Annotated in this window: 43 protein-coding genes (1 of these 43 running past the window's edge); 23 read left to right on the top strand and 20 right to left on the bottom strand. The window is 62.4% G+C overall.

Annotated elements, in window-relative coordinates; genetic code table 11:
* Nucleotides 1-185 precede the first annotated feature (185 nt).
* From hisS to hisG, 3 genes are all read left to right on the top strand, one after another.
* Complete coding sequence (gene hisS, locus V8P77_RS25300; RefSeq protein ID WP_335914700.1) at nucleotides 186-1,709, top strand: histidine--tRNA ligase; 1,524 nt, start codon at nucleotides 186-188, stop codon at nucleotides 1,707-1,709.
* A 174-nt stretch (nucleotides 1,710-1,883) separates the two neighbouring features.
* Nucleotides 1,884-3,005, top strand: coding sequence for an ATP phosphoribosyltransferase regulatory subunit (locus tag V8P77_RS25295; protein ID WP_335914699.1), 1,122 nt, complete (start codon nucleotides 1,884-1,886; stop codon nucleotides 3,003-3,005).
* Nucleotides 3,002-3,697 carry an ATP phosphoribosyltransferase gene (gene hisG, locus V8P77_RS25290; protein ID WP_072639538.1) on the top strand — a complete coding sequence of 232 codons (696 nt, stop codon included), beginning with the start codon at nucleotides 3,002-3,004 and terminating at the stop codon, nucleotides 3,695-3,697. Before V8P77_RS25295 ends, hisG begins: the two co-directional genes overlap by 4 nt.
* A 78-nt stretch (nucleotides 3,698-3,775) precedes the next feature.
* Here the strand turns inward: hisG and V8P77_RS25285 are convergent, their stop codons facing one another.
* Nucleotides 3,776-4,213 (bottom strand): DoxX family protein, encoded by a 438-nt coding sequence (locus V8P77_RS25285; protein ID WP_335914698.1) that lies wholly within the window; start codon nucleotides 4,211-4,213, stop codon nucleotides 3,776-3,778.
* Between the two features lie 214 nt (nucleotides 4,214-4,427).
* Here V8P77_RS25285 and V8P77_RS25280 point away from each other — a divergent pair, with 214 nt between their 5' ends.
* A complete protein-coding gene (locus tag V8P77_RS25280; protein ID WP_335914697.1) occupies nucleotides 4,428-5,138 on the top strand; it encodes a glutathione binding-like protein in 711 nt (236 codons plus the stop codon).
* 213 nt (nucleotides 5,139-5,351) lie between these two features.
* Here V8P77_RS25280 and V8P77_RS25275 read toward each other — a convergent pair whose 3' ends face one another.
* The 3 genes from V8P77_RS25275 to groES all read right to left on the bottom strand — a co-directional run bounded on the left by V8P77_RS25275 (nucleotide 5,352) and on the right by groES (nucleotide 8,442).
* Entirely contained in the window at nucleotides 5,352-5,798 is a 447-nt protein-coding gene (locus tag V8P77_RS25275) for a hypothetical protein (RefSeq protein WP_335914696.1), read from the bottom strand.
* Nucleotides 5,799-6,429: 631 nt separating this feature from the next.
* Nucleotides 6,430-8,073, bottom strand: coding sequence for a chaperonin GroEL (gene groL, locus V8P77_RS25270; protein ID WP_003545786.1), 1,644 nt, complete (start codon nucleotides 8,071-8,073; stop codon nucleotides 6,430-6,432).
* Between the two features lie 72 nt (nucleotides 8,074-8,145).
* Complete coding sequence (gene groES, locus V8P77_RS25265; protein WP_003545797.1) at nucleotides 8,146-8,442, bottom strand: co-chaperone GroES; 297 nt, start codon at nucleotides 8,440-8,442, stop codon at nucleotides 8,146-8,148.
* A gap of 394 nt (nucleotides 8,443-8,836) precedes the next feature.
* Between groES and V8P77_RS25260 the strand changes: the two genes are divergently transcribed.
* Both V8P77_RS25260 and V8P77_RS25255 read left to right on the top strand, forming a co-directional pair.
* On the top strand, nucleotides 8,837-9,685 hold the full coding sequence (locus V8P77_RS25260; protein WP_335914695.1) for a TIGR01459 family HAD-type hydrolase: 849 nt from the start codon (nucleotides 8,837-8,839) through the stop codon (nucleotides 9,683-9,685).
* A 14-nt stretch (nucleotides 9,686-9,699) separates the two neighbouring features.
* Nucleotides 9,700-10,692: a bifunctional riboflavin kinase/FAD synthetase gene (locus tag V8P77_RS25255; RefSeq protein WP_335914706.1), complete on the top strand. Its 993-nt coding sequence runs from the start codon at nucleotides 9,700-9,702 to the stop codon at nucleotides 10,690-10,692.
* On the opposite strand, the gene V8P77_RS25250 is transcribed toward V8P77_RS25255, so the two are convergent.
* The 4 genes from V8P77_RS25250 to V8P77_RS25235 form a co-directional block, all read right to left on the bottom strand.
* Nucleotides 10,681-11,115, bottom strand: a complete 435-nt coding sequence (locus V8P77_RS25250; protein WP_335914694.1) for an RES family NAD+ phosphorylase — start codon at nucleotides 11,113-11,115, stop codon at nucleotides 10,681-10,683. The two genes, V8P77_RS25255 and V8P77_RS25250, sit on opposite strands and share 12 nt — an antisense overlap.
* A gap of 105 nt (nucleotides 11,116-11,220) precedes the next feature.
* Entirely contained in the window at nucleotides 11,221-11,526 is a 306-nt protein-coding gene (locus V8P77_RS25245; protein ID WP_335914693.1) for an Xre family toxin-antitoxin system antitoxin, read from the bottom strand.
* Nucleotides 11,527-11,838: 312 nt separating this feature from the next.
* Nucleotides 11,839-12,297 carry a type II toxin-antitoxin system VapC family toxin gene (locus V8P77_RS25240; RefSeq protein ID WP_335914692.1) on the bottom strand — a complete coding sequence of 153 codons (459 nt, stop codon included), beginning with the start codon at nucleotides 12,295-12,297 and terminating at the stop codon, nucleotides 11,839-11,841.
* A complete protein-coding gene (locus tag V8P77_RS25235) occupies nucleotides 12,294-12,557 on the bottom strand; it encodes a type II toxin-antitoxin system Phd/YefM family antitoxin (protein ID WP_168280218.1) in 264 nt (87 codons plus the stop codon). Before V8P77_RS25235 ends, V8P77_RS25240 begins: the two co-directional genes overlap by 4 nt.
* 351 nt (nucleotides 12,558-12,908) lie before the next feature.
* On the opposite strand from V8P77_RS25235, the gene ileS reads away from it, so the two are divergent.
* Entirely contained in the window at nucleotides 12,909-15,800 is a 2,892-nt protein-coding gene (gene ileS, locus V8P77_RS25230) for an isoleucine--tRNA ligase (protein ID WP_335914691.1), read from the top strand.
* 131 nt (nucleotides 15,801-15,931) lie between these two features.
* Entirely contained in the window at nucleotides 15,932-16,561 is a 630-nt protein-coding gene (locus tag V8P77_RS25225) for a hypothetical protein (RefSeq protein WP_335914690.1), read from the top strand.
* 52 nt (nucleotides 16,562-16,613) lie between these two features.
* Here V8P77_RS25225 and V8P77_RS25220 read toward each other — a convergent pair whose 3' ends face one another.
* On the bottom strand, nucleotides 16,614-17,051 hold the full coding sequence (locus V8P77_RS25220) for a nucleoside deaminase (protein ID WP_335914705.1): 438 nt from the start codon (nucleotides 17,049-17,051) through the stop codon (nucleotides 16,614-16,616).
* A 90-nt stretch (nucleotides 17,052-17,141) separates the two neighbouring features.
* Here V8P77_RS25220 and V8P77_RS25215 point away from each other — a divergent pair, with 90 nt between their 5' ends.
* Genes V8P77_RS25215 through V8P77_RS25205 form a run of 3 tightly spaced genes read left to right on the top strand, consistent with a single transcriptional unit; the run spans nucleotide 17,142 to nucleotide 20,674 of the window.
* Nucleotides 17,142-19,238: a pseudouridine synthase gene (locus V8P77_RS25215; RefSeq protein ID WP_335914689.1), complete on the top strand. Its 2,097-nt coding sequence runs from the start codon at nucleotides 17,142-17,144 to the stop codon at nucleotides 19,236-19,238.
* Nucleotides 19,219-19,779 (top strand): 16S rRNA (guanine(966)-N(2))-methyltransferase RsmD, encoded by a 561-nt coding sequence (gene rsmD, locus V8P77_RS25210; RefSeq protein WP_335914688.1) that lies wholly within the window; start codon nucleotides 19,219-19,221, stop codon nucleotides 19,777-19,779. Before V8P77_RS25215 ends, rsmD begins: the two co-directional genes overlap by 20 nt.
* A 13-nt stretch (nucleotides 19,780-19,792) precedes the next feature.
* On the top strand, nucleotides 19,793-20,674 hold the full coding sequence (locus V8P77_RS25205; RefSeq protein WP_094086644.1) for a patatin-like phospholipase family protein: 882 nt from the start codon (nucleotides 19,793-19,795) through the stop codon (nucleotides 20,672-20,674).
* A 5-nt stretch (nucleotides 20,675-20,679) separates the two neighbouring features.
* On the opposite strand, the gene V8P77_RS25200 is transcribed toward V8P77_RS25205, so the two are convergent.
* The 4 genes from V8P77_RS25200 to V8P77_RS25185 all read right to left on the bottom strand — a co-directional run bounded on the left by V8P77_RS25200 (nucleotide 20,680) and on the right by V8P77_RS25185 (nucleotide 24,922).
* Nucleotides 20,680-21,132, bottom strand: coding sequence for a copper uptake system-associated protein (locus V8P77_RS25200; protein ID WP_335914687.1), 453 nt, complete (start codon nucleotides 21,130-21,132; stop codon nucleotides 20,680-20,682).
* A 13-nt stretch (nucleotides 21,133-21,145) separates the two neighbouring features.
* Nucleotides 21,146-22,519 (bottom strand): PepSY-associated TM helix domain-containing protein, encoded by a 1,374-nt coding sequence (locus V8P77_RS25195; protein ID WP_335914686.1) that lies wholly within the window; start codon nucleotides 22,517-22,519, stop codon nucleotides 21,146-21,148.
* Nucleotides 22,520-22,608: 89 nt separating this feature from the next.
* Nucleotides 22,609-23,016, bottom strand: a complete 408-nt coding sequence (locus V8P77_RS25190; protein WP_335914685.1) for a DUF2946 family protein — start codon at nucleotides 23,014-23,016, stop codon at nucleotides 22,609-22,611.
* Nucleotides 23,017-23,107: 91 nt separating this feature from the next.
* The gene (locus tag V8P77_RS25185) at nucleotides 23,108-24,922 is read right to left on the bottom strand and encodes a monovalent cation:proton antiporter-2 (CPA2) family protein (protein WP_335914684.1); all 1,815 of its coding nucleotides are present in this window, start codon (nucleotides 24,920-24,922) and stop codon (nucleotides 23,108-23,110) included.
* Between the two features lie 119 nt (nucleotides 24,923-25,041).
* On the opposite strand from V8P77_RS25185, the gene V8P77_RS25180 reads away from it, so the two are divergent.
* The 6 genes from V8P77_RS25180 to lpxK all read left to right on the top strand — a co-directional run bounded on the left by V8P77_RS25180 (nucleotide 25,042) and on the right by lpxK (nucleotide 30,882).
* The gene (locus V8P77_RS25180) at nucleotides 25,042-26,388 is read left to right on the top strand and encodes a TldD/PmbA family protein (RefSeq protein ID WP_335914683.1); all 1,347 of its coding nucleotides are present in this window, start codon (nucleotides 25,042-25,044) and stop codon (nucleotides 26,386-26,388) included.
* A 16-nt stretch (nucleotides 26,389-26,404) separates the two neighbouring features.
* Nucleotides 26,405-27,214: a 3'(2'),5'-bisphosphate nucleotidase CysQ gene (locus V8P77_RS25175; protein ID WP_335914682.1), complete on the top strand. Its 810-nt coding sequence runs from the start codon at nucleotides 26,405-26,407 to the stop codon at nucleotides 27,212-27,214.
* A 61-nt stretch (nucleotides 27,215-27,275) separates the two neighbouring features.
* A complete protein-coding gene (locus V8P77_RS25170; protein WP_003545820.1) occupies nucleotides 27,276-27,521 on the top strand; it encodes a DUF4170 domain-containing protein in 246 nt (81 codons plus the stop codon).
* 172 nt (nucleotides 27,522-27,693) lie between these two features.
* On the top strand, nucleotides 27,694-29,013 hold the full coding sequence (waaA, locus tag V8P77_RS25165; RefSeq protein ID WP_335914681.1) for a lipid IV(A) 3-deoxy-D-manno-octulosonic acid transferase: 1,320 nt from the start codon (nucleotides 27,694-27,696) through the stop codon (nucleotides 29,011-29,013).
* 9 nt (nucleotides 29,014-29,022) lie between these two features.
* Nucleotides 29,023-29,745 (top strand): HAD family hydrolase, encoded by a 723-nt coding sequence (locus tag V8P77_RS25160; RefSeq protein ID WP_335914680.1) that lies wholly within the window; start codon nucleotides 29,023-29,025, stop codon nucleotides 29,743-29,745.
* 93 nt (nucleotides 29,746-29,838) lie between these two features.
* The gene (gene lpxK / locus V8P77_RS25155; RefSeq protein WP_335914679.1) at nucleotides 29,839-30,882 is read left to right on the top strand and encodes a tetraacyldisaccharide 4'-kinase; all 1,044 of its coding nucleotides are present in this window, start codon (nucleotides 29,839-29,841) and stop codon (nucleotides 30,880-30,882) included.
* Here lpxK and V8P77_RS25150 read toward each other — a convergent pair.
* Nucleotides 30,879-31,109: a DUF2093 domain-containing protein gene (locus V8P77_RS25150; RefSeq protein WP_003545832.1), complete on the bottom strand. Its 231-nt coding sequence runs from the start codon at nucleotides 31,107-31,109 to the stop codon at nucleotides 30,879-30,881. The genes lpxK and V8P77_RS25150 overlap by 4 nt on opposite strands.
* A 173-nt stretch (nucleotides 31,110-31,282) precedes the next feature.
* On the bottom strand, nucleotides 31,283-33,085 hold the full coding sequence (mutL, locus tag V8P77_RS25145; protein WP_335914678.1) for a DNA mismatch repair endonuclease MutL: 1,803 nt from the start codon (nucleotides 33,083-33,085) through the stop codon (nucleotides 31,283-31,285).
* A 183-nt stretch (nucleotides 33,086-33,268) separates the two neighbouring features.
* Between mutL and V8P77_RS25140 the strand changes: the two genes are divergently transcribed.
* Together V8P77_RS25140 and V8P77_RS25135 are read left to right on the top strand one after the other, a co-directional pair.
* Nucleotides 33,269-34,990, top strand: coding sequence for a response regulator (locus V8P77_RS25140; protein WP_335914677.1), 1,722 nt, complete (start codon nucleotides 33,269-33,271; stop codon nucleotides 34,988-34,990).
* Nucleotides 34,991-35,143: 153 nt separating this feature from the next.
* Nucleotides 35,144-36,508 (top strand): putative bifunctional diguanylate cyclase/phosphodiesterase, encoded by a 1,365-nt coding sequence (locus tag V8P77_RS25135; RefSeq protein WP_072639516.1) that lies wholly within the window; start codon nucleotides 35,144-35,146, stop codon nucleotides 36,506-36,508.
* 53 nt (nucleotides 36,509-36,561) lie between these two features.
* Here V8P77_RS25135 and V8P77_RS25130 read toward each other — a convergent pair whose 3' ends face one another.
* From V8P77_RS25130 to V8P77_RS25110, 5 genes are all read right to left on the bottom strand, one after another.
* Complete coding sequence (locus V8P77_RS25130; RefSeq protein WP_335914676.1) at nucleotides 36,562-37,167, bottom strand: PRC-barrel domain-containing protein; 606 nt, start codon at nucleotides 37,165-37,167, stop codon at nucleotides 36,562-36,564.
* 222 nt (nucleotides 37,168-37,389) lie between these two features.
* Nucleotides 37,390-38,277 (bottom strand): SMP-30/gluconolactonase/LRE family protein, encoded by an 888-nt coding sequence (locus tag V8P77_RS25125; protein WP_335914675.1) that lies wholly within the window; start codon nucleotides 38,275-38,277, stop codon nucleotides 37,390-37,392.
* A complete protein-coding gene (locus V8P77_RS25120; RefSeq protein ID WP_335914674.1) occupies nucleotides 38,274-38,915 on the bottom strand; it encodes a 2-dehydro-3-deoxy-6-phosphogalactonate aldolase in 642 nt (213 codons plus the stop codon). The genes V8P77_RS25125 and V8P77_RS25120 overlap by 4 nt, the downstream gene beginning before the upstream one ends.
* Nucleotides 38,916-38,928: 13 nt before the next feature.
* The gene (locus tag V8P77_RS25115; protein ID WP_335914673.1) at nucleotides 38,929-39,846 is read right to left on the bottom strand and encodes a 2-dehydro-3-deoxygalactonokinase; all 918 of its coding nucleotides are present in this window, start codon (nucleotides 39,844-39,846) and stop codon (nucleotides 38,929-38,931) included.
* A complete protein-coding gene (locus tag V8P77_RS25110; protein WP_373694609.1) occupies nucleotides 39,846-40,610 on the bottom strand; it encodes an SDR family NAD(P)-dependent oxidoreductase in 765 nt (254 codons plus the stop codon). The genes V8P77_RS25115 and V8P77_RS25110 overlap by 1 nt, the downstream gene beginning before the upstream one ends.
* Nucleotides 40,611-40,716: 106 nt before the next feature.
* Here V8P77_RS25110 and V8P77_RS25105 point away from each other — a divergent pair, with 106 nt between their 5' ends.
* From V8P77_RS25105 to V8P77_RS25090, 4 genes are all read left to right on the top strand, one after another.
* Nucleotides 40,717-41,514 (top strand): IclR family transcriptional regulator, encoded by a 798-nt coding sequence (locus V8P77_RS25105; RefSeq protein WP_335914672.1) that lies wholly within the window; start codon nucleotides 40,717-40,719, stop codon nucleotides 41,512-41,514.
* 252 nt (nucleotides 41,515-41,766) lie between these two features.
* Nucleotides 41,767-42,501 carry a LuxR family transcriptional regulator gene (locus V8P77_RS25100; protein ID WP_335914671.1) on the top strand — a complete coding sequence of 245 codons (735 nt, stop codon included), beginning with the start codon at nucleotides 41,767-41,769 and terminating at the stop codon, nucleotides 42,499-42,501.
* Between the two features lie 638 nt (nucleotides 42,502-43,139).
* Nucleotides 43,140-44,309 carry an Mrp/NBP35 family ATP-binding protein gene (locus V8P77_RS25095; protein WP_335914670.1) on the top strand — a complete coding sequence of 390 codons (1,170 nt, stop codon included), beginning with the start codon at nucleotides 43,140-43,142 and terminating at the stop codon, nucleotides 44,307-44,309.
* A gap of 449 nt (nucleotides 44,310-44,758) precedes the next feature.
* Nucleotides 44,759-45,108 carry the start of a magnesium transporter CorA family protein gene (locus tag V8P77_RS25090; protein ID WP_335914669.1) on the top strand. Its footprint extends 628 nt past the window's final position, so the window shows 350 of its 978 coding nt (coding positions 1-350); it begins with the start codon at nucleotides 44,759-44,761; its stop codon lies off the right edge, out of view.

Here is a 45,108-nt window from a genome sequence, read left to right as displayed (position 1 = left end):
GAGCAATTCCAGCAAAAGTGTGCAGCGGTTTTGCGATCGGAATTGCGTGAAAACAGAGAGATAGAGCATTTCCGTGACTCGGAGAAAAACGGAAATGCTCTTGACATCAAGTCCCTTCGCCCTTGCCGCTCCCCGCCCAATCCGCTAGGAAACCGCCACTGTCACAGTCAGTGGAATCCCCGGAAATGAACGACAAGCAGAAGAAACCGCAAAAGCTCAAGGCCCGCCTGCCGCGCGGCTTCGTCGACCGGACGGCCGGCGATATCCGCGCCGTCAACGAGATGACGGCAAAGATCCGGGAAGTCTATGAGCATTATGGTTTCGATCCGCTCGAAACGCCGCTGTTCGAATACACCGATGCGCTTGGCAAGTTTCTGCCCGATAGCGACCGGCCGAACGAGGGCGTGTTCTCGCTGCAGGACGATGACGAGCAATGGATGTCGCTGCGCTACGACCTGACGGCGCCGCTCGCCCGTCATGTCGCCGAGAATTTCAACGAGATCCAGCTGCCCTATCGCACCTATCGCGCCGGCTATGTCTTCCGCAACGAGAAGCCGGGCCCCGGCCGCTTCCGCCAGTTCATGCAGTTCGATGCCGATACCGTCGGCGCGCCTGGTGTTCAGGCCGATGCCGAAATGTGCATGATGATGGCCGATACGCTGGAAGCGCTCGGCATCAAGCGCGGCGACTATGTCATCCGCGTCAATAACCGCAAGGTTCTGGATGGCGTGCTCGAGGCGATCGGTCTCGGCGGCGACGACAAGGCCGGCCAGCGGCTCAACGTGCTACGCGCCATCGACAAGCTCGACAAGTTTGGCCCGGAGGGCGTGGCCTTGCTGCTCGGGCCGGGCCGCAAGGATGAGTCCGGCGACTTCACCAAGGGCGCCGGTCTCGACAAGGAGCAGATCGACAAGGTGCTGTTCTTCGTCGGCATCAAGGACTATGCCGAAAGCGCTGCGCGCCTCGCCGAGCTGGTTGCGGGAACCTCCAAAGGTGGCGAAGGCGTCGACGAGCTGAATTTCATCGGTGCACTCGTCACCAGCGCCGGCTATGGCCCTGACCGCATCAAAATCGACCCCTCTGTCGTGCGCGGCCTCGAATATTATACAGGCCCGGTCTATGAGGCAGAGCTCACCTTCGACGTCACCAATGAAAAGGGCGAAAAAGTCGTCTTCGGTGCGGTCGGCGGCGGCGGCCGTTATGATGGCCTCGTCTCCCGCTTCATGGGCCAGCCGGTTCCGGCGACCGGCTTTTCGATCGGCGTCTCCCGGCTGATGACGGCGCTGAAAAACCTCGGCAAGCTCGGCGCCAGCGAGATCATCGAGCCGGTGCTGGTGACCGTTATGGACGGCGATGTCGCGGCGATGGGCCGCTATCAGAGGATGACGCAGGAACTGCGCGCCGCTGGCATCCGCGCCGAGATGTTCCAGGGCAACTGGAAGAAGTTCGGCAACCAGTTGAAATATGCCGATCGCCGCGGCTGCCCCGTTGCCATCATCCAGGGCGGCGACGAGCGCGCGACAAGCGTCGTGCAGATCAAGGATCTGATCGAAGGCAAGCGGCTCTCCGGCGAGATCGAGGACAATGCCAGCTGGCGCGAAGCGCGCGTAGCGCAGGAGACGGCGCCGGAAGCCGACCTCGTGGCCAAGGTGAAGGAAATCCTTGCTGCGCAGGCCGAGGATCGGAAAAGGGCTGCTGATGCGCAGTAAACCCCTCCCCAACCCCTCCCCACAAGGGGGAGGGGCTTTAAGTCGCAACGCTGTGCCCAACTCGGCGGTTGCTTCATCGAGAGCGCTCTCAATTTATTTCGGCGATCGCCGCGGGTTAGTCCCTCCCCCTTGTGGGGAGGGGTTGGGGAGGGGACTTTCCCCAGGAGCGACACCATGCCCCTAATCAACCTCCCGGACTTCGCCAACGACCTCATCGCCGAATTCGTCGAACGCAATGCCGAGCGCATCGACACGCCTGTCATTCAGCCGGCCGAACCTTTCCTTGATATCGCGGGTGAGGATCTGCGCCGCCGCATCTTCATGACGGAGAGCGAAACCGGCGCCAGCCTTTGCCTGCGTCCCGAATTCACCATTCCCGTCTGTCTGCGCCACATCGAAACGGCGACCGGCACGCCGAAGCGTTACGCCTATCTCGGCGAGGTTTTCCGCCAGCGCCGCGACGGCGCCAACGAATTCTATCAGGCCGGCATCGAGGATCTGGGCGACATCAACCTGTCAAGCGCCGACGCCCGCGCCATCGGCGACGCCACCGGCATTCTTGCCCGCCTGCTGCCAGGCCGGCGCTTAGCCGTGACATTAGGCGACCAGGCGGTATTCGAGGCGGTCGTCCAGGCGCTCGGCCTGCCGCTTGGCTGGCAGAAGCGTCTGATCCACGCCTTCGGCAATATGACGCAGCTGGAGGCGCTGCTTGCCAGTCTCGTCAGCCCGCAATTCGTCACCGGGCTGGACGACGATATCGCCAGGCTGGTCGCATCGGGCGACGAGCAGGCGCTGGTCGCCCATCTCGAGCGCGAGATGCAGAAGACCGGCTATTCGACGAATGCCGGCCGCTCGCCTCTCGAGATCGCCCGACGGCTCAAGGAAAAGCTCATCCTGTCCGAAACGCGCCTCGACGATGCCGCCTTCCATGTGCTGGAAGAGTTCCTGTCGCTCGACGTGCCGCTCGTCAATGCGTCCGCGGCCCTTTCCGGTTTCGCTGATGCTGCCGGCCTGAAACTCGGCAACGCGCTCTCGCGCTTCAACGGCCGCGTCGCAGCACTTTCCAATGCCGGCGTTGATCTTTCCTGCCTCGACTACCGCGCCGCCTTCGGACGGCCGCTCGACTATTACACCGGCCTCGTCTTCGAGGTGACGGTCGAAGGTTCGACCGCGGTTCTGGCCGGCGGCGGCCGCTTCGACCGGCTCCTGACCTTCCTCGGTGCGACGGACCGCATCCCGGCCGTAGGCTTCTCTTTCTGGCTCGACCGCATCGAAACCGAAAGGGCAGCCGCATGACCATCACCATCGCGCTTCCCTCCAAGGGCCGGATGAAGGAAGACGCTTCGGCGATCTTCGAACGTGCCGGTATGACGATTTCTGCGGTCGGCAACGATCGCTCCTATCGCGGCCGCGTCGAAGGCTGGGACGATGTGGAAATCGCCTTCCTCTCGGCCTCCGAAATCTCCCGCGAAATCGGCAACGGCACCGTCGATTTCGGCGTCACAGGCGAGGATCTGATGCGGGAGGGTTTTGCCGAGGTCGACAAGCGCGTCGAATTCTGCGCCCGCCTCGGCTTCGGCCACGCCGATGTCGTCGTTGCCGTGCCGGAGATCTGGCTCGATGTCGACACCATGGCTGATCTCGTCGATGTCGCCGCCGATTTCCGCGCCCGCCACTCCAGGCGCCTTGCCATCGCCACCAAATACTGGCGGCTGACCCAGCAGTTCTTTTCGAGCCAGCACGGCATCCAGCTTTATCGCATCGTCGAAAGCCTGGGCGCCACCGAAGGCGCTCCCGCCTCCGGCTCGGCCGATATCATCGTCGATATCACCTCCACCGGCTCGACGCTGCGCGCCAACCACCTGAAGGTGCTCCAGGACGGCGTCATCCTGCATTCGCAGGCCTGCCTCGTGCGCGCCCGCAAGGAAAGCCACGCCGGCGAGCCCGTCGTGCAGGCGATCATCGAGGCAGTGCGCGCCGCCCTCTGATCTCAGTCATAAAGGCAAAAGAAAACCCGCCGTCGGATGACGGCGGGTTCTTTATGTCTGGGAGGATGTCTGCTGGTGTCAGGCAGCTGCGTAAGCGCCGCGGCGGGCGTCGAGCGAGTAGGCGCCTGCGCCATTGGTGGCGAGCATGATATAGGCGCCGGCGAGCGTGATGTTCTTCATGAGGTTGACGAAGTTCAGGCTGTTGATCCAGCCGTTGGCGGCAGCCGGGAAATCCGGAACATTGACCGGCGCAAGATGGAAGACGAGGCCGGTGAAAACACAGAAGACGGCAAGCAGCCAGCCGACGATGCGGACCTGGAAGCCGACGAGCACGGCAATGCCGGTTGCGAGTTCGAAGAGGCCGGCGAGATAGGCGAGCGCGGTGGAGGCCGGAAGACCGGCACCGGCGATCATGCCTGCGGTCGAGGCCGGATCGGTCACCTTGCCGAAGCCGGCAAAGATGAACATGAAGGAAAGCAGGATACGGGCAATCAGGATGATGACGTTGTTCGACATGGACGTTGTCTCCGTTTCAAGGGCTCTGGAGATCTTGGTGCCCCGGCACCGGTTCGACCTCGGATGCCTCTATGTCGCTCTTTTCTCTTGTTGTGGAAAGGTAAACGGAAGCGGACACTTCGTTCACTAATATCGAACGATGCCTTTGCCTCCGCCGCCGCTTGCCTTTGCCGAGCCCGGTCTTTTATGGTCGGCGCCCAACATGGAGATTCCGATGGCAGATCTTTCCGCATTTCCGATCACGACGCGCTGGCCGGCGAAAAACCCCGACATCATCCAGCTCTATTCCCTGCAGACGCCGAATGGGGTGAAGGTCTCAGTCGCCCTCGAGGAGCTCGGCCTTGCCTACGAGCCGCATTATATTTCCTTCGCCGCCAACGAGCAGAAGTCGCCGGAATTCGAATCTCTCAACCCGAACGGCCGCATTCCGGCGATCATCGATCCGAACGGGCCGGATGGGAAGCCGATCGGCCTTTTCGAATCCGGCGCCATTCTGCTTTATCTCGCGGAAAAAACCGGCAAGCTCATCCCTGCCGATGCCGCCGGTCGCTATGAAGCCATCCAATGGGTGTTTTTCCAGATGGCGGGCATCGGCCCGATGTTCGGCCAGTTCGGCCATTTCTACAAGTTTGCCGCCGACAAGGTCGCCAACAATTCCTATCCGGTCGAGCGCTATCGCGACGAATCCAAGCGCCTGCTCGGCGTGCTCGATGACCGGCTGAACGGTCGTGAGTGGATCATGGGCGATCAGTACACGATCGCCGACATCACCACCTTCACCTGGGTTCGCGGTGCCGATATCTTCTATGGCGGCCGCGAGGTTCTCGAATACGCGAAATTCCCCGCCGTCTCTAATTGGCTGGAGCGCTGCATCGCTCGTCCGGCAAGTGCCAGAGGCCTCAACATTCCGGTCAAGCCGGAGTAACGAACGACCCAAGAGATCGCCGATCCCGCCCCTCATCCGGCTGCCGCCACCTTCTCCCCGTAAACGGGGCGAAGGGACAAGCCGCGACCTTTCCGTTCCCCGCCTACCTACCGCAGGGCACGTCCCCTCGCCCCGCGAGCGGGGGTCCGAAGGACGGGTCGAGACGAGTGGCTCGACCCTGGTAAGGTTAGGGTGAGGGGCAGCCATTCCGGCCTATCGTCGGCTTGTGATCTGCTTTGCGCCTTCCAGCTTGAAGCGCGGAAAGACGAAAACGCCGGCCATGCTGCCGCTGTATTTCTGCTCGAGATCATTGGACTCGCCCATGCAGAAGAGCGGCTGGCGAAAGCCGTTCGGCATGATGATCGTCGTCGAAAAACAGAAGGAGGAGCAGAGCGTCGCCGCCTGCTCGAACAGCTCCAATATGTGGCTGCGGTCCTTGGCATCATAGCAGCGGATCAAGCTTAAAAGTCCGCATTCCCGTGCGGCGAGGCCGTGCAGCATCGCGCTCCACTCGCCGAGACGGAGCATGCCGCTCGAAAAATCTCCAGTCCAGGCTTCGGAAACGGAAAACTGCGCCAACATCTTATGATTTTGATTGGCGTCATCAAGCGAGCCGGGCGTCAAAGGTACGGCTGCATTGGCTCTGGCGATCTTAAACAAGGCGTTCTCCCGTTCGGATGCGGCTCCCGCCGCACGCTCGGCAAACACAAAGAAACAGGATCACGCAGCAGCGGGCATGATGCCCGCGCTTCATCCGGCGATATTGCCACGGCCATCTGGCCTCCGTAACCGGAGCCCCTCGAACCGGACGTTCATGCATCGCCTTCCGCGCTCCGGCCTCGGCTATTGGCGAAAAATTATCGCCGGACGCGCTTTAATTGCAGCGCGGATTTATAGGGGCTTTTGGACAAACGGCAACGGCTTTTTAAGGGGTATTCGGATCGGCCTCATTTCGGGGGATGCCGGCATCTTCGGCCTATTTCTCGAGAATTGGCATGGGAAGATCCATCTTTGAGAGCTTTGCAAACGTTTTCACTCAACGTCAGGCCGGAAATGTTGCAGCAGCATTGCGATCTCTCGCATGTCGGCAGGCTGAGAAATACGCAGGCAGCGCAAGCCTGGCGCAAGTTTCGTGCCCGGGGCCTGTAAGAGGGAGCCGGGCAGGCGTTCGTCGGCTATGCAAATCACTGTGCCGTACATCGAATCGCTTTGGGCAAAAGAAAAGGGCGACCCGAGAGCCGCCCTTCCTGTTCCGGATGCCGGAATGGTGTTCAGTGATGGCTTTCGCCGATCACATCATGTCCATTCCGCCCATTCCGCCCATGCCGCCCGGCATGCCGCCGCCAGCCGATTCTTTCTTCGGCAGTTCGGCGATCATGGCTTCGGTGGTGATCAGCAGCGATGCGACAGAAGCAGCGTTTTGCAGCGCCGTGCGAACGACCTTGAGCGGGTCGACGATACCCATGGCGATCATGTCGCCATATTCGGACGTCTGGGCGTTGTAGCCGAAGTTGTCTTCGTTCTTGTCGAGGACCTTGCCGACAACGATCGAGGCTTCGTCGCCTGCGTTTTCAGCGATCTGACGAACGAGCGACTGCAGGGCGCGGCGAACGATGTTGATGCCGGCTTCCTGGTCGTCGTTTGCACCCTTGACGGTGATCTTCGTGGAGGAGCGGAGCAGAGCGATACCACCGCCGGGGACGATGCCTTCCTGAACGGCAGCGCGGGTCGCGTTGAGCGCGTCGTCGATGCGGTCCTTCTTCTCCTTCACTTCGACTTCCGTCGAGCCGCCGACGCGGATGACGGCAACGCCGCCAGCGAGCTTGGCAAGACGTTCCTGCAGCTTCTCGCGGTCGTAGTCCGAAGTGGTTTCTTCGATCTGCGCCTTGATCTGGGCAACACGGCCTTCGATGTCGGTCTTGGCGCCCGAACCGTCGACGATCGTGGTGTTTTCCTTGGAGATCGAAACCTTCTTGGCACGGCCGAGCATGTCGAGCGTGACGGATTCGAGCTTGATGCCGAGATCTTCGGAGATGACAGTGCCGCCCGTCAGGATGGCGATGTCTTCGAGCATGGCCTTGCGGCGGTCGCCGAAGCCGGGAGCCTTGACGGCAGCGATCTTCAGGCCGCCGCGCAGCTTGTTGACGACGAGCGTTGCGAGGGCTTCGCCTTCGACGTCTTCAGCGACGATGAGGAGCGGCTTGCCGGTCTGAACGACGGCTTCAAGAACCGGGAGCATCGACTGCAGGTTCGAAAGCTTCTTCTCGTGAAGGAGAATGAAGACGTCTTCGAGGTCGGCGATCATCTTTTCCGGGTTGGTCACGAAGTAGGGGCTGAGGTAGCCACGGTCGAACTGCATGCCTTCGACGACTTCGAGTTCGGTTTCGGCGGTCTTGGCTTCTTCAACCGTGATGACGCCTTCGTTGCCGACCTTCTGCATGGCTTCAGCAATGTCGAGACCGACCTGCTTGTCGCCATTGGCCGAAATCGTGCCGACCTGTGCAACTTCTTCCGAAGTCGAGATCTTCTTGGCCTTGGCCTGGAGATCCTTCACGACGTCGGCGACAGCGAGGTCGATGCCGCGCTTCAGGTCCATCGGGTTCATGCCGGCGGCAACGGCCTTGTTGCCTTCGCGAACGATCGCCTGGGCAAGAACGGTAGCCGTCGTGGTGCCGTCGCCGGCGATGTCGTTGGTCTTCGAAGCAACTTCGCGGACCATCTGGGCGCCCATGTTTTCGAACTTGTCTTCGAGTTCGATTTCCTTGGCGACGGAAACGCCGTCCTTGGTGATGCGCGGCGCGCCGAAGGACTTGTCGATGATGACGTTACGGCCCTTCGGGCCGAGCGTGACCTTCACCGCATCGGCGAGAATGTCGACGCCGCGCAGCATCTTTTCGCGCGCGGTGCGGCCAAACTTGATTTCTTTAGATGCCATATTCTTAACTCCTGAATTCGAGTTGTTCGGGCAAAAGGCCCGTCAGCCATTTCGGGAAAGCAAGTCGGCCGATCAGCCGATGATGCCCATGATGTCGGCTTCCTTCATGATCAGAAGGTCTTCGCCGTCAATCTTGACTTCGGTGCCGGACCACTTGCCGAACAGGATGCGGTCGCCAGCCTTGACGTCGAGTGCGACAACCTTGCCGGACTCATCGCGCGCGCCGGAGCCGACGGCGACGATTTCGCCTTCCTGCGGCTTTTCCTTGGCGGTATCGGGAATGATGATGCCGCCCTTGGTCTTGGCTTCGGACTCAACGCGGCGAACGACGACGCGGTCGTGAAGGGGGCGGAAGTTGGTGCTTGCCATTGTCTAATCCCTCGATCGAATGACATTCGCGGACCGGAGTGGCCCACATGGATAAATGTTAGCACTCCCTTGCGGTGAGTGCTAGCGACGAGCATTTAGGGATGGCTCCGAGAGGAGTCAATGAGAGCAATCACGAATTTTTGTGCCGGAATTGTGAAGAGGCCGGAGAATAGTCGGAGATTGCGGTCGAAACCCAGGTGCTGCCGAACTTTGCCGAACTCGTCCGCCGCCGGCGATCTGGCGCTTTGCGGTAGTCGTCAAAACCCTTTGCCCATCCGCTTCGCCGGATCGCCGTTCGAGCTCCTCGCATTGGCCCGGCAGCAAAGAAAATGCCTTGCCATCGCCTTGCGCCTTTGCAATGTCACCGGTGACGGAAGCAAATCGGGAAATCGGAATGGCCAAGCGGATAGAAACCTTTTCGGAGATATCAGATCACTATGATGTGGTGCTCTGCGATGTCTGGGGCGTCGTTCACAACGGCGTCGATCCGTTCCCGAAGGCGGCTGCTGCCCTTGAAGCGGCACGCGAGGCCGGCCTCGCCGTCGTCCTCATCACCAATTCGCCGCGCCTTTCCTGGCAGGTGGTCGAGCAGCTGCGCCAGATCGGCGTTCCCGACAGCGCCTATGACAGGATCGTCACCTCTGGCGACGTCACGCGCGGGTTGATCGCCGAAGGGCCGAAAACCGTCTTTCTGCTCGGCCCCGAGCGCGACAAGGCGCTGCTCGAAGGCATTGGCGTCGAGCGCCGGCCGGCGGGCGAAGCGCAATCGCTGGTCTGCACCGGCTTTTTCGACGACGAGACGGAGAAGCCGGAAGATTACACCGACATGCTTCTCGATTTCAAAGCCCGCGACGTGCCGATGATCTGCGCCAATCCCGACCTCATTGTCGAGCGAGGCCATCGCATCATCCCCTGCGCCGGCGCCATGGCCGCCTATTACGAGCAGCTTGGCGGAAAAACCCGCATCGCCGGCAAGCCGCACCGGCCGATCTACGAGGCGACGCTAGCGGCTGCCCGCGAGCTTCGCAGCGATTTCCCGGTCGAGCGCGTGCTGGCGATCGGCGACGGCATGCCGACCGATGTGCGGGGCGCCTTGAATTACGGCCTCGACCTCCTCTACATCAGCGGTGGTATCCACGCCAAGGAATATACTCTCAACGGCGAGACCGACGAGGCGATCCTCAACGCCTATCTCGAACGGGAAAACGCCGCGCCGAAGTGGTGGATGCCCCGCCTTGCATGAAGAGAAGCCAGCCGATGACCATCTTCCACCGCAATGAAACCCGCGAACCCCTACCCGCCCATCTGAAGGGCGGCGTCATTGCCATCGGCAATTTCGATGGCGTGCACCGCGGCCATCAATCGGTGTTGAGCCGGGCGCTAGAGATCTCCAAGGCGCGCGGTATCCCCGCTTTGGTGCTGACCTTCGAGCCGCATCCGCGAACGGTCTTCCGGCCGCAGGCACCGGTCTTCCGGCTGACGCCGGCGCCGCTGAAGGCCCGCATCCTGGAAACGCTGGGTTTCAGCGCCGTCATCGAATATCCCTTCGACTACGAGTTCTCGCAGCGCTCGGCCGATGATTTCATCCATTCGATCCTGAAGGATTGGCTCGGCGCCTCCGAAGTCGTCACCGGCTTCGATTTCCATTTTGGCCGCGGCCGCGAGGGCGGTCCAGCTTTTCTGATGAATGCCGGCCAGACCTACGGCTTCGGCGTCACCCTGATCGATGCCTTTCGCGACGAAAACGCCGATGTCGTCTCTTCTAGCCATATCCGCGCGCTGCTGAAGGAGGGCAATGTCAGCGAAGTCGCCGGCATGCTCGGCTACCGCTATACGGTGGAAGCCGAGGTGATCGATGGCGAAAAGCTCGGCCGACAGCTTGGTTTCCCGACGGCCAATATGCGCCTGCCGCCGGAGGTCGATCTTGCCGCCGGCATCTACGCCGTCCGCTTCCGCCGCCAGGACGGCACGCTCCACGATGCCGTCGCAAGCTATGGCCGCCGCCCGACGGTGACGGAAAACGGCGCACCGCTGCTCGAAACCTATCTTTTCGATTTCAGCGGCGATCTCTATGGCCAGCTCTGCTCCGTCTCGTTCTTCGGCTATCTCCGCCCTGAGCTCAAATTCGACGGCCTCGGTCCACTGGTCGCCCAGATCAAGCGCGATGAGGAAGAGGCGAGGGCGCTGCTTGCGGGTGTTAAGCCGCTCGGAGCTCTTGATCGGAAACTCTGCTTTTCCTCAGCGCAATAGCCGGCTGTCGAAAGGATAGCGGATCGTTTTTTCGATTGTCAGGCGCGACGCGTCAGGATGACGCGGATTGATAAGAATATTCGCCGCCTCTGGCATGATTGCCGATGGGACGCGCAGGAGACAGAAATCATCGTCTTCCAGCAATTTGCTGCCACGGTCGCGCGTCAGGCTGGTTTGGTTGGTCGCAGCAGGATCGATCCCGATATCGAAGACTTCGATGTTGTCCGGGCAATGGATTTTCAGGAGCTGAAAATCTCTCGGAATTTGATGCAGATCGACCTGTACTAGAATTTCGAGGAGAGCAGTCGACGGGTGATCACAGCAATAGACGACGGGAATTCCCTGATGATGCCATCGTCCCGGTGCAAGCAGCCCGCCGCGTCCGGAAAGATCGGCATAATTCGAGATACGCCATAAGATCATCGCTTAAAGCAATTCCAGGAAAAGTGCGAAGCGGTTTTCCGTCCGGAATTGCGTAAAAACAGAAGGTTAGAGCAGTTCTGCGTTTCCATGAAAAGTTGAACCGCTCTAGACGTAGATCCCGTGGTCGATCTGGTGCAGGGCCTGCTCGACGAGGCGGGCGCCGGTTTCCGACTCTAGCAGATCGATCGGCGTAATGCCGTCCATGCCGCGATTGGGCTTGCGCAGCCAATCGAACGCAACGGCTCCGTCGCCGAAAATGCGCTTAGCCATCTCCGCAATCCGCACGATACGCAATGCGCCGTCGTTTTCCTCGACTGTCAGCGGCTCGCCGTTCGCATTGCGTCTCGCCAGAGTTCGGCGCGGTGCGACGAAACGATATATTTCCTCCACGGAAAAGCCGAGCTCGGTCAATTTCAATGCCATCGCTCCGTTATAAACCTGGACGGAGCCGTGCGAAGCGATCTCGAGGCGCTCGCGTATGGTCATCGATTCTGGTGTTTGAAGAAAACCGAGCATTGAATGACCTTTCTGCCATTTGCCCAGAATATATGCGCATTTGGCACAATCTTCAATTGCTTTCGCTGTGGTGAGCCGGTCTCGACGCGCTCGTCGCTAGATCAAGCGCGATGAGGAAGAGCGAAAGCGCTGCTTGCGGGTGTTGCGCCGACCAGCGCTCTTGACGGGAGAGTGTGCTTTCCCCGAGTAGTTTCGAGTGCGGGCGGGTCATCTCCGGCTCAGCGGAAATTGACCGGGATTGTTCGTCCATGGATCGAAGATCGCCGCGCCGGAGAAGCGCGTATCCCTGACGTTTCGCGTCACCAGATAGAGATTGTGCTCGATTGCGGTGGCGGCGAGCATCGTGTCGACAACCGGCGGCGCATGTCCGGCCTTGAGCTTCACCCGCCCCGAAATGACGCCCCAGTGCCTGACGGCTGCGTCGCTCAGCGAAAGGACGCGTTGCGAAAACCTTTCCTCCAGCGCATCGCGGGAGGCAGCATAACGATAGCGGTTTTGATCGTCATCCGGCAGGGTTTCGATGCCCTTGTCATATTCCGCCAGTGTGAGGATGCTGATGAACATCTTCTTCTCGTCTTGAGCCGCAGCCCAGGATTTGACGGAGGGTGCACCGTTCGGATTGATCAGCGCGGCAATGACGTTGGTATCGAGCAGCCAGCCGATCACAGCTCGGCATCCCGCCCGTAGTCCGCCTCTCGCTCGAGGTCGAGCTCTTTGAGATCGAGGCTTTCCATGAAGGCGACGAAAGGCTTTTTCGGTTCGGCTTTGGTCAGTTGGTCGAGCTCTTCGGCGCTGATGACGACGACGCTGTCCCGGCCGCGAACGGTCACGCGCTGTGGTCCTTCGCTGTGTGCGCGGCGAACCACCTCGCTGAAGCGCGCTTTCGCCTCCTCAAGCTTCCAGCTTTGCTTCGTGATTTTTTTCATACTTCTGGCTCTCGATCTAATCTGGTCAGATAGTCAGATATATACCGCAAACCGCATAAAGTTTCCAGCCTTAGGCTTTCCGGAACGATGCGGCACCGACAATTTCAGCCGCTAATGCCGATTGCAGGCAGCGAATTCTTCTCTTCCTTTTCCCGGCAAAAACGCCTATGAACCGGCGCGATGAAGAAATATCGGCTGGCAATGATGATGCGAATTATCGGCCCGGCTTTCCGCGCGCGCTAAGCGGCCGGAAGGTCCGGGTTTTTGGCGCTTGGATACGAGCGCTTCCGTCACCAGCTATTTCACGCCCGTTGCGCCCCTTCCTGGGCCGCCAGAAAACGATTGTCAGACATGACCGACACAGCCGAAAAGATCGACTATTCGAAGACCCTCTATTTGCCTGAGACCGATTTCCCCATGCGCGCCGGCCTGCCGCAGAAGGAACCGGAACTCGTCAAGCGCTGGCAGGAGATGGGTCTCTACAAGAAACTGCGCGCTTCCGCCGCCGGCCGCGAGAAATTCGTCCTCCACGACGGTCCGCCCTATGCCAACGGCAACATCCATATCGGCCACGCGCTGAACAAGATCCTCAAGGACGTCATCAACCGTTCGTTCCAGATGCGCGGCTACGACGCCAATTATGTGCCCGGCTGGGATTGCCACGGCCTGCCGATCGAATGGAAGATCGAAGAAAAGTACCGCGAAAAGGGCAAGAACAAGGACGAGGTCCCGGTCAACGAATTCCGCAAGGAATGCCGTGAATTCGCCGCCGGCTGGATCAAGGTCCAGGCGGAAGAGTTCAAGCGCCTTGGCATCGAGGGTGACTTCGACAATCCCTATACGACGATGAATTTTCACGCGGAATCGCGCATCGCCGGTGAACTCCTGAAGATCGCCGCGAGCGGTCAGCTTTATCGCGGCTCCAAGCCGATCATGTGGTCGGTCGTCGAGCGCACGGCGCTGGCCGAGGCCGAGGTCGAATACCAGGATTATGAGAGCGACACGATCTGGGTGAAATTCCCGGTCGTCGAAGGTTCAGTCGCGCTCAAGGATGCCTTCGTGGTCATCTGGACGACCACGCCCTGGACGATCCCCGGCAACCGCGCGGTCTCCTTTTCCGCGCGTGTCTCCTACGGCCTCTACGAGGTGACGGCCGCCGAGAACGATTTCGGACCGCGTCCCGGCGAAAAGCTGATCTTTGCCGATAAGCTGGCCGAAGAATCCTTCGCCAAGGCCAAGCTGCAGTACAAGCGCTTGAGCGATGTCTCTGCGGCCGACTTCGCAGCGATGACCTGCGCGCATCCCTTCAAGGGTCTCGACGGCGGCTATGATTTCCGCGTGCCGCTGCTGGATGGCGACCACGTCACCGATGACGCCGGCACCGGCTTCGTCCACACCGCACCCAGCCACGGTCGCGAAGACTTCGATGCCTGGATGTCGGCTGTCCGCACGCTTGAGGCCCGCGGCATCGACACCAAGATCCCGTTCCCCGTCGACGACGGCGGCTTCTATACCGCTGACGCTCCCGGCTTCGAGGGCGCCCGCGTCATCGACGACAACGGCAAGAAGGGCGATGCCAACGACCGTGTCATCAGGGAGCTGATCGCCCGCGGCGCGCTCTTTGCCCGCGGCCGTCTGAAGCACCAGTATCCGCATTCCTGGCGCTCGAAGAAGCCGGTCATCTTCCGCAACACGCCGCAATGGTTCGTCTACATGGACAAGACCCTTGCCGACGGCACGACGCTGCGTTCGCGCGCGCTGGGTGCGATCGATGATACCCGCTTTGTGCCCGCCGCCGGCCAGAACCGCCTGCGCGCCATGATCGAGGGCCGTCCGGACTGGGTGCTCTCGCGCCAGCGCGCCTGGGGCGTGCCGATTGCCGTCTTTGCGGACGATGAGGGCGAGGTCCTGGTCGACGAAGCCGTCAACGCCCGCATCCTCGAAGCCTTCGAACATGAGGGCGCCGACGCCTGGTTTGCCGAAGGCGCCAAGGAGCGTTTCCTCGGCAATGACCACGACCATTCCCGCTGGAAGCAGGTCATGGACATCCTCGACGTCTGGTTCGATTCTGGCTCGACCCACACCTTCACGCTCGAAGACCGCCCGGACCTGAAGTGGCCGGCGGACCTTTATCTCGAAGGTTCCGACCAGCATCGCGGCTGGTTCCATTCGTCACTGCTGGAATCGGCGGCTACCCGTGGCCGTGCGCCTTACAACGCCGTCCTCACCCATGGTTTCACCATGGACGAGAAGGGCGAGAAGATGTCGAAGTCGAAGGGCAACGTCACAGCACCTCAGGAAGTGATGAAGGATGCCGGCGCCGATATCCTGCGCCTCTGGGTGATGACCTCGGATTATGCCGATGATCTCCGCGTCGGCAAGACGATCATCCAGACCAATGTCGATGCCTATCGCAAGCTGCGCAACACCATCCGCTGGATGCTCGGCACGCTCGCCCACGACAAGGGCGAGGAGATCGCGCTTGCCGACCTGCCGGAGCTGGAGCAGCTGATGCTGCACCGGCTGGCCGAACTCGACGAGCTGGTGCGCGAGAACTACGACGCCTTCGACTTCAAGAAGATCGCCCGCGCGCTGATCGATTTCGCCAATGTCGAGCTTTCGGCCTTCTATTTCGATGTTCGCAAGGATGCGCTCTATTGCGACGCGCCGTCGAGTCTGCGCCGGCGCGCCAGCCTGCACGTCATTCGCCAGATCTTCGATTGCGTGGTCACGTGGCTCGCCCCGATGCTGCCCTTCACCACCGAGGAGGCTTGGCTGTCGCGCAATCCCTCCGCCGTTTCCGTGCATCTGGAGCAGTTTGCCCCGGTTGCAAAGGAATGGCGCAACGATGCCCTGGCCGAGAAGTGGAAGAAGATCCGCGCCGTGCGCTCCGTCGTGACCGGTGCCCTGGAAATCGAGCGCAAGGACAAGCGCATCGGCTCGTCGCTGGAGGCGGCTCCTGTCGTTCATATCGCCGATCCGGCGCTGCTGAAGGCGCTGGAGGGCCAGGATTTCACCGAAGTCTGCATCACCTCGGCAATCGAGATCAAGGCGGGCGAAGGCCCGGCGGAGGCCTTCCGCCTGGCCGAAGTGCCTGAGGTCAGCGTCGTGCCGAAGCTTGCAGAGGGTGAAAAATGCGCCCGCTCCTGGCGCATCACCAGGGATGTCGGTTCCGACCCCGAATATCCCGATGTTTCGGCCCGCGACGCTGCTGCCCTTCGCGAACTTGCCGCGCTCAAGTGAAGAATATTGTCGGATGAATTGCGCTTTCGCGGTTCATCCGGTAAAAGCTGCCTGAAAATGGCCGGATTTTTGCGTCAGGGGGACGGTTGTCCGGTTGGGCAACGATTGCACCGGTGGCTGGAAGGGTTTTCATGTTCGCAACGCATTGGTTCCGTATGGGCGCCTGCCTGTCTGTTGTCATGGCGGGATGCTCCCTGGTGTCCAGCTGCGCCAGCAGCCCGACCTACGGCACCGACAAGACTGCCATGGAGCAACTGACCGACGATCTCGGCCAGTCCGTGTCGTTGACCGGACCGGACCCGAAGAACAAGGGCGTCAAGTACACGCCGCGCCCGACGCTGGTGCTGCCGGCCCAGGCGCAGAAGGAGACCCTGGTTGCGCCGCAGCCGACGGTCGCCAACAAGGACAATCCGCAGTGGCTTGAATCGCCGGAGGAAACCCGCGCCCGCCTCGTTTCGGAGGCCGACGCCAACTCGGACAATCCGAATTACCGCTCGCCGCTCGCCAGTTCGGCAATTGAAGGCGGCCGGCGCACGACGGAAGCCCAGACCAAGGCCTATCGTGAAGCCCGCGCTTTGCAGAAGGGCTCCTATATCGATCAGCGCCGCTATATCTCCGACCCGCCGCCCGGTTACCGCACCGTCGACGATCCGGCAAAGCTCGACGATCTCGGTGAGCCCGAGCTCAAGAAGCAGAAGAAGCGCAAGAAGGAAGCGGCGGTCGCCAACAGCGGCAAGCAGTGGTGGAACTTCCTGCAATAGCAGCGCTGTCCGCGCGCCGGCAAAATGACGGCGCCGAGCCCAGGCGCCGGGATTACGGCGCCTCTCTCCTTTGCGAAAAGAATGTCCGCAGCAGATCGGCTGACTGGACCTCGTTGAAGCCGGAATAGACCTCCGGGGCGTGGTGGCAGGTCGGCTGCGCATAGAATCGCACGCCATTGTCGACGGCGCCGCCCTTTGGATCTTCGGCGCCGTAATAGAGCCTGCGGATACGCGAAAACGAGATGGCTGCCGCGCACATGGTGCAAGGCTCCAGCGTCACATAGAGATCGGCGCCGGCAAGCCGTTCCTGCCCGAGCGTTTCGCAGGCGAGCCGGATCGCGGCGATTTCGGCGTGCGCGGTCACGTCTTTGAGTTCGCGCGTACGGTTTCCCGAGCGTGCCACGGCAATATCGTCGACAACGATGACGGCGCCGATCGGCACCTCGCCGCGTTCTCCGGCGGCACGCGCTTCTTCGAGCGCCATCTCCATGAAACGATTTGTCTTCACGATCGCAAGAATTTCCACTTAACCGCAGATGCGTGACCTGATAGACAGGCCCAAAAGGCAGGCAAACAACAAATGACACCCAAAGACAAGCCAAAACGCCCGGGCGCAAAGCCCTTTTCACGGGACACCGGGCCGAAGCCGGGCGATGCGAAGCCGACAAAGGCTGCAACCGCGCGTTCGATCGCCGCCGAAACTGACGGCGAGGCCAAGGCCGAACGCATTTCCAAGGTGATGGCGCGCGCCGGCGTCGCCTCCCGCCGCGACATCGAACGCATGATCATGGAAGGCCGTGTGACGCTGAATGGCAGGGTTCTCGACACCCCCGTCGTCAACGTCACCCTCGCCGACCGCATCGAGGTCGACGGCGTGCCGATCCGCGGCATCGAGCGCACCAGACTGTGGCTCTATCACAAGCCGGCCGGCCTCGTGACCACCAATGCCGATCCGGAAGGCCGATCGACCGTCTTCGACAACCTGCCGGAAGAACTGCCGCGCGTCATGTCGATCGGCCGCCTCGACATCAATACCGAAGGCCTGCTGCTCTTGACCAATGACGGCGGTCTCGCCCGCGCGCTTGAGCTGCCGGCGACCGGCTGGCTGCGGCGCTACCGCGTCCGCGCCCATGGCGAGATCGATCAGGACGCGCTCGACAAGCTGAAGGACGGCATCGCCGTCGACGGCGTGCTCTATGGCTCGATCGAGGCGACGCTCGACCGCACGCAAGGCTCGAACGTCTGGATCACCATGGGTCTTCGCGAAGGCAAGAACCGCGAAATCAAGAACGTGCTCGGCGCGCTCGGCCTCGAGGTCAATCGCCTGATCCGCATTTCCTATGGCCCGTTCCAGCTCGGCGACCTGCCGGAAGGCCATGTCGTCGAAGTGCGCGGCCGCACACTGCGCGACCAGCTCGGCCCGCGCCTCATCGAGGAAGCCAAGGCGAATTTCGACGCACCGATCTATAATGCGACGACGGTCGCTGCCGAGGAGGAGGCAGAGCCCGCAGCACCCGAAAAGCGCGAGCGTCCGCGCCGCGACGAGGACAAGCGCGAACGGGCGCTGAGCCGCCTCGACACCAAGCGCGACGACCGCCACGGTGGGGCGCGCAGAGAAGACGATCGCCGTGACGGCGGCCGCAGAGACGACGAGAAGCCGAAGCGTCCCCAACCGCTCGGCCAGCGCCGCAGCGCCAATGTCTGGATGGCGCCGGGCGCCCGGCCGCTCGGCGAAAAGGCAGCGGCGAAAGCCGCCAAGAATGCGCAGACAGCGCGTCGGCGCGGCGAGCAGGTGCCGGCAAAGAATGATCGTATCGAAGATCGCCCGCGGACCCAGGTGAACCGTGTGCGCGAGGAGGATGGCGAATGGATCCGCTCGAGCGAGCAGCCCCGTGGCAAGGATGAGGGCGAGGGCTTCGGCCGCAAGCGCGGCTTTGGTGATCGTCCGCGCGAAGACCGCGGTTCTGGCGACCGCCCGGCGCGCGGCGACCGGCCGTTCGGCGATCGTCCCCCGCGTGGGGATCGACCTTTCGGCGACAAGCCGCGCGGTGATCGCAAGCCGCGTGCGGATGGCGATGAGCGTCCTCGTGCCGCGAGAAGCTCTGCCGGTGAGGGCCGTTCGGAGCGTCCGCGCGGCGACCGGCCGTTCGGCGATCGTCCCCCGCGTGGGGATCGGCCTTTCGGCGACAAGCCGCGCGGTGATCGCAAGCCGCGTGCGGATGGCGACGAGCGTCCTCGTGCCGCGAGAAGCTCTGCCGGTGAGGGCCGTTCGGAGCGTCCGCGCGGCGACCGGCCGTTCGGTGATCGTCCCCCGCGTGGAGACCGGCCCTTCGGCGACAAGCCGCGTGGTGACCGCAAGCCGCGCGAGGATGGTGATGAACGCCCGCGGGCAGCCAGAAGCTTTGCCGGCGAGGGCCGCTCCGAGCGTCCGCGCGGCGAACGGTCGTTCGGCGACAAGCCTTCGGGTGACAGGCCTTCTGGTGACAGGCCGCGCGGCAAGGGCTTTGCGGCTAAGCCCGGTGGGGCCAAGAGTTTTTCCGGCAAGCCGAAAGGCGCCAAGCCGGGCGGTGCCAAACCGGGCGGTGATGGGCCGGGCGGCGATAGGCCTGCGGGCGGGCCGTCCAGAGGTGGAACTAAAGGAAAAGGAATGACGCGCGGTGCGGATCGTCGGCGGTGAGTTTCGCGGACGGCCTCTCGCCGTGCCAAAATCCAACGAGATCCGGCCGACTGCCGACCGGACGCGCGAGAGCCTGTTCAATATATTGAGCCATGCCTATCCGGAATGCGTCGATGGCACCCGGATTCTCGACCTCTTTGCCGGCACCGGCGCCGTCGGCCTCGAAGCGGTTTCACGCGGCTGTCGCCATGCGCTCTTCGTCGAAAACAGCGTCGAGGGCAGGGCGCTGCTCTGGGAGAACATCGATGCGCTCGGCCTGCATGGCCGTACGCGCATCCTGCGCCGGGATGCGACCGATCTCGGCAGCGTCGGCAATCTCGAACCCTTCGATGTGCTCTTTGCCGACCCGCCCTATGGCAAGGGTCTCGGCGAAAAGGCGATGGCGGCAGCGGTCGAGGGCGGCTGGTTGCGGCTTGGCGCAATCGCGGTGCTCGAAGAACGCGCCGATATTGTCGTTTCCGTCCATCCTTCCTATGTCTTCCTCGAAAGCCGCATCTTTGGCGATACCAGGGTGCATTTCTTCCGATATCAGCCGCAATAAGCGGGGGCCGGGCGTGCAGCAGGCAGAGATCATCAGCCCGAAATTGCCTGCGATCAGCGATGTGCCGACGGTCGCCGTCGCTTTTGGCGGCGGCGGCGCGCGCGGACTTGCCCATATACATGTCATCGAGACGCTCGATGAACTCGGCATCCGCCCGGTGGCGGTATCAGGCTCGTCGATCGGCGCGATCATGGCGGCCGGCATGGCGGCCGGCATGTCAGGCGCCGAAATTCGCGAACATGCGCTGACGACCGTCGGCAACAAGACGGCGGTCGTCGCCCGCATCTGGGGCCTGAGGCCGGCGACGGTGCGCGATGCGGTGGCCAAGGGTATCCGCATCGGCCAGTTCAATCTGGAGCGGATCCTGAAAGCCTTCCTGCCCTCCGAGCTGCCGGCCCGCTTCGAGGATCTGCTGGTCCCGATGAAGGTGATCACCACGGATTATTACGGGCAGTGCGAAGTCATCATCGAACACGGCGAACTGTTTCCCGCACTCGCCGCCTCGTCCGCCATTCCCGCCGTCTTCATGCCGGTGCGGCTGCGCGACCGCGTGATGATCGACGGCGGCATCAGCAATCCGGTGCCCTATGAATGCCTGATGGACCTTGCCGACATCGTCGTCGGCATCGATGTCGTCGGCGCGCCGGAAGGTGACGGCACCCATATTCCGAACCGCATGGAGAGCATCTTCGGTTCCGGTCAGCTGATGATGCAGACGGCGATCTCGCTGAAGCTGAAGCTTCGCCCGCCGCATATCTTCCTGCGCCCGACCGTCGGCCGCACCGGCGTCATGGATTTCCTCAAGGCCCGCGAAGTCCTTGCCATGTCCGTGGGCGTCAAGGACGACCTGAAATTCGCCCTTGACCGGGAAATTGAGGCTCGGCTGAAGCGCTAGCTGCTTCATTGGGCATGGCCCTCATGGCCTGCATGACCCGCGCCGTTTGAAGCCTCATTCATCATCACCGTGCCCTCGAAACTTGAGAAGAGCGCAAGCGCGGAAGAATCGAGGCCGGTCTCGGCATCCTTCAGTTTCGCAGCCAGCCCGGCGGCGTCACCTGCGGAGAGCCCGATCGTCTCCAGCGTCCCGGTATCCTTCAGGCTGTCGCCGCTGCAGAGATAGATGCTCCAGCCGTGATGCGTCTTCTTCATCAGGGCTCGTCCGCCGCGTCCGTCCTGCCGCCAGCCGACGATCGCCCAATCGGCCTGAACGACGACCGGCGCGATGTCGAGCGGCTTGTCCGGCCTTTCGAACATCACCTTCAGCCTCGCCGGGATCGCCTGTTGCGGGTCGTCAGTCGCAGACGCCATGGATGCAAGCATCACGCCGGTAAGAATAGCGATGATCTTCTTCATCTGATGGCCTCCCTCAGGCGAGAACGCGTTTCAGCAACGGTACGAACCGCACGACGATCTGATCGAAGGCGATCATGGCGACAGTGGCGAGCCCGCTCATCGGAAAGGCGATGGCGAAGATCACGACGATCACCCACAGGCCGTAATAGACCGAGCGCTTCGGCGGCATGGGTGGCACGCCGAGGCGGCCGGCCGGGCGCCGTTTCCACCACATGACGACGGCGGTCACGCAGCTGAGCACAATTGCGAGGCATGTCGCGAGCATCAGCAACTGGTTGAAACGCCCCCATTCCTGTCCCTGGTGGACATTGATGCCCCACTCGATTGCTTTGCCGAGAAAAGGATATTGATCGAAGCCGATGTCGATCAGTGGTTTGCCGGAATACTGGTCGATATGGAGCGTGCGTTCGTCTGTAAGATCGTCGGGAAAGAGCGAGGCCGTATAGACGCCCGTCTCGTCGGAGGGGATCGCCATATCGAAGCCCGGCCTCATGCCGAGCCGCCCGGCCATCTCCACGGCTTTGTCGAGGCCGATTGGCTTGGCTGATTGCGCGGCGGCGATATCGGAAAGCGGAACGGGCGCCTTCTCGACGATCCAGCCGCTGTTCGGAAGGATATCCTCGGTGACTTTCCGCGACTTCGGCACGTCGTCCCAGAGCTGGACCGGATAGCCGAAGCCGTTTTCGGTCAGCCACGCATTGGCGTTCGCCCCCCAATAGGCCGACCATGGCATGCCTGACATCGCAAGGAAGAAGATCAGGACACCGGCGAAGGCACCGGTCACAGCATGCAGGTCGCGCCAGAAAACGCGGCGGCCAGGTGTTCCCCGCACGCTGACAACGCCGCCCGTCTGGCGTCGCGGCCACCAGAGATAGATGCCGGTGACGACGAGCACCATGGCAAAGCCGCCGGTAATTTCGATCAGCCGGTTCGTTATGGTGCCGAAATAGGCGAGGCTGTGGATGCGCTTGACGACATAATTGAACTCGTCGGTCGATCCGACCACATCGAGCACCTTGCCGTCATAGGGGTTGACGAAGACCAGCATCGAGCCGGCATCGCTGGAGAGGGTGACGATGGCCGATCGCTCGGGCAGGACCGGGTCCTTGTAGGATGTCGCGGTTGAGCCCGGCACGGCGGAGGCGGCGATCTCTGCGATCCGCTCCGGCGACAGTGCTTCGCCAGCCGGTTGGACATTGTAGCGGTAGCCGAAGAAGGTGCTGTTGATCTCGTCCTTGAAGAGATAGAGCGATCCGGTAACGGCCAGATTGAGCAGGAAGGGTATGACGAGAAGCCCGGCAAAGAAATGCCAGCGCCAGATGGCACGGTAGAGCGAAACGCCGTTTGCAGCGTCCTCCGCCGGTTCGGCAGCAGTAATAGTCGACATGAGAATGGATCCGTATCCACGGCCGACAGCACGCATGCAGATCGGCCGGCGTTGAAAGGCGCGTCACGGCGCCTGCCGCAACGCGAAGTTCAGGCAGGGATCGGATCGGAAGGAGGAGCCCGGGGGCCGGTATTGGGCGGGAAAAGCTGGCGACGGAAGGCCTCGGTCCGGATCGGCAGTTCAACCGCAGCCGCAAAGGGTATGGCAGCACCGGCGATGTCGGTCGGCGGCGGCAGGAGGATGGAGGCGCTGATCCGGCAGGCTTCGCAACCATGCGAATGCGCCTTGTCGTGCTGGTTCTGACCGGATGTGTCCGTCGTGGTGACGCAAAGCGTCGGCAGCGTCCCATCCGGAAGCACATATTGGGCGAGTTCAGCCGGATCGAATTCGCCGGCAGATGCGGCAGGCACCTGATGGGCGAAGCCGACGAACACCAGTGCGACCGCGCATAGGATGCGCAGCGCCCATTGTTCGATCTGTCTCGTCCGTCTGATCAAGATACCCTCTTGAATCGCTCCGATTGGACGTTTGATAAACGCCGCTCCCTTGATATTCAATGCGTCAATTTCGCAAGCCGGTCAGGGGCGATTAGGCATCCGCTGTCGCATCCGCGGTCCCGGCCAGCGGATCGTCCTCGAAAGGATCGGCGGCGCGTTTCGGCTTGACCAGTGGTTCGGGGCGGACAGGATGGGAAAACAGCATGTCGCGCCCGGCCTGCAGCCCTTCGGACACCTGCAGCACCAGGCGCGCCTCGTCGCGCTTGCGGATATCCTCGCCGATTTCGTAGGCGTCGACCTCGGAAACGCCGAGCGCCTCCAGCGTTCGCCGTCCGAAGAGCAGGCCCGATTCCAGCGTTTCGCGCAGCTCGTAGTCGACGCCCTTGTTGCGCAGTTCGATCGAATGGACGCGGTCGTAGGAGCGCACGTAGAGCCGGGTGTTCGGATAGTCGGCCTGCACCAGCTCCACCACCTTGTCGGTGATTTCCTTCTTCTGCGTGCAGACGAGCACGATCTTTGCCCGGTCAATGCCGGCCGAGCGCAGCACATCCTTGCGGGCGCCGTCGCCGAAATAGATGCGGAAGCCGAAGGAGGAGGCCTGGCGGATGCGGTCGGCCGAAAAATCGATGACGGTGACGCTGCGCCCGCCGGCAAGCAGGATCTGGGCGGCGATCTGGCCGAAACGGGAGAAGCCGACCATCAGCACGTCGGCGCCGGCTCCCTCGAAATCCTCGTCCAGTTCCTCCTGCTCATCGCCGTTGAGCAGCCGCTTCGAAAGGGCCGACCCGATCGGCGTCAGCGCCATGGACAGCGTGACGATCGCGACCAGCAGCGAGGCCGTGCTCGTCGACATCAATCCGGCCGCACCCGCCGTGGTGAACAGCACGAAGCCGAATTCGCCGCCCTGCGGAAGCAGGAAGGCGATGCGGATCGCATCGTCGTGCGGGGAGCCGGAGATCCGGCAGATCCCGTAGATGACGATCGCCTTGACGGCCATGACGATCGGCACGGCGACGATGACGAAGAGCGCGTTGTCGGCAAGAACGTCGAGCTCCAGCGACAGGCCGACGGCGATGAAGAAGATAGCGAGCAGCACGCCGCGGAACGGCTCGATATCCGCCTCCAGCTCGTGCCGGTAGGAGGATTCGGCAAGCATCACACCGGATAGGAAGGCGCCCATCGCCATCGAAAGCCCGGCCAACTGCATCAGGCTCGCCGACCCCATGACGACGAAGAGGGCCGCCGCGATCATTGCTTCGCGCGCCCCGGTCCGGGCGATGATCTGGAAAAGCGGCGTCAGCAGATACCGTCCCATGACGATCATCGCCGCAACCGCGCCGACGGCGATGGCGAAATCCAACAGCGGCGCGTTGCTGCCCTTGTCGCCGCCGTCGAGGATGGTGATCAACGCCAGCAGCGGCACGATCGCCAGGTCCTGGAACAGCAGCATCGAAAAGGAGCGCTGCCCGTATCGCGTATTGACGTCTCCGTCGCCCTCGAGGATCTGCATGGCGAAGGCGGTCGAAGACAGCGCCAGGCCAAATCCGGCAACGATGCTGCCGCGCCAGTCGAGCACCTGGGAAAACCAGGCAAGCGCGGTCAGCGCCAGGCCCGTCAGCACCACCTGCGCCGTGCCGAGTCCGAAGATGTCGCGCCGCATCTGCCAGAGCCGGGTGGGTTTCAACTCCAGTCCGATGATGAACAGCAGGAAGACGACGCCGAGTTCGGCGACGGCGAGAATCTGTTCACCATCGGTGATGCCGTGGAAGACCGGGCCGATGACGATGCCGGCGGCGAGATAGCCGAGCACCGTGCCGAGCCCGAGTTTCTTGAAGATCGGAGCGGCGACCACCGCCCCGCCAAGCAGCAGGATCGTTTCGGAAAAGAAGGCATTAGGCGCTGACATGCTGACAATTTCTTTCGACGGCGGGGAGCAAGCAGGCAGCCCCGATAAAGAATCGGTGGCGGCGGCCTTGATGCTTGGGAGAGTGCACAATAAATGGAAGCCGAAGGAAAGGCCAAATCATGTCCTCTGAAATTGATTCCTCGACACTTCTTTCCCGCGCAAGTCAATTGATCGATCTGGCAAGGAAGGCAGGGGCCGATGCCGCCGACGCCGTCGTCGTCCGATCGCGCTCGCAATCGGTCAGCGTGCGCCTCGGCAAGGTCGAGGGAACGGAATCCTCCGAAAGCGACGATTTCTCGCTGCGTGTCTTCATCGGCCAGCGCGTCGCCAGCGTTTCGGCCAATCCGGGCTTCGATCTTCAGGCGCTTGCCGAACGCGCCGTCGCCATGGCCAAGGTTTCCCCGGAAGACCCCTTCGCCTGCCTGGCGGATGAGGCGAGCCTTTCGAGAGCCTATCCCGACCTGCAATTGCTCGATACCACCGAGGTCTCCTCCGAGATGCTGCGCGAGGCGGGTCTTGCTGCTGAAGCAGCCGCGCTTGCGGTCAAGGGTGTCACCAATTCTTCCGGCGCCGGCGCCTCCGCCGGCATGGGCGGCCTCGTTCTTGCCACCTCGCACGGTTTCGAAGGCAGTTACATGGCCTCGCGTTTCGGCCATTCCGTCAGCGTCATATCAGGTGAAGGCACCGGCATGGAGCGCGATTATGATTTCGACAGCCGCCTCTATTATGCCGAGCTCGACGATCCCTCTGAAGTCGGCCGTCGCGCCGGCGAACGGGCGGTCAAGCGCGTCAATCCGCGCCAGGTACCGACCGGCAAGGACGTCACGGTCATTTTCGACCCGCGTGTCGCCCGCGGCTTCGTCGGCCATATCGCCGGTGCGATCAATGGTGCAGCCGTCGCCCGCAAATCCAGCTTCCTGCGCGACAGGATGGGTCAGCAGGTGCTGAAATCAGGCCTGTCGATCACCGACGATCCGCTGATCGTGCGGGGATCCTCATCGCGGCCCTTCGACGGCGAGGGCGTGTCCGGCGAGCGGCTGCTGATGATCGAGGATGGTGTTTTGAAGCACTGGTTCCTTTCGACCTCGACGGCGCGCGAGCTCGGCCTCGAAACCAACGGCCGCGGTGTGCGCGGCGGCAGCGCCGTCTCGCCGTCCTCCACCAACCTTGCCCTGGAACCCGGCGACATCTCGCCGGAGGATCTGATCCGCAGCGTCGGCAATGGTTTTTATGTCACCGAATTGATCGGCCACGGCGTCAACATGATCACCGGCGAATACAGCCGCGGCGCCACCGGCTTCTGGATCGAGAACGGCGAACTCACTTTCCCGGTCTCCGAGGTGACGATCGCCTCGAACCTCAAGGAGATGTTCATGCGCCTGACGCCGGCAAACGACATCGACCGCAAGTTCGGCGTCGCGGCCCCCACCTTCGCCATCGAAGGCATGACGCTCGCCGGACGTTGAGAAATGGATTGATCTGATGAGCGACATGGAGAAAGCCCGCTGGCAGAGCGATCTGACGCTGATCGCCGATGCTGCGAGAGAGGCGGGCGCCGTCGCTTTCGGCTTCTTCAACCAGTCGCCCGAGGTCTGGTGGAAGAACGAGGACCGGTCTCCCGTCAGCGCCGCCGATTTCGCCGCCAACAAGACGCTCGAGACCATCCTGCGCAAAGCCCGGCCGGATTATGGCTGGCTGTCGGAAGAAACCGACGACGATGCCGACCGTCTCTCGCGCGAGACGCTGTTCATCATCGATCCGATCGACGGCACGCGCGCCTTCCTCGGCGGGCAGAAGGTCTGGTGCGTCAGCGTCGCGGTGGTTCATCGCGGCCGACCGGTCGCCGGCGTGCTCTATGCCCCGGCGCTCGAGGAGCTCTATGAGGCGGTCGAGGGCGGCGTGGCGCTGAAGAACGGCGTCCCCTTCACCGTCTCGGCGGCCGGGCCGGAAGAGATGAGCCGCCTTGCGATCGGCGACGACCTGCTGAAGAACTTTCCACCGGAATTCCGCGACCGGGTGACACGCGAGAAATACATTCCCTCGCTCGCCTATCGCATCGCCATGGTGGCCGACGGTCGTCTCGAAGGCACCTTCGTCAAGGGCAATTCACATGATTGGGACCTTGCCGCTGCCGATCTGATCCTTGTCTGCGCCGGTGGCCACCTCGTCGACATCGAAGGCCGGCCGATCGTCTACAATCGCGCCGAAGTCACCCACAAGGTTCTCTGTGCGGCGCCAACGCCCCGCCTCGAGGAATTCCTCACCGCCTTTGCGGGGCGACGAGACAGTTGACGTTTCCGTCAAAATCCCGCAGATGGGTGGCGGAGGAGAATAGGCAGAAAGAGAAGAAAAAATGACTGACTCCGGTGACAAGAAGCAGCTTCTGCATCTCGTTTTTGGCGGCGAACTGGAAAGCCTCGATGACGTCCAGTTCCGTGACCTGCAGGGTCTCGATATCGTCGGCATTTTCCCGGATTATGCCACGGCGCTGACGGCCTGGAAGTCGAAGGCGCAGCAGACGGTCGACAATGCGCATATGCGCTACTTCATCGTCCACATGCATCGTTTGCTCGATCCGCAGGAAAAGCCCAAGGGCTGAGCTTGGCAAGTGCCGCCGGCCGGCCGCTCGTCGAGCGGGCTTTGCTGCATGGCGCGCGCCCGTCGATCCGGATTGTTTGACGCATTCTGAACAAATTAATCGGCCATTGCGGCCGCAACGATAATTAGGGAATGGGTTTGATGTCGATCGGTTTTGATCGGAGGCTGGCGCGATGAGTTCCCGGATGGCGCGGTTCGGTCTGAGCGCATACCGTCTGGCGGGAACCGTGGCCTCTCCAGTCGTCGGCCTCTATATCACCTACCGCACGGCCAAGGGCAAGGAAGACCGGGCTCGCCGCCTGGAACGCTTCGGCTATCCGAGCGCCAACCGGCCGCAGGGGCCGCTCATCTGGTTTCACGCTGCAAGCGTCGGTGAAACCAACGCCGTCATCCCGCTGATCCGCGAAATCCGCCGCCGCGACATTCATGTCATCTTGACGACCGGCACCATTACCTCGGCCAAGCTCGCCGCCGAGCGCCTCGGCCAGGAAGCGATCCATCAATATGTGCCGCTCGACCTGAAGCCCTCCGTTAGCCGCTTCCTCGATTACTGGCAGCCCGATTGCGCCATCATCGCCGAATCCGAGATCTGGCCGGCAACGGTGCTGGAGCTCGGCCGCCGCCGCATTCCGCAGATCCTGATCAATGCCCGCATGTCGGACCGCTCCTTTGCCCGCTGGCGCCGCCGGCCGGCGATCGCCGAAGCCTTGTTCGAGAATCTTGCCCTCGTCATCGCCCAGTCGGATGTCGATGCCGAACGATTCCGCGATCTCGGCGCCGTCCCCGTCATCACTTCGGGCAATCTGAAGGTTGATACCGACGCGCCGCCTTATGACAGCGCTGTCCTTGCCCGCTACAAGAAGCAGATCGGCGAGCGCAAGACCTGGGCGGCGATCTCGACCTTCGACGGCGAGGAGAATGCCGCTGCCATCGTTCACCGGGCGCTGAGGGAACGCGACCATCAATTGACCATCATCGTGCCGCGCCATCCCGAGCGCAGCGACGAGATCGAGGCAGCGCTCGTCAAGCAGGGGCTGAAGGTCGCCCGCCGCACCCGCGACGATGTCTTGTCCGCCGATGTCGATATCTTCCTCGGCGACACGATCGGCGAAATGGGCCTCTATCTCCGCCTGACGGAAATCGCCTTCGTCGGCCGTTCGCTCTTTGCCGAAGGTGGCCAGAACCCGCTGGAGCCCGCCATGCTCGGCTGCGCCATTCTCTCCGGCGGCCATGTGCAGAATTTCCGCGATGCCTATCAGAAGCTTGCCCGCAGCGGCAGCGCCCGCATGGTGCGCGATACTGAAATGCTGGCCAAGGGCGTGCATTATCTGCTGATCAACGACGACGCCCGCCGCAACATGATCGAGGCCGGCATCACCGCCGTGCACGAGATGCGCGGCGCGCTGACAGCGACGGTAAAGGGGCTGGAACCCTATATCAATCCGCTGACGGTGAAGGCGCGGCTGCTGCCCAAGGCCGTGGCCCAGGTCTGAGGAGCGAAGATGTCGGCAGCGTCCCCTATCAAAGGCATTCTCTTCGACAAGGACGGCACGCTGCTCGACTATGACGAGAGCTGGCTGCCGGTGAACCGCGAGCTTGCCCGCATCGCCGCAAAAGGGGATGAGCTTCTCGCCAACCGGCTGCTGTCGGCTTGCGGCATGGATCCGGTGACCGGTCATATCGTTCCCGACAGCCTGCTTGCCGCCGGGAATACCCGCCAGATCGCCGAGGGTCTCGTTGCCGCGGGCTCGATGGTCGATGTCGGCGAGCTGACGGTCCGCCTCGACGACCTCTTTTCCAGCGCCGCCGAATTTTCCGTGCCGGTGACCGACCTCGCCGGCTTCTTCGCCCGGCTGCATCGGCGCGGCTTCAAGCTCGGTATCGCTTCCAGCGACAATGAACGGTCGATCCGCCAGACGGCGGAACGTTTCTGTTTCGCCCGCTATATCGATTACATCGCCGGATACGACAGCGGTTTCGGCGTCAAGCCGGAGCCGGGCATGGTGCTCGGCTTCTGTGCCGCGACCGGTCTTTTGCCCGCCGAAGTCGCGATGGTTGGCGACAATAATCACGATCTGCACATGGGTCTGAATGCCGGCACCGGCCTGAGGATCGCGGTGCTGACCGGCACCGGTTCGCGGGAGACGCTTGCCGCCGCGGCCGATCACATGCTCGACGATATCACCGCCATCGAGGCCCTGTTGCCGGATCTGCAGCCCGCCTGACCGGTAAGGGCTTGCATTTTTTCAGGTTTTGGCTTCTCAATCCGGCCGGGAAAACGAGAATTCTGTGGCCGGGCAGGGGAGCGGGACGGCAAGATGATATCTGAAGCGCCGCCGTTCTGGTGGAGGAAAGCCGATTGGCGGGCCTGGCTGCTGCTGCCGCTTTCTTTTCTCTATGGCCGTATCGCCGGCCACCGCATGGCCCATGCGCGCCGCGCCGCCGTTCCCATTCCCGTCATCTGCGTCGGCAATTTCACCGTCGGCGGTGCCGGCAAGACGCCGACGGCGCTGACGATCGCCCGTGCCGCCAAGGCGAAGGGGCTGAAGCCCGGCTTTCTCAGCAGGGGTTACGGCGGCTCGCTCGATGTGACCACCGTGGTCGACCCCGATCATCACCGGGCGATTGCCGTCGGCGACGAGCCCTTGCTGCTTGCCCAGGAAGCGCTGACGGTGATTTCCCGCCGGCGCGTCGAAGGAGCTCAGCGCCTGGTGGCGGAAGGTGCCGATCTCATCATCATGGACGATGGTTTCCAGAGTGCCCGGCTGGCGATCGACTATGCCCTGCTCGTCATCGACGCGACGCGCGGCCTCGGCAACGGCCATATCGTGCCGGGTGGCCCGGTCCGTGCGCCGATCCGCCAGCAGCTGCGTTCTGCGACCGCTTTGCTGAAGGTCGGTGGCGGCAACGCCGCCGACAGGATCGTCCGCATGGCGGCGCGCGCGGCAAAGCCTTATTTCACCGCATCGCTGAAGGTGCGCGGCGACAATACGCTGGCCGGCATGAAGGTGCTCGCCTTTGCCGGCATTGCCGATCCAGCCAAATTCTTTCGCACGGTTGAATCCCGTGGCGCCGAGATCGTCGTCGCCAAATCCTTCGGCGATCACGAGCACCTGACCGAGGAGGAGATCGACGACATCCTGACGACTGCCGAGCGTCAGGGTCTCCTGATCGTCACCACCTCCAAGGATTTCGTCCGCCTCTCCGGCCATCACGGCAAGGCGGCGCGGCTCGTCGAAAAGAGCCGGGTGATCGAGGTCGACATGGTGTTCGACGATCACCTCGCCCCCAGCCTCATCATCGACCGGGCGATCGTCGCCTGCCGCGAGCGGCGGCTGCGGGAGATGAAGGCGAAGAGTTAACGCCGCTGGTTCGGCAGCACGCCGGCGCGTTTGTCGGCATCGATGGCCGAGATCACGTCGGCATAGGGTTCCTGCCGGGCGACGCTCCAGTAGCGCAATTCGTCGAGCGGGATCTGTTTCCCTGTCATCGCGCAGACGACATAGGAGCCGGGCGAGAGAATCTGGAAATCGCCATCGAGATACCGGATCTTCGCCTCGCGGTTTCCGTGCCCTTCGAACAAATTCATGCGCTCCGTTCCCTGCCGTCTGTCATTAAAGCATGTCGCGCAAAACTGTGTCGCGGTTTTGCGATCACGACATGCGGAACACCAAAGACCTAAAGCGTGGGCCAAGCAAATCTGAAAGATCGCGACACGCTTTAGTCTGCCATACTCCCGCAAGACTTGCTTTTCCAGCTTTTTTAGCTTCTTCCGAAAAGCCGCTCGATATCGCTAAGCTTCAATTCGATATAGGTCGGCCGGCCGTGATTGCACTGGCCGGAGCCGGGCGTCACTTCCATCTCCCGGAGCAGAGCGTTCATTTCCTCCGGCCGCAGCCGCCGTCCGGAGCGCACCGACCCGTGGCAGGCCATGGTCGCCGCCACATATTCGAGCTTGGCCGACAGGCCGGACGCCGTGTCCCATTCGGCGATCTCGTCGGCAAGCTGGCGGATCAGCCCATGCGCATCGACCTCGCCGAGCATCGCCGGCGTTTCGCGCACGGCAATCGCCCCGGCGCCGAAACGCTCGATCGCCAGGCCGAGTTCGGAAAGCTCGGCCGCATGCTGCATCAGCCGGTCGCAATCCTCTTCCGGAATGTCGATGATCTCGGGGATGAGCAGCACCTGCGAGGCCAGCCGCTTCGAATGCAGCGCCTTGCGCATCGCTTCGAAGACCAGCCGCTCATGTGCGGCATGCTGGTCGACGATGACGAGCCCGTCCTCGGTCTGGGCGACGATGTAGTTTGCGTGGATCTGCGCCCGTGCCGCGCCGAGCGGATACCGCGCGTGTGGTTCGGGCGCTGCCGGCTGCGGCGAAAACTGCGGCTCGGCCCGCGCCGTCGGCATCGAAAGTCCGTCGAAGGATGCCTGGGGCCGCTCGCCGAAACCCGTTGTTGGCTGATAGGGCCGGGAGGGCGAGGTTTCGGCCGACCATGCCGTTTGCGGTCGCTGGCTATTCGGCTGGAAGCCGGGGCGGAAGGAACGCAACATGTCGCTCGCGCCGGTCGTTGCCGCCCGGCTGCCGTCGCGCGCTAAGGCCTCGCGGATGGCGCCGACGATCAGGCCGCGCACCAGGCCCGGGTCGCGGAACCGCACGTCGGATTTTGCCGGATGCACGTTGACGTCGACGAGGGCCGGATCAAGCGTGATCGACAGCACCGCCACCGGATGGCGTCCGGAAGGGATCGTCTCGGCATAGGCGCCACGGATCGCCGAGAGGATCAGCTTGTCCTGCACCGGCCGGCCGTTGACGAAGGCATATTGATGGGCGGAGTTGCCGCGATTGAAGGTCGGCACGCCGGCAAAGCCGGTGAGCGCGATCTCTTCGCGCACCGCGTCGAGCGCAATGGCGTTGTCGCGGAACTCCTTGCCGAGCACCTGCGCCATGCGCCCCAGATGATCGTCACCGGTCGCTGGAAATTCCAGTGTCGTGCGGTCCGAGCCCGACAGCACGAAGCGGACGGCGGGAAAGGCGATCGCCATGCGCTTGACGATCTCGGTGATGGCGCCGGCCTCGGCCTTTTCCGTCTTCAGGAATTTGAGCCGGGCGGGTGTGGCGAAGAACAGGTCGCGCACTTCGACGATCGTCCCGGGATTGGCGGCGGCTGGGCGCAGATGCGCGATCTTGCCGCCGGCTACGGCGATCTCGTGGCCGCCGGCGCTGTCGCGTCTGCGGCTTGCGATGCTGAGCCTCGCGACCGAGCCGATCGAGGGCAGCGCCTCGCCGCGGAAGCCGAGCGTGCGGATATCTTCGAGCGTCTCTGAGATCTTCGAGGTGCAGTGGCGCCTGACCGCCAGTTCCAGATCGGCCGCGTCCATTCCCGAGCCGTTGTCGCTGACACGCAGCAGCGCCTTGCCGCCGCCTGACGTGGCGATTTCGATGCGCGTCGCGCCCGCGTCGAGCGCGTTTTCGATCAGTTCCTTGGCAGCGCTCGCCGGCCGTTCGATGACTTCGCCGGCGGCGATCTGGTTGATTAGCGTTTCGGAAAGCTGTCTGATGGCCATGGGCTATTTTCGGGGATTCGCGGGCCGGAGGGAAGGGCTTTCCAAGCGCTTTCCCGAAACGTGATCCGGTCCTCCACCAAATTTGGGAATAGGTAATGTTAAGCCGGTTTTAACATAAAAATGGCATTTCTAATCACATACCTCCGGAAGCTGCGAAATCGAACAGATGTGGGACGCAACAGAATGAGTGCCGGCTTCGAAAAGGCGGACACATCATCAGAAATCGATGGGGCTCCCGCCGAGGCCGATCTGCAGACGGCGCTTTTCGATGTGGTGTGCGACAGCCTTTCCGCAGCCTTCATTATCTACGACAAGAACGATCATCTGATCTTTGCAAGCCGCCAGACTCTCGATTTCTTTCCGCTGCCGGCCGAGATGCTGAAGCCGGGCACGCGGCTTCGCGATTTCCTCGGCGCGATGTACGACACCGGCATTCGCCAGCAGTATGATGTCAAGCAGGGTGGCTCGCTGAGCCGCGAAGACTGGCTGTCGCAAAAAATCGCCTCGCATTGGCGCGAGCGCTTCGACGCCGTCGAGCGCCACGGTGCCGATAGCTGGGTCCGCTTTGTCAAGCGCAGGCTGCCCGGCGGTTACGGCGTGACCATCATTTCCGACATTTCCGAGAGCAAGAAGCGCGAAGAACAGTGGCGCTCCGATCTGGAGCGGGTGCAACTCACCGAGGACATTCTCGACAACCTGCCGTTCCCGCTGTTCGTCAAGGATCGCAACCTCACCTATGTCGCGGTCAACCTCGCCTTCTGCGAGAAATATCAGACAAGCGCCGACGAGGTGCTCGGGCGCAAGAGCGGCGATCTTTTTTCAGAAGAGATCGCCAAGCGCTTCGAAGAAAGCGACCGCCATGTGCTGGAGACCGGCGAGATGTCCGTCTCCCGCCAGCGGCAGATCTCCCGCGACGGCATCGAGCGCGATATCGTCAGCCGCAAGCACCGCATCGGCAAGCCTGGCCGCTATTTCCTGGTGTCGACCATGCAGGACCTGCCGCGCGACGGCGCCGATCTCGACGAGTTCGGCCAAGCGTCCGCGATTACCGCCTCCAGCAATCAAAGCTATCGACGGGCCTATGTGCCGGTACCAACCGGCATCGCACGGCGCGAACCGGCGGCGATGGAAGCGATCGTTCCGGAGAATTTCTCCGGTCGCAAGATCCTCGTCGTCACTGCCGACCTTGCAGCCGAGACCGCCGCGCTGCGGACGCTGACGAAATACGGCTTCGAATCCTGCTCGGTCCGCGGCGAGGATGAAGAGGAGCGGTTCCTGGAAATCGCCACCTCCTCCGGCATCTCCCTCGATCTTTTGATCATCGACAACCAGATGGGCATGCGCTGCCTCGAGCTTGCCGAGCAATACGGCATCCCGGCGCTCGTCATGGACGGTTTCCAGATCGCCAACGAGCTCACCTTCCAGATCGCCCGCCATTTCAATCGCAACAGCCGCAGCGCCGCCGGTTCGGATGCCGATTGGGAAATCAGCATTTCCGACGATCCGGTCGGCCTGCAGGTTCTCGTCGCCGAAGACAATGATATCAATCAGATCGTCTTTTCGCAGATCCTCGAAGGTCTCGGTTATCGCCACATGCTTGCGGCGACCGGCGACGAGGCCGTGCGCCTCTGGGCCGAGCACCGGCCGCAGATCGTGCTGATGGATATTTCCCTGCCGGGCTTCAACGGCTTCGAGGCCGCGCGCCTCATCCGGCAGATGGAGGAAACCGGCGGCGGCACCCGTACCCCGATCATCGGCGTGCTCACCCAGGCATTCGAGCGTGACCGCGCCGAATGCGTCAAATCAGGCATGGACGACGTCATCATGAAACCCGTCAGCCCTGACATGCTGGAGACTGTATTTCAGAAATATCTAATGAACGAGGCCATGCGGGCCCAAAACTGAAGCATGTCGCGCAAAAGTGTGCAGGCGCCAAAATACCCGTCAACTCCCCAGATTTTAGGGAGGTTCAGGCGGCTATGCCGCTGATTTACTATCGAATTGTTAAGACCTGCCGGTCATTCTTCTGCATGGCTCCGGAGGAAAGCTCGGGTTTGGATGATGAAATCGGCAGACATAGCTTTCTTGACCGTCGGTCAGAATGAGCTTCAGGCGATGGCCTATACCGATCCGCTGACCGGATTGGGCAACCGCAATCGCATGCGGGACAAGGTCTTGCAGATCTCCGCTGAGCGCGCCAGCGATCCGGCCCCCTTCACCATCGGCATCGTCAACCTCGACAGTTTCAAGCCGATCAACGATCTGTTCGGCTCGACAGCCGGCGATGAAATCCTCTGTCAGGTCGCCCATCGTCTCAGAGCCTGCATTCCTGACGGCGCGCTGGTCACCCGCCACGATGGCGACGAATTCGCCTTCGTGCTGCCGTTGATCTTCGAGCGGGCGAGTGCCGAGAAATTCGGCCAGATGATCCGCGAGGTGCTGTCGGCGCCTTATGACCTCGGCGACCGCAATGTCCGTCTTTCCGCCTCCCTCGGCTTTTCCATCTATCCCTTCGCCGGAGAGGATTGTGAGGAGTTGCTGAAGAGCGCCGAAACCGCCCTCTACCGTTCCAAGCGCCGCGGCCGCGGCCAGATCACCGTCTATTCGCGCGAGATCGCCCAGGAAATGAAGCGCGCGACCCAGCTGGAGCAGGCGCTCAGAAACGCCATCATCTCCGATGCGATCGACGTGCATTTCCAGCCGATCGTCTCGCTGTCCAACAATCAGGTCGTCGGCTTCGAGGCGCTCGCCCGCTGGAACGATCCCGATCTCGGCTTCGTGTCGCCCGGCGTCTTCGTGCCGCTGGCCGAGGAGCGCGGCTTCATCGACGCACTGTCGGAGGCGCTGCTGCGCAAAGCCGCCGAGGCAGCGCTCTCTTGGCCGCGCGAACTCTTCCTGTCATTCAATCTTTCCTCGGCCCAGCTGATGGATCCGGGCACGAGCAGCAGCGTCCTGTCGATCCTCGGGCGCGTCGGCTTCGATCCGCATCGCCTGGAGCTGGAGATCACCGAGACGGCGGTGATGAGTTCGGCCGATACCGCTCACCGCATCATCGCCGATCTGCGCGCCGCCGGTGTACGCATCTCGCTCGACGATTTCGGCACCGGCCAATCGAGCCTCGGGCGCCTGCGCGACTTCATCTTCGACAAGATCAAGATCGACCGCGCCTTCGTCTCGCGCATCAATTCCGATCGCGCCTCCGAACACATCATCAAGGCGATCCTCACCATGTGCGAGGGCTTGGAGCTGGAAGTCGTAGCGGAAGGCATCGAGGATTATGCCGAGGCGGTGAAATTGCGCGCACTCGGCTGCGGCATGGGCCAGGGCTATCACTTCGGCCGTCCGGCCGACGGTATCGCCACGCTGCGCTTCCTGCACGAAAACTACTACGATCCAACCATGGCGGAGCGTGTCAGCGCATAAAACGATGGCGCCCCTGGGAGCGCCATCGCCTACGCTATACTACCGCGCACGGATTACTTGGGCGTGGTCGAGCCAGTCGCCGTGGTATCGGTACCGGTCGCAGCCGGAGCCTTTTCGGCCGCCAGCATTGCCAGCGTCTTGAACTCAGGTGCGGCCTTCAGCGATTCAGCCGTTTCGCTGGTCGTCAGCTTGACGCTGCCGTCCTGGGTATTCTGCGCGACGGTGATCTTTTCCATCGGCACGGCGACGTTCTTTTCGCCGATCCCGAGGAAGCCGCCGACGCCAACGATTGCGGCAACCATGCCGCCGTCCTTCTTGAGAATCAAGTCGTTGACGCTGCCGATGCTTTCATTGTTGGCGTTATAGACCGACTGGCCGATATAGGTGTTGGCGCTCACCTGGTCCGGAGACTGTTCCGTCAGATAGCTGGCATCAGCCGTATCTGCCGTCGGTGCCGGGGCAGGAGCCTGTGCGGCATCGCCGGCGGGCTTGGTGACATCAGGCGTCATCGGCTTCGGTGCTGCCGGATCGGCGGGAGCCGTCTGGGTCGGAGCGGCGGGATCCGCCGGCTGCGGCGCCGTCTGCGAGAATGCCGCCGGTGCGAAAGCCGTGGCAAACAGTGCGCCAGCGGCAACGGTCGTCAAGAGTTTGCGTGTCATTTCGAACCTACCTTCACTTCCCTGGAGTAATCGCTGACCCGGCAACGTCTGTGTGATTGCCGCGCCGGTTCGAAAGGAAAATGACTGGTGGGCCGATTGGTTCCGGTTGAAGACACGGAAAATTTCTCGATTTTCACGGAACATTTATCGAAGAACCGCTGCTGAAACGAGAAAAAGGCGCCCGGGTCGGGAGCGCCTCTGATGGACTCAGATCCCGCCGTGTCAGATCACATAGACGGGATCGAACACGCCTTTGACGTCGATGCCGAGTTCCAGAAGCGCGCCGGCGCTCGGCTGCGCCGAACGGGCGTCTTCGTCGAGCCCTTCCCAGGCGGTCGTCACAGCCAGGCGGTCGGCATTGACGCCGATGAAGGCGGGGCAGGAGGGCTGAACGGCGGGAACCGTGTAGCGCGAGATGCGCAGGCCATCGGGATTATAGCGGTCGACGACACCCGCACCCCAGCGTGCATTCCAGATATAACCGTCGGCATCGACCACCGAACCGTCGATGTCGCCGGGCTCGTTCATGCTATCGACCAGCACGATCGGCTCGCCCGAGGGCAGGCCGGTCAACGGATCGACCATGACGCGCATCAGCCGGTTGATGCGGGAATCCGTATAATAGCCGATCGTGCCATCAGGCGAGAAGCAGATCGAATTCGGAATGCTGATGCCGTTGAAGATCTTCGTCACCTTGCCGCCCGCGACATGATAGATGGCGCCGGCCTGATTTTCCGCCCGTTTGCTCATCGTGCCGATCCAGAGCGCACCGGAAGGGTGGGTGCGGCCGTCGTTCGAACGGTTTTCCGGCCTGTCGTTTTCAAGCGCTGCGTAGAAGGTGAGGTTGCCGCTCGCCACGTCACGTACGAAGAGCCCTTCCTCCGTCGCGATCAGCTGCCGCCCGGCGTCGATGCGGGCCAATACGCTCGCCATTACAGGCAGCGGGTGCACCTTTTTCTCGCTCGTCGAAAGATTGAGCTCGTGCAGTTCCTTGCCGAGAATGTTGAACCACCAGACGGTGTTGCTGTCCGGATCATAGGTCGGGCCTTCGCCGAGGACGGAATTGGTATTGCAAAGTGTTTTGCCCTCGAACTCATAAATATCGGTCATACGTTCACGCTCCCAATGGCTGCATCATAAGCGTAAATGGTCGCCTTGGCGCGCTCGGCAACCTCTGATGCGGTCATTCCCGGCTTGTAGATGCTGGTGCCGAGGCCGAAGGCGAAGATGCCGGCCTTGGTGTAATCGCCGAAATTCTTGTCCGACACACCGCCGACGGCGGCAATCGTCAGCTCCGGCGGCAGGATTGCCCGGATCGCCGTGATGCCGGAAGGACCGAGCACACTGGCCGGAAAGAATTTGAGACCGGTGGCGCCGGCGCGCGCAGCCGCCAGCGCCTCGGTCGGCGTAAAGACGCCCGGCATCGTCACCATGCCGTATTCGCGCGCCCGGATGATCACCTCGGGCTCGACATTCGGCGTGACCAGCAGCTTGCCGCCAGCTGCATGCAGGCTGTCGACCGCCTCGATGGTCAGCACTGTACCGGCGCCGATCAGCACCTCGGCCGGCGCCATCTTCGCGGCGATTTCGATGGATTTGAACGGTTCCGGCGAGTTGAGCGGGATCTCGATCGCCGTCAGGCCGTTTTCGATCAGAGCACCGACGACGCTTTCGGTCTCGTCGGGCCGGATGCCGCGAAGGATGGCGATCAGCGGACGCTTCATGTCGGGGAAGGGAATACGGTTCATCGTGTCAGCTTTCTCAATTCGGCCAGATGGCTTCGGCGGCGGCCGAAAGCCCGCGGCGCACGGCGGCGTCGGCGTCGATGGCGGTGAAGGCAAGGGAGAGGGTTCTAAAGGCCTGTTCGTAGAGCGCCTGCAGGCGCCCGGAGGCGACGAGGGTGATGGTGGTGCCGTTTGCCGCATCCTGCAGCGCCCCGGCGATTTCGAGGCCGATCAGCGTACCGGAAAGCCGGGCTTGCGCGGCAGCGGCAGAAATCCCGTGCAGGAGCTGGCCGGAACGGGCGGCAAAGAGCAGGTTGGAGGCAAGGGCCGGGCTTGCGAAAGCGGCCGAGACCGCGGCCTCGAAGGCCGCCGCATCCGCCGGCTGCTCTTCCACACCGGCCACGGCATGCGAAAGGATCGTGTGTTTGCTGATGACGTCGAAAAGCTCGCCGGTCATGAAGGTCGAAAAGCCGGTCACCTTGCTGTCCGTCACATGCACCCATTTCGAATGCGTGCCGGGCATGCAGACCGCCTGCGCGCCTGAGCTTGCGCGGCCGAGCGCGCCGAGAAGCTGGGTTTCCTCGCCGCGCATGACGTCGGGCCTCGCCATGTCCCGCTGGGCAAGGCCCGGCAGGATGCGGATGTCGCGGCTTTCGCCGGGCACGGAGACCGCCCCGGTCAGGATCGAGGCGAGCGGCGCCGGCACGTCGATGTAACCGGCCTCGACCCAGCCCTGCCTGGCGCCGGCCATGCCGCAGACGATCGCTGGCAGGTTTTCCGGCGCCTCGATGGCGGCGAGATGGCCGGCAAGCACCGCAGAAAAGCCGGTCTTTGCCGCGCTCGTCATGCCTTCGCCGCTTCGGCGTTCGGCAAGGACGGTGCCGTCCCTGCCGATCAGCCAGAGCCGAAAACTGCTGGTGCCCCAGTCCACCGCGACATAAGCGGGATTTGTCATTACAGAACGCCTCCATCGACAATCAGGGACTGGGCGGTCATCGCCGCCGCACAGTCGGATGCAAGAAACAGGCAGGGACCGACGATCGCATCGGGCTTGAGCGCGACCTTCAGGCACTGGTCCTCGACCGAGCGCGCAATGCTCTCCTCGGTGAGCCAGTGCTGCATCTGCCGCTCGGTGACCACCATGCCGGGCAGGATGCAGTTGACCCGGATGTTCTCCGGCCCGAGCCTGCCCGCCAGGCTCTTCGTCAGCCCGACGACCGCCGCCTTGGCTGCCGCATAGGCGGGAAAGCCGCCCATGTTCAGCTTGAAGGCGATCGACGACATATTGATGATCGCTCCGCCGCCGGCCGTCCGCATCGACGGCACGACTGCCTGCGAGGTGAAGAACACATGCTTGAGGTTGACCGCCTGGTTGTTGTCCCAATAGGCCTCGGTCACCTCGTCGAATTCATGGCGGTCATCCCAGGCGGCATTGTTGACGAGCACGCGGATCGGTCCTGAATTGGCAATGACGTTATCGACCGTGCGCCGGATCGCCTCGATGTCCCGCAGGTCGGCATGGTGAAAGGAGACCGGATGTGCCGTGTCCCGCGACAGCCTTTCGGCAAGCTCGCGGCCCGCGATCTCGGCGATATCGATGAACGAGACCTTGGCGCCCTGGCGCGCGAAGCCTTCGACGATCGCAGCACCGATGCCCGATCCGCCGCCAGTCACCAGCACGGGTCGGTCTTTGAATTCGGGAAATTGTGCTGCCATCATGGTCACCGTCGCCTCCCCACCTCTGTTGTTCCATTACTTGGAACTTAATTTGACTATATGGAATTATCGAATTACACTGCCCTTTCTGTCAAGGGCGGACAAGGTGATGAATTCAAACGGCGAAAGCACGGCACAGACACGCGAGACCGGCACGCTCGGCAAACTGATGGTTCTGCTCGATCTCGTCACCCATGCCGATGCGCCGCTGCGTTTCACCGATATCCTGGCCCTTGCCGGCCAGCCGCGCGGCACGCTGCATCGCCAGCTCACCCATCTGGTCGAGGAGGGGCTGCTCGAGCTCGATGGCGACGGCCGTTATGCACCCGGCCTGCGCCTGCTCGATTTCGCCGCGCGCAGCTGGGCGCGCAACGAGTTCCGCCTGATTGCCGAACCGCACCTTAGAGATCTGCAGCAGGCGACCGGCGAGACGGTGCATCTCGGCGTTCTGAGAGGGCAGTCGATCATCTATCTCGATAAGGTCGAAGGCCGTCAGCCGGTGCGCATGTATTCGCAGATCGGCAATGCCTCGCCCTGTTATTGCACCGGCGTCGGCAAGGCCGCCCTTTCGCTGCTGCCGGCCGAAAGCCTCGTCGATCTGCTTGCCGGCCTGAGCTTCACCAGCTTTACCGCCTCGACCCATGTCTCTGCCAAAACGCTGCTTGCCGAAATCCGCGAGATTGCCGATCAGGGCTATGCCTTCGACCGCGAAGAGCATGAGGCCGGCATCCGCTGCGTTGCCGCACCCATCTGGTCGGAGGATCGGACCTTTATGGGTGGCATTTCGATTACCGGCCCGGCCTATCGCTTGTCGATGGAACTTCTGCACCAATGGTCCGTTCCGGTGCAACTGGCGGCTGCGAGCATCATGGAAGGCATGCGCGTCCGTCTCGGTCCGCGCCGCTGACGGAAGATCGCCGTCGGCCACTGCTGGACGTAATCGCAGAGCATGCTTATGATAAGCGCGATATTGAGATTTTCCGGCGAATCACCACAACTAGAACGGTCCGCGAAATCTACAACCATTCACCGGCCGAACGCTCAACGCCGCAGCCGATTCCAACCAGCGATCGTCTTTTCCCGATGCAATCGAGCCGGCCGCGGCGGGCAGGTTTCGCAAACGGTTTGCCGGCCGCTGTGCCGAAGATGAAGAAATGTGATGGCACCCTTGTCGCAAACATCCACGGAAGAAGACGATTATGTTCAGGAAATAGCGGGCCTGAAGACCCAGTTCGATATTTTCCGTTTCATGAAACGGGTGACGGAAGCCTATCGCAGCCGTGCCTTCATGGTTCTCAACCTGCCACCGATCACTTCCCTCGATCTTCAGGGCAGCACCGTCATCACCAGCTGGCCGGCCGAGCTTCTGGCCCTCTACGACCAGGAGGGCCTGATGGTGAACAGTCCGGTCCTCAGGCGGCTGAGAACATCCGCGCGGCCCTTCTTCTACGATATGTCGCGGCAGAATTGGTCGCGGGACGACGGCAAGTCCATTCTCGTCGCCTCCCTGTTTGAACGTTTCAAGATGATGCGCTGCGCCTATTTCCCGACGCATGAGCCCTCCGGCCTGCGCGGCGCCGTCTCTTTCGCCGGCGACCGCGAACCCTTCAGCCCGGCCGAGATGCGCGAGCTCTGCTACATCGCCATCCATGTCTTCGACAGGCTCGCCGAGATCCGCAACCTCGATACGCGCATGACGGATACACTGACCGACCGCGAGATCGATTGCCTCAACTGGACGGCGGCCGGTAAGACCAGTGCCGAAATCGCTGAAATCCTGACCCTGTCCGAGCATACGGTCAATCACTACCTCAACCGCGCCACCAAGAAGCTCGATACGGTCAACCGCACCCAGGCGGTCGCCAAGGCGCTGCGCATCGGCCTGATCAAATAAGTTGCAAAAAACAACCGACTGCTTTCGAAGCCGCCCAGCGCATAGGCATGTCTTTCCCGTTGAGGGGCTGTCGCAAGCGCTTTTGCAGTCTTTTCCTTGATTTCCCATCTGGCACGCTTTCTGCATCTCTTGTGCGAGAGGTCCAGAGGGGACTTTGAGGCCAGCGCCAGGAAATGGCGCGGCCGACACACCGCTGTCCGACGCCGTTGCCGCTTTTCTCCCGGCTCTTCGGTGTCGGCGGCGGTTGTTGCGTTTTGGCACCGCTTCTTTCCCGGCTGCCTGCGATTTCGTCTCCCCGTTCACTTTTCGCTGGTCTTTTTTTCGGCTTGCTCTAGTTCGCCCCGGATTGCGCCGGTTCTCGGGGAACCCGTTGCGGCCATCAGGGCGAAAGCCCGGCGGACTTGATGGCCGCAACGGATTGCCAATTCTCCCCGGCGCTCTTTTGGTGCGCCGGACTTTCCTCCCGATGATTTTGTTTGGCGAAGGCTTCCGTCTCCACTATCTCTACTGCATGATTTCAGCCCCGATCGGAGTCGATCGGGGCTGAAATCATGCAGCAATTCAAAGTGCTACAACGTCCTTTGCGCATCTTGAAAGACGCGCGGCGCTGTAGTCTGAAAAGAAGCAGTGAGGGTGGAATGACCGACGTCACCAAGGAACAGGTTCTCGAAACGCTGAAGACCGTGCGTGGACCCGATCTCGAGCACGATATCGTCGAGCTCGGTATGGTCTCCGACGTCTTCATCTCCGACGGCAAGGTTTATTTCTCCATCACCGTCCCGGCCGACCGCGCCAGGGAGCTGGAGCCGATGCGGCTCGCCGCCGAGCGCGTCATCAAGGAAATGCCGGGCGTCAAGGGTGCCCTCGTCACACTGACCGCCGACAAGAAGGCCGCCGCCGCTCCGGCTGCCCGGCCGAACCCGCCTCACGGCCATGCCGGCCATGATCACCAACATGATCATGCGGGCCACGCTCACGCTCCTCAACAGCCGCCGCGCGCCGGCAAGATCGGTGTGCCCGGCATCGGCGCCATCATCGCCGTCGCCTCGGGCAAGGGTGGGGTCGGCAAGTCGACCACCGCCGTCAATCTCGCACTCGGCCTGCTCGCCAACGGCCTTCGTGTCGGCATTCTCGATGCTGATATTTATGGTCCCTCGATGCCGCGGCTCTTGAAGATATCCGGCCGCCCGACGCAGATCGACGGCCGCATCATCAATCCGATGGAGAATTATGGCCTCAAGGTCATGTCGATGGGTTTCCTTGTCGACGAGGAGACGGCGATGATCTGGCGCGGGCCGATGGTCCAGTCGGCGCTGCTGCAGATGCTGCGCGAAGTCGCCTGGGGTGAACTCGACGTTCTCGTCGTCGACATGCCGCCCGGCACCGGCGACGCCCAATTGACCATGGCCCAGCAGGTGCCGCTTGCCGGCGCCGTCATCGTCTCGACGCCGCAGGATCTGGCGCTGATCGATGCCCGCAAGGGCCTCAACATGTTCCGCAAGGTCGAGGTGCCGGTGCTCGGCATCGTCGAGAATATGAGCTATTTCATCGCCCCGGATACCGGCACCCGCTACGACATCTTCGGCCATGGCGGCGCCCGCAAGGAGGCCGAGCGCATCGGCGTGCCCTTCCTCGGCGAAGTGCCGCTGACGATGAACATCCGCGAAACCTCCGACGCCGGCACGCCGCTCGTCGCCTCCGAGCCGAACGGCGTCGTCGCCGGCATCTATCGCGGCATCGCCGCCAAGGTCTGGGAACAGGTCGCCGGCCAGTCCCAGCGCCCGGCGCCGGCGATCGTCTTCGAATAATGCATGCCGCCCGGAAGTGTGAAGCGGTTCCGGGATAAAGGCATGCATCACAACAAATGCATGCCGCCCGGAAGTGTGAAGCGGTTCCGGGATAACGGCATGCACACAAACAAAGAGCTGAAGCGCATCGCATGGATCACCTGCGATGCGCTGCGCTTTAGACGGCGCCGAATCACCGCGGCGGATACCCCAAATTGTGGGGGAAACGTGGTGAAAAGCCGCGCTTCACGGAAGATGTCTTGATTATTTCACGGCTTTGCTTCATATGCCGCGGCGCCATGATGGCGTTTTGCTGCAGATGCTCAGTGACGGCTGTCTTCGTTTCGAAGAGGCCGGCCCGCCTGCAAGTTCGGAGTTATCTTGTCGATCGAAGGATTGGGAACTGCGATGCGGTTGAGCACAACGCGCATGCCGGCCTTTAAGGTTGGATGCAGCCGGAGAGACGACCGGTGATTACCGCTTACTGTTCCAATTGCAGGTCGGTCGAGATCCGCGATCTGTCGCATGCCGCCTCCTTTCCCGAGGATGTCGTCTGGATCGACATGATCGAGCCGACCCGCGACGAGGAACTCTATGTCGAGAGGGTTCTCGGCATCGAGGTCCCGACCCGCGACGACCTCAAGGATATCGAGCCTTCCGCCCGTCTCTATGTCGAAAACGAGGCCGTCTTCATGACCGCCTCGCTGCTCTGGAAGGCTGACACCGACGTACCGACGCTGACCGATGTCGCCTTCATCCTGACTGGAAATCGCCTGGTCACCATTCGCTACGCCCATCCCAAATCCTTTGCGCTGTTTAT

The organism is Rhizobium aouanii (assembly GCF_037002925.1).
Taxonomy (GTDB): domain Bacteria; phylum Pseudomonadota; class Alphaproteobacteria; order Rhizobiales; family Rhizobiaceae; genus Rhizobium; species Rhizobium aouanii.
The sequence above is the reverse complement of the archived record's forward strand: the minus strand, read 5'-3'. Positions and strand labels throughout refer to the sequence as shown.

Coding starts and splice junctions, on each gene's coding strand:
- hisS (WP_335914700.1), top strand. CDS start 186: ATGAACGACAAGCAGAAGAAACCGCAAAAGCTCAAGGCCCGCCTGCCG.
- V8P77_RS25295 (WP_335914699.1), top strand. CDS start 1,884: ATGCCCCTAATCAACCTCCCGGACTTCGCCAACGACCTCATCGCCGAA.
- hisG (WP_072639538.1), top strand. CDS start 3,002: ATGACCATCACCATCGCGCTTCCCTCCAAGGGCCGGATGAAGGAAGAC.
- V8P77_RS25285 (WP_335914698.1), bottom strand. CDS start 4,213: ATGTCGAACAACGTCATCATCCTGATTGCCCGTATCCTGCTTTCCTTC.
- V8P77_RS25280 (WP_335914697.1), top strand. CDS start 4,428: ATGGCAGATCTTTCCGCATTTCCGATCACGACGCGCTGGCCGGCGAAA.
- groL (WP_003545786.1), bottom strand. CDS start 8,073: ATGGCATCTAAAGAAATCAAGTTTGGCCGCACCGCGCGCGAAAAGATG.
- groES (WP_003545797.1), bottom strand. CDS start 8,442: ATGGCAAGCACCAACTTCCGCCCCCTTCACGACCGCGTCGTCGTTCGC.
- V8P77_RS25260 (WP_335914695.1), top strand. CDS start 8,837: ATGGCCAAGCGGATAGAAACCTTTTCGGAGATATCAGATCACTATGAT.
- V8P77_RS25255 (WP_335914706.1), top strand. CDS start 9,700: ATGACCATCTTCCACCGCAATGAAACCCGCGAACCCCTACCCGCCCAT.
- V8P77_RS25250 (WP_335914694.1), bottom strand. CDS start 11,115: ATGATCTTATGGCGTATCTCGAATTATGCCGATCTTTCCGGACGCGGC.
- V8P77_RS25235 (WP_168280218.1), bottom strand. CDS start 12,557: ATGAAAAAAATCACGAAGCAAAGCTGGAAGCTTGAGGAGGCGAAAGCG.
- ileS (WP_335914691.1), top strand. CDS start 12,909: ATGACCGACACAGCCGAAAAGATCGACTATTCGAAGACCCTCTATTTG.
- V8P77_RS25225 (WP_335914690.1), top strand. CDS start 15,932: ATGTTCGCAACGCATTGGTTCCGTATGGGCGCCTGCCTGTCTGTTGTC.
- V8P77_RS25220 (WP_335914705.1), bottom strand. CDS start 17,051: ATGGAGATGGCGCTCGAAGAAGCGCGTGCCGCCGGAGAACGCGGCGAG.
- V8P77_RS25215 (WP_335914689.1), top strand. CDS start 17,142: ATGACACCCAAAGACAAGCCAAAACGCCCGGGCGCAAAGCCCTTTTCA.
- V8P77_RS25200 (WP_335914687.1), bottom strand. CDS start 21,132: ATGAAGAAGATCATCGCTATTCTTACCGGCGTGATGCTTGCATCCATG.
- V8P77_RS25195 (WP_335914686.1), bottom strand. CDS start 22,519: ATGTCGACTATTACTGCTGCCGAACCGGCGGAGGACGCTGCAAACGGC.
- V8P77_RS25185 (WP_335914684.1), bottom strand. CDS start 24,922: ATGTCAGCGCCTAATGCCTTCTTTTCCGAAACGATCCTGCTGCTTGGC.
- V8P77_RS25180 (WP_335914683.1), top strand. CDS start 25,042: ATGTCCTCTGAAATTGATTCCTCGACACTTCTTTCCCGCGCAAGTCAA.
- V8P77_RS25175 (WP_335914682.1), top strand. CDS start 26,405: ATGAGCGACATGGAGAAAGCCCGCTGGCAGAGCGATCTGACGCTGATC.
- V8P77_RS25170 (WP_003545820.1), top strand. CDS start 27,276: ATGACTGACTCCGGTGACAAGAAGCAGCTTCTGCATCTCGTTTTTGGC.
- waaA (WP_335914681.1), top strand. CDS start 27,694: ATGAGTTCCCGGATGGCGCGGTTCGGTCTGAGCGCATACCGTCTGGCG.
- V8P77_RS25160 (WP_335914680.1), top strand. CDS start 29,023: ATGTCGGCAGCGTCCCCTATCAAAGGCATTCTCTTCGACAAGGACGGC.
- lpxK (WP_335914679.1), top strand. CDS start 29,839: ATGATATCTGAAGCGCCGCCGTTCTGGTGGAGGAAAGCCGATTGGCGG.
- V8P77_RS25150 (WP_003545832.1), bottom strand. CDS start 31,109: ATGAATTTGTTCGAAGGGCACGGAAACCGCGAGGCGAAGATCCGGTAT.
- mutL (WP_335914678.1), bottom strand. CDS start 33,085: ATGGCCATCAGACAGCTTTCCGAAACGCTAATCAACCAGATCGCCGCC.
- V8P77_RS25140 (WP_335914677.1), top strand. CDS start 33,269: ATGAGTGCCGGCTTCGAAAAGGCGGACACATCATCAGAAATCGATGGG.
- V8P77_RS25135 (WP_072639516.1), top strand. CDS start 35,144: ATGATGAAATCGGCAGACATAGCTTTCTTGACCGTCGGTCAGAATGAG.
- V8P77_RS25130 (WP_335914676.1), bottom strand. CDS start 37,167: ATGACACGCAAACTCTTGACGACCGTTGCCGCTGGCGCACTGTTTGCC.
- V8P77_RS25125 (WP_335914675.1), bottom strand. CDS start 38,277: ATGACCGATATTTATGAGTTCGAGGGCAAAACACTTTGCAATACCAAT.
- V8P77_RS25120 (WP_335914674.1), bottom strand. CDS start 38,915: ATGAACCGTATTCCCTTCCCCGACATGAAGCGTCCGCTGATCGCCATC.
- V8P77_RS25115 (WP_335914673.1), bottom strand. CDS start 39,846: ATGACAAATCCCGCTTATGTCGCGGTGGACTGGGGCACCAGCAGTTTT.
- V8P77_RS25110 (WP_373694609.1), bottom strand. CDS start 40,610: ATGATGGCAGCACAATTTCCCGAATTCAAAGACCGACCCGTGCTGGTG.
- V8P77_RS25105 (WP_335914672.1), top strand. CDS start 40,717: ATGAATTCAAACGGCGAAAGCACGGCACAGACACGCGAGACCGGCACG.
- V8P77_RS25100 (WP_335914671.1), top strand. CDS start 41,767: ATGGCACCCTTGTCGCAAACATCCACGGAAGAAGACGATTATGTTCAG.
- V8P77_RS25095 (WP_335914670.1), top strand. CDS start 43,140: ATGACCGACGTCACCAAGGAACAGGTTCTCGAAACGCTGAAGACCGTG.